This is a genomic window from Desulfamplus magnetovallimortis (genome assembly GCF_900170035.1).
GTDB lineage: Bacteria > Desulfobacterota > Desulfobacteria > Desulfobacterales > Desulfobacteraceae > Desulfamplus > Desulfamplus magnetovallimortis.
Genome location: NZ_LT828550.1, coordinates 55,782 through 107,338, shown reverse-complemented (window position 1 = coordinate 107,338; position 51,557 = coordinate 55,782). Strand labels below are relative to the sequence as shown.

Here is a 51,557-nt window from a genome sequence, read left to right as displayed (position 1 = left end):
GTCCGGATGGGTGATTTGATTGTTGTGCGTGTTGTTGCTGTAGAGACGTTGCATGCAACGTCTCTACGGTATCGACATCATTGACGGTATCGACATCATTGACGGTATCGACATCATTGACGGTATCGACATCATTGACGGTATCGGCATTATTAACGGTATCGACATTATTTGCGGTATTGGAATGATTGACTGTACCCATATTATTTGCAGCATTGGCATTATTTACGGCACCCATATTATTTACGAAACCGCCATTATTTACTGCACCGGCATTACATAATGTATCATCATACACACCTGATAATATCAATATCCCATGAATGTGATTGGGCATTACCGTAAACGCACCTAATGTCACATTGATGGTATGATTGGGAATTTCATGCCACAATATATCTGCAATGGTTCCGATATTAGACAATGACATTTTACCGTTTTTTATGTCCCCAAAATAATGTATTTTATTTTGTGTACAAATGGTTATAAAATATGAACCTGCCCAACGGTAATCCCATTTTTTCAGCCGTGCCGAATCAATCCGGTATTTATTTTTATACCTTTCCATTATCAACAATTTCCCCGCAATCCTGAAAAATACTCATATTATTGAAATCCTTGACCCTTTACGGCTATATGATACCATAATCTACATAAAACCAAAACATGGAAAAACAATGATAACTGTCGATGATAAAAAAATGGAATGGAAAAATGACATGAGTGTCAGGGATCTTCTAAATCAACTGCCTCATACAAATTTCTGCGCTGCTGTAAGATTGAACGGAAAACTTGTCTCTTCTCCCTTTTTTGAGACCACAAAAATACCTGATAATGCTGTCATATATCTTCTGCCCCTAATTGCAGGCGGATAGAAAAACAACTAAAAACCTCCCCCCAAAAGGTTATTATTAGCCTCTTTTACACCGCTTTTTCATTATCCTTTTTTTCATCTCTTCTTCACAGACCATTCTTGACAAAAAATATCTTATCCTATATTCTCCCATTCGTTATGCCACATTTGGCATAGCGTTCCTTAATCAAATAGACTGCAACACGGGCAAGATTGAAGAAACTCGAATTTGGGAGGTGCTATAAAAAAATGATGCAACAAAGTAACAGCATAATTATCAACGGTCATACCTGCCTTTTTGAGCCTGGCGAGACCATTCTTGAAGTGGCACAACGATACAGAATTGATATCCCTACACTATGCCACCTTAAGGGAACAACGCCCACAGGCGCATGCCGTATCTGCATAGTGGAGATGGAAGGCAGAAAGGATCTCATAGCATCCTGCACAACCCCTGCTGCTGAAGGCATGGTAATCAGAACAGAATCCCCAAAGGTTATCTCCCACAGAAAAACAATTCTGGAACTTATGCTCAATTCCGGCAATCACAATTGCGCCATTGGCTCATCCAAAGAAGAGTCATGGACTGATTTCCAGATGAAAACCCTTGTAAATGACCAGAATGAAGATCTCTGTCCTGCCTGGGGAGATTGCGAACTTCAAAATCTTGCATACCGTTACCAGGTAAAGGGAAGAACAACAGGAGAACCCCAGCCGGCCATGATGGTTCCTGCCGAACGTGATAACCCTTTTATAATAAGGGACAGCACCCGTTGTATTCTGTGCGGACGATGCGTTGCTGCATGCAATCAGGTACAGGTGAACAGGGCAATCGACTTTGGATACAGAGGCAGCGACAGCAAAATAATTGCAGGTACCGATGACACTCTTATGGGTTCTGACTGCGTATTCTGCGGAGAATGCGTTCAGGCATGTCCTGTGGGTGCCCTTGTTGAGAAAAAAGCCATGGGACATGGACGCCCCTGGGAAACTCAAAAAATAAGAACAACATGCCCCTACTGTGGTGTTGGATGCCAGCAGCTTCTCCATGTAAAAGATAAAAAGATTGTAAAGGTGACAGGTGTTGAAGATGGCGCTCCCAACATGGGAAGATTGTGCATTAAAGGGCGCTTTGGCTATGATTTTATCTACTCCAAAGAGCGCCTTTTAACTCCTCTTATCAGGGGAAACGCTGGAAACGGCAATGCAGATGAAGATAATGACGGAACAGGTAAAAAAGGCAAACTTCGCCCTGCAACCTGGGACGAGGCTCTGGATCTTGTTGCCCAAAAATTTACTGAAATCATTGAAAATCACGGGCCTGATGCCCTGGCAGGTGTAAGTTGTGCCCGAAGTATAAATGAAGACTCATACCAGATGCAGAAGCTTTTCAGGGCAGTTTTCAAGACCAACAATATCGACCATTGTGCCCGAACTTGACATGCTCCAACTGTCGCCGGTCTGGCGACCTCTTTTGGTTCCGGTGCAATGACAAACTCCTTTAACGAGTTTGCAAAGGCAAAGATGTTCATGGTGATAGGCTCCAACATGACAGAAGCCCACCCTGTGGCATCAACTTTTCTTAAAAATGCAGTACAAAACGGTGCAGGGCTCATAGTTGTTGATCCCCGAAAACACAAGCTGGTTGATTTTGCAAATCTTCATCTTCCCCTGAAAGTGGGAAGCGATATTGCCCTTCTCAACGGCCTTATGAATGTACTTATAACAGAAGATCTATATGACCACGAATTTGTGGAAAGATGCTGCGATGATTTTGAAGCACTAAAGGCATGTGCAATGACATATCCGCCTGAAAGGGCTGCTGAAATTTCCGGTATTGATGCTGAAACAATAAAGAAAACAGCACGCCTTCTGGCATCTGTAAAACCTGTGATGGTCTGCTACACACTTGGAATTACAGAACATACCTGCGGAAAAAACAACGTAATGTCCATTGCCAATCTCCAGATGCTCCTTGGCAATATGGGTGTTGAGTGCGGCGGAGTTAATCCTTTGAGGGGACAAAATAATGTACAGGGTGCATGTGACATGGGGGCGCTTCCCAATGTTTTCCCTGGGTATCAGGCAGTGATTGATGCAAAATCCCGTGAAAAATTTGCAAAAGCATGGGGTGTTGAAAAGCTTCCAGACAAAAACGGCCTTATGATTCCCCAGATGATGGACGGCCTTGTTGATAAAAAAGTTAGAGGTTTTTACATTTTTGGCGAAAATCTTGCCAATACAGAACCTGATATCCGCAAGGTGGAACATGAACTTGCATCTGCCGAATTTATGGTATGTCAGGATATTTTTGAAAACGAAACCACCCGTTTTGCAGATGTTGTTTTTCCCGCAGCAGCATGGAGCGAAAATGACGGCACATTTACCAACAGTGAACGCAGGGTAAGCCGTGTCAGAACAGCAAGCCCGGCCCCCGGATATGCCCAGCCCAACTGGTGGATATTCAAGCAGATTGCAAAAAGAATGGGACACAACTGGAAATCTGACTCAGCACAGGAGATATGGGACAATGAGATATCTGTTCTGGCTCCAAACCTTGGCGGCATCAAATATCTCCGCATAGAAAAAGACGGCCTACAGTGGCCATGCCCCACCGAAGCACACCCGGGAACCCCGATTCTTCATATGGAAGGAAGATTTACCAAAGGTAAGGGCAGCTTCATGGCTGTTGAATGGACTCCTCCTGCTGAAGTGCCTGATGAGGAGTATCCCTTTGTACTCAGCACCGGCAGACGGCTCTACCATTACCACACAAGAACCCAGACAGGCAGATGCGAAGGTCTTAACGAAGTTCTGGGGGAAGAGACAGCGGACATCTCAATTGCAGATGCCAAAGCCCTTGATATTGCCCACAACGAGATGATCAAGGTATATTCAAGGCGTGGTGAGGTAAAGGTAAGGGCAAGGGTGACGCCGGAGGTTCCAGAGGGAATGGTCTGGATGGCGTTTCATTTCAGAGAGGGCAATGCCAACTGGCTTACCAATCCGGCCTTTGACCCCAATACTTTAACCGCTGAATACAAGGCGTGTGCTGTGGCACTGGCAAAGATATGAAATATTCCCAATATTGATGAACCTGTAAAAAGTCCGATTTTGGGATTTTTTTAGCCGTAACCCACTGAAATTATTAATATCGACTTTGGCTTTTTGGACTTTTTACGATACCATCAATATTAATCTGATCGTTATAATTAATCACTCAAAATCGACACATATAACCTCTTGAAATTTGTCAATGCTGTCTGAATCAAGATTAACAAAGATAAGGCAGGATTATCTATCCTGAACATCTTTTTTATCCTGGTTATCCTGATTTAGACAAATTCAGCAAACAGGAAAAAGCAATAAGATGTCGATTTTGAGTAATTATGTAATTTTCTTAATCGTATAGATGAAGGTTCAGCCAAATTTTGAACCTTGATTAAACGGGCATGATTGCGTATCAATCACCCCCAAATATAAAAATGATAGTCATTTTCACGGTAAAGGATTAAGGGATGAGCATGATTGTGCTATTTGAAATCAAACTTCACAATGACAGCCCAAGCTTTTCAGCCAGCAAGTCAGCATCTTCAATGACACCATCGAAATCAAACTGATCAATCCGGTTTCGGATTGGCACAAGCAGCGATGGCTCAACAATCTTTTCAAGGGCTATGACAAAAGGTTCTGTGGCGTCCGGTGAATATTCACCGCACGCTTTTTTAAGCCCTTCAAGTTCTGCCTTGAGATGTTCAATCCTTTCCTCATTCCCCGGATTTTCAAGAAATGGGGTCAGAAAAAATCTATTTTCGGCAATTTCCTCCACGACCGGAGCAGGGTCTGTTTTTTTATCTTTATCTCCCTCTCCCCTATTTTCATAATCATGTGCAGTGCGTAAATTTCCGGTCTTTTCAGAATCGTGGGCAATTCGTAGAGTTGCCATATTATCAGACATCTTTTCAGAATCATGGGTATTTCGTAGATTCCTCGTCTTTCCAGAGTCATGGGCATTACGTAGATTGCCAGTCTTTCCAGAATCATGGGCAAAAGCTTGAGCAGCATTGGGCGTTAGCAAATTCTTTGACGCAAGCCTGAATGGAATAGTAAAGAAAAATCTGCTCCCCTCCCCCATGGTACTCTCAACCCAGATGCGACCTCCCATAAACTCCACAAGTTGCTTTGCCACTGCCGTTCCAAGGCCGCTTCCGCCATATCTTCTTGTGGTGGAGACATCACCTTGGGTAAAGGGGTCGAACAGGATATCAAGCCTGTTTGCAGGAATTCCAATGCCGGTATCGGCAATGGAGAAGAGAATCACTTCAATGGGCGGGGATTCCCCTTCCGTTAGATCACCGGGAACTTCATCTATATCACCGGTAATTTCATCCCCGGCAGAAGAATTTAAAGATGACTCCATTTCATGTTGCTGCCTAAGAAGTGCATCAGGGTAGGCAGATTCCACTTTGATGCTTACTTTTCCTTTTTCTGTAAATTTTACGGCATTATTTATGAGATTATTGAGAACCTGGCTGACATGTGAAATGTCCCCAATCACAAGGTCAACGGCTCCGGTGGCAACAGAAACGGTAAGTTCAAGTTTTTTTGCCCTGGCCTGCACGGAAAATGGCCTGATCAAATTGTCAAGCATCTGTCTAAGGCTGAAAGGTTTTTCATCAAAGGTATGGTTTCCACTGTCAATTTTGCTTAAATCCAGTATTTCACTCAGAAGAGATAAAAGGGAATTGGCAGAGTTGTGGGCTATGGTGAGCTGTTTTCGATGAAGCTCCGGCAGGGTTTCATCTTCAAGGCTCAGGCTCAGAAATCCCAACACAGAGTTCATGGGGGTACGAATCTCATGGCTCATGTTGGCCAGAAATCTCGATTTGGCCCGGTTTGCTGCCTCAGCCGACTCCTTGGCCACTTCAAGCTCATTTACACTCTTTTCAAGATCTTTTTTGGCCTGTAGCAAATCATTGGTTCTCAATGCCACACGCTGTTCCAGGTCGGCACTGTAGCTCTTCAGCTCCTGATCCCTTGACTGTATCTCATGGAGCATTTTATTGAAGTGACCTATCAAAGTGCCGAACTCATCTTTACCCCCCTCCCTGATTGTTACATTGTAGTTTTTTTCCGATATAACCTTTTCCATGGAGTCCATCAATTTAAATAGTGGTGCAGTAAAAAGGAGCTGAAGTCTGGATGCCATGAATATCACCAATACAAAAGTTATACATACCACAAAACATAAAAGCAAATAGTAGGACAGCAGACGGTCTCGGATGCTCTGCATATCATCCATAAGATGGATGTAGCCCATGTGCATCTCCTGTGCATGAACATGCCGAATCACATTAAGGTATCCGTTGGTCTGAAATGAGTGGACAGCAGTGTGGGAGTCTATCTTGTCTTCTTCTATCTGATGCAGAATGGAATCAATGTTTTTGGGCATTTCATTAAATGTGTTGCCTTCTCTGTGGTAGGATGCCTTTACAGTGCCGGATTGGTCGTAGAGGATTGCGGCTGCAATGGATTTTTTTGCTGAAAGAAATGAGAGATTCTCAGAGGCTGCCTTGTCGTCATTAAATATCAGGGCAGCGCCATTATTAAGGCCCACCACATCGGCTATGGAGATAAGTTCTGAAGTCAGATTTTTTTTGATACTCCGCTTTTCATATACAACAAGCGCTGTCACAACAAAGATAAGCGTCATGATGGCAGTGGCGCACAGCATGATCACGATTTTGGTCCGGATGGAGAGGTTCTCTGCCTGGTAATTCAATCTTTTTCCTCAACTATTCCATTATCCCCCTCTCCATTCATGTAGAGAGGGTTGGGGTATGTTTTGGGCAAGTTATTTCAGAGTGATTCTTAAATGAAAGATGCCATTTTTTTTGATTGGATGCCCAATAAAAACTAAAATGAGCAGGTGACTTTCCCATATATGGAGCGTCTTACCTCTTCCGGAGGTATCCATACCTCCTGTACTGCCTCCACATGTGCTTCATCCAGCAGATTTTGAACAGATAAAGATATATCAATATGGGAAGTGGCCTTCCAGATTACAGCAAAATCAAGGGTGGTGTATGCATCAATATCGTAAAGAAAGTCAGGGGGTGCACTCCAGAGAACCTGAGAAGAATCATCAACATACTTGAGCCTACAATGGAAGTTTATGCTGTCAAGGGGAGAGAGGGTTCCCTGTAGTGAAAACTGATGGTTCGGAGCCTTGCTGCTCACTTCTGCTTCAGAGTTGAGCTGCCGCCTCAGAAAGGAATACGCCATGTCCAGCTTGAGCCAATCCAATGGATTCCATGCCAGGGACAACTCGCCGCCCCAGGTTTGCCATGACGGGCCGTTAACAAAACGTATTTTCTGCTCAATCCAGTCATCATGAATAATCAACTCATCCACTTCAAAGGATCTGCTGTTATTATATCTGTTGTAGTAGAGGGAAATATCAGCAAAAAAGCTGGAAGAGGCTATAAAGCGATATCCGGCTTCCCATGATAACAATCTTTCCGATTCAAACCATTCTCCACCGGACAGTGAATAGACAACTGGCAGATAATTTGTATATGGATATTCCGACATCTCAAGGCTGAATGGAGGTGATAGATAAGGCATTGCCTCTCCATCCCGTTCCAGCCTTGAGGGATTACGAACCGCCCGGGAAACAGCCCCCCACAGCTTATGACTGTTACTGAGTGACCAGAAGAGTCGGATACCGGGAAGAATTTCACTTCCTGTAACTTCGTTATGCTCCAGTTTCGTGCCCAGAGTGAGCCACAGGGTATCTGGTATGAGAAGAAATTCATCCTGAACAAAAAGACTGAACAGGGTATTTCTGTCACTGTCATGGACGGCGGACATCATCAATGTATCGTCAAAGTGATCCCAGGTATGGTTGCATCTAAGCCCCCACACAACGTCATGGCGGCTCATTGGTGAAAAGCGGTGCTCAAATTCCAGATCCACACTCTCCCTCTCTTCGGTTATGAACAACTCTTTTCTGTACATACGATCATAATATAGCTGAAGATCCCACTCAGAAGAAGATGACAGGATTTTTTGCCATGCCATCTGAATATGGCCTCCTGAAACTTCACTGTGATCCTCAATGGCAAAAGAGTAACCCGTTGATGGTGTCTCTTCCACCATAAAATCAGACACGGGAAGAATAGGGAGCTCCTTCATGCACTGATAGATATCTCCGCTGTAGAGTTCACCCTGAAGCGTCCACAAATCCTGACTGGTAATGTCGGCATCCATGCGGAACCCTCCACGGAAACTCTCCCACCCCCTGGTCGATTCACTTCCGTCCGGATGGGTAAGGGATTCACGGTCAAAGCCCTTGCAAAAAATCCTTGCATTAACATTGTCTGTAATTGCAGTGCCATATCTGACAGAGCCAAAACGATGCTCCAGGTCTCCTGCCCCAGCCTCAACAAGCCCCCCCTGAGTCTCTTTACTGCTTTTGGTGATGATATTGATCACCCCATTAACGGCATTGGCTCCCCACAGTGTTGCACCGGGTCCCCGAATCACTTCGATGCGATCTATATCTGCAAGCAGAGTGTCCTGAACCTCCCAATAGACACCGGAAAAAGAGGGAGTGTAAACACTTCGGCCATCTATGAGAACAAGAAGAGTTTCAGCAAATCGACTGCCAAGATCCCGACTGTTGATTGCCCATTTATCGGAATTAAGTCTTGCCACATGAAGCCCCGGTACCAGTTTGAGGGCATCTGCAATGGAGGTTACCCCTGAATGTTTGATATCCTCCGCAGTTATGACGTGAATGGCAGCAGCACTGCTTGAGAGCACCTGCTGTTTTTTACCGACAGAAGTAACCTGCATATCCATCAGGTTTTCAATATTTATACTCAAAAGATCAATATCATCGGCATTATTGAGCATAACATCGGCATTATTGAGCATAACATCGGCATTATTGAGCACAGCATCAGCATTAGTGAGCATTGCATCAGCATTAGTGAGCATAGCATAAGCATCATTGGATATATCTCCGGTATTACAGTGTGTATCTCCGGTATGATTGAGTATAGCACCGTTGGTATTAACAACGGGAAAGGATTGATCTCCATTGGTCTGTGCAACAACTGAATCAACGAGAGTAAAATGAGTCATGATGAGGGTCAACGTAAAGATCAGGCAGGTATTCATTAATAAAGATATCATGAAAGGCTCCATAATATGTTGATTTAACTATCCCATGGTACAAGTGACAACAGGAAACACAAAATTAATCAGTGACAATTATTGCCAGCTTCAACAGCCTGGAACTTAAGCGGATATGACTTGTCATGACACGATTGTTATGAACTTCAAATAAAAGGCGCATGTTTTTTTCAAAGAAATTCACCATCCCACCTTTCTGGATAAAATCTCTTGTCTCACCAAGTGTCAGAACAGGATAGTCTCCAATAACCATAATCATCTCTGTCAAAAATTTAGCATCAACATCCTCACTGAAAAAAACCATATGAAAACGTCTGAGTGCCTTTTCATCCACCGTATTCTCATGGGGATTGAACAGAGTGTCCTCACGGGGATTGTACAGAATGTCTTCACGGGGATTGAAAAATGTGACATCAAGGGTTCTTTTTCCTGCTTTTTTTCCATTAATTTTGAGAAAAGAGTCCCTGAGATCATCATTTCCCACAACAAGAAGATAAATTGGAGTATCCGGAGCGGGGCAAGTATCGGCTGGCCATTCGGTAAAGAGGCAGAAATTATAGACAAATGCGGCTTTTATATCATATTCGCTTAAATTGGCGGCATGAAGGTTCCCTTTTAAATGGTTTCCTGGAAATATCCCCAAAAGCATTCCAAAAAGTATTATCAGCACGGTGAGACAAACAACAAAAAGCCTTCCCACCCCAGGAGAACAAATGTCTTGTTCATGAGAGACTGTCAACCGTATTTTCCGTCCACGGCATTCCGGCACTTGTGAGCCTTGTCCCTGGCTTATATTTGAGAAAAATTCATACACAATCAATCATGCCTGTTTCGTTACGTCATCTGTTTAAGCTGCAAAACCCGGGGTTTCTCCTACTGTCAACACATCACAGGAGTTATTATGAAAAAAAATCTGTAATATTCTCAAAATCGACATCTTATTGCTTTTTTTGCAGTTGCGGAATTTGTCTGAATCAGGATAACCAGGATAAAAAAGATGTTCAGGATAGATAATCCTGCCTTATCCTATTAACTCAAAATCGACATCTTATTGCTTTTTTCCAGTTGCGGAATTTGTCTAAATCAGGATAACCAGGATAAAAAAGATGTTCAAGAAATATCATCCTGGCTTATCTCGTTAATCTTGGGAATCCTGATTCAGACAGTGTTGACAAGGCTCAAGAGGCCATAGGTATCAATTTTAGGCATACTTCATAATCACTTTACACTTTCTGAAACAAAACTACGTTTTCAGGGTGTTCCCCCCAAAAAAGTGTAAAGTACTTTTGTAAGGATATGAAGTATGCCCATTTTTATCCTGAAAGTCAAACCTCTCAAATCATACAACATCACCACATCTTCTGCTCTTTTTTTACAAAATAGAATCATCTGTTGGCATCTTTCATATAGACTCAAAAGTAGTTTACATTTTTCTGAAAATTTTGAACCATGATTAAAAGGATTACAGGATTAACATGATTATAATCAAGGTAATCCTGTAATCGAGAAAATCATGGTTCAAAAAAAAGTGTAAACCGATAAATGAAAAATGCCCATCTGTTGAACATTTTTTAAAACAGAGCTATATTAATTAAGTTAAATCAAAAAAACTGCGTTCACACCAAAAATCATTCACACTGAATACTAACTGGTCACTCACAAATGACCACAGGATTGATAAGGCGATTTTTCAAAATGATCATACCCATAAGAAAAGCAACAGATTGCAGCAGTTCTCAAATTTCAGGCAATACAGAGATCATGGAAATAGTGGATTCAAGCCCCCTTGACAAAATGTTTAACGCCCAGAAAGCAGCATTTATGGCAAATCCCATGCCATCTGCAAAGGAACGGATTTCTCACCTGAAAACCCTTGAAAATGGATTGATGAAGTACAGAAAAAAATTGACCAATGCACTTGATGATGACTTTGGGTGCCGTTCCGAGGATGAGTCCCTGCTTGCGGAAATAATTCCGGCAGTGGAAAACATAAGGTACATAAGAAAACATGTAAAAAAATGGATGAAACCATCTCCAAGAAAAGTGGGGATGCTTTTCCAGCCTGCAAAAGCCATGGTGATCTATCAGCCCCTTGGAGTTGTTGGCATTATTACCCCCTGGAACTATCCTCTCTATCTTTCTGTTGGACCCCTTGCAGGTATTCTTGGTGCTGGAAACAGATCAATGATAAGAATGAGCAAAAATACTCCGGCCACGGCAGATGTTTTAAAAAACATGTTCCAGGAGTTCTTTGATGAAGATCACGTAACTGTAATGACAGGAGATGAAGGTTCAGGTTCCGCATTTTCAGGCAAACCATGGGATCATCTTGTATTTACCGGTTCAACAGAGGTTGGACGCCTGATAATGCGGGCAGCATCCAGCAATCTGACACCTGTGACCCTTGAACTTGGCGGCAAAACCCCTGCCATCATAAATGACAAATTTCCCATGAAAGAGGCTGTGCTGCCCATTGCATTTGGTAAAATTTTCAATATGGGACAGACATGTGTGGCACCTGATCATGTACTGTGCCCCAGATTACGCATAAATGAGTTTGTGGAACATTTCAAAAAAAGCGTCAAAAAGATGTTCCCAACAATGCTCAACAATCCACAGTACACCTCCATTATAAACAGTCAGGAGTATGAAAGACTTCAGGAGATGGTTGCAGATGCACGATCTAAAGGTGCCGAGATTATCTCTGTCAATCCGGCAGGTGAAAACTTTGAAAATACACGTAAAATGCCGGTAACACTCATCCTGAATACAACAGATGAAATGAAGGTGATGCAGGAAGAGATATTCGGGCCTCTTCTACCCATTCTTCCCTGTGATTCCCTCCATGAGGCAGTGAACTTTGTAAATAATCGCCCAAGACCCCTTGCCCTGTACTATTTTGACTACAACCAGGAAAATATTGACTATGTACTGACACACACCCATTCAGGGGGTGTGCTTATCAATGATACCCTGGCACATGTTCCACAAGACGATCTTCCCTTTGGTGGTATTGGTGAGTCAGGTATGGGTCAATATCACGGCCATGAAGGCTTCTTAGCCTTTTCCAAGGCAAAAGGGGTGATGATGAAATCCCGGATAAACAGCGGAAAGCTTGTTTATCCGCCCTATGGCAATATTGTGCATCGCCTTGCATACAAACTCTTTTTAAAATAGCTTGAAGAGGAAAATGGCTACCCGACAGTTAAACTTTGAACGAACAGTGAGTGCTTCTTCAAGTTTAAACTGTCGGATGATTTTTCAGGCAATTCAAAGATTTAAAATCATTTCCACCTGACAACCACACCTTTATTAACACGGAGTCTTTCCAAAGCATTTCCAAGATTATCAAGGGCACGGACAAGCACAGCTCTTGGACATGCAACATTCATCCTCATGAATCCTTTGCCCTCCAACCCGAACATGGTGCCATCGTTAAGACCAATTCCTGCACCTTTGATAAAAAAGCTGCAAAGCTCATCCTGTTCCATGCCAAGTTCACGGCAATCAAGCCACAACAGATATGATGCTTCCGGACGCATCATCTTGATTCCTGAGACCTTCTCCCTGAAAAAATGTTCGGCATAATCAATATTTGCTCCAATATAATCAAGAGCCTCTTCAAGCCATAAATCACCTTTTTCATAGGCAGCTATCATTGCAGCATTACCAAAGATATTGCCACCCCCCACATGAATGGCATTGAGCGTCTTTTTATATTTTGCCATAAGTTCCGGATTGGAAATCAATACCACCGATGCCGCAAGTCCTGCAATGTTGAATGTTTTGCTTGGAGCCATGCAGGTTATTGTTATATCGGCAATTTCTTCGGATATACTTGCCATGGGAGTGTGGTGATGCCCCTTTGAGACCAGATCACAGTGTATCTCATCGGAAATTATTATGATCTTTCTCTCCACACAAAAATTTCCAAGCTCACGGAGTTCATCCTCTGTCCAGACCATACCACCTGGATTGTGGGGACTGGAAAGAAGAAGCATTTTCGTCTTTTCAGAAACAACAGATTTCAGATGGTCAATGTCCATGCCATAGCGATCCTCTTTCAGAACAAGAGGATTTTTCACAAGTTTTCTGTTGTTATCTTCTACCACAAAATAGAATGGATGATAAACCGGAGGCTGGATAACAATCTCATCTCCTGGCTCTGTCATTCCAAGGATGGACATTGAAAGTGCTGAGACTACGCCCGGGCTAAAACTCAACCACTCCTTTTTGATCTCCCATCCATGCTCTCTTTTTATCCATCCGGCAACAGAGGAAAAAAAGTTTTTACCCTTCATGGAGTATCCATATACGGCTTGTTCTATTTTTTCTATAAGAGCATCTGTAATAAAGTCAGGCGCCCTGAAATCCATATCAGCAACCCACATGGGAATAATGTCGCTGGAGCCAAAAAGCTTCTCCCGATTGTCATACTTTTCAGAGCCACTGCCTGCACGATCAATTATTTCATCAAAATTGTATTTCATTCTTTTATCCTTGACTTTTATCATAGTATTTTAGTGTACTATTTGTGAAATATTTGAATTTTTCAAGGTGCTCTTATATCACGGAGATTTCTGCTTTAAAACATGTTTCACAATTATAATTTTCCATACAATTAAAGGCATCCTTAATTCATCCAAAAGTACTTTACACTTTTCAGATGTAAAGCCTTTGAAAAAGGGAATACGAATCACAAAAGTGTAAAGCGAAAAATGAAACATGCCCAATTAAATTGATAAAACCGTAAAAGGGAAAGGTATTATGACTGTTCAGACAGACAGCAAAAACAGGGTGGTTTTTCTTGATAACCTGCGATATCTTATGGTGCTCATGGTAGTTGTTCTGCATGCGGCTGTAAGTTACAGCCAGGCAGCTCCCTGGTGGTGCGTCAAGGATGCAACTTCTGTTTTCTTTGACATACTTATGATCATCCTTGATGTTTTTCTCATGCCGATCCTTTTTTTTATTGCCGGTTACTTTGCCACGCCCTCCATACTTAAAAATGGATTCAAGCAGTTTATCAAGGCAAAATTCAAAAGACTGGGGCTTCCGGTTTTGATATGCTTCCCCATTGTAACCCCTCTTTTTCAGTTCATTTATCACTACAGAAGCAGCAATGTATTAATATACAAAAGCTTTTATTCATACTGGGTGGAATATATGCAAATTGCCGGAGAATTTTACACAGGTGTCATACTTTCATTCAACCGGCCCCATCAATCTCATTTGTGGTTTATATCCCTGCTGCTTCTCTTTTTTATAATGTTCGGATTTATAAACAAATACCCGTTTTTTAACCTTCTTAAGGACTTTCATGTTTCATTGTGGCAAATGGTTTTTCAATGGCCGTTTATAAGAAAGTCCCCGTCTTTTAAGGCTCCAAAGGACTTTCATGCTTCGTTGTGGCAAATGGTTCTTCCATGGCCGTTATATGCAAACCAGAAAAAAGAAAAGATAACAAAAATGCCGCAACAACCATCTACAGAATCCTCTTCAAAATCATTACTGACCTTCCTTGTTGCCATTGGAATTTTTTCAACAATAGCGACTTTTATAGGAGTTATACTCCTTGCAACCCCATATAATCCAGATCCCTGGGTCACCATTGGAAATATATTCCAATTCCAGCCTCAAAAAATTGTCACATATATTCTCTGCTTCTGCATGGGCGTTTATGCCTTTAAAAAAGGGTGGCCAAATGCCATCAGAATACCAGGACATCCTGCCCTCTGGACAGCAGCCTCATTTCTCCTCTCATTGATCATGCTTGGACTTTTTAAGGAAGTGATGACAAATTTCTCGCCTGGCAAACTCTTTTTTTGTGTTCTTGCCCGGTCATTTCTCTGCATCTCATTTATTGCGGCATTTACATCCATCGCCCTTCGTTACTGGAACCGCCCTTCACGTTTTGGCAAGATGATGGCATCAAATTCATACTATATATATCTTGTTCATTTTGTAATTGTGATACTGTTTCAGTTGCTTCTAAGTTACTGGAAAAGCGGTCAGATTTTTCTCAAGTTTATAATTGTATGCGCTGCTTCCATTTTAATAAGCCTTGGCATCAGCCATTATGCCATAAAACCATATCCACGCTTGTCAGTTGCCGGAATTTATGCAATATTCCTTTGCCTTTTAATCTTTATCAAATTCTGATTCACAATGCCCAAAAAATATTATGCCTGAGAAGGACGCAAAATATAGTGAATAATACAACAATAAATACCACAAACATAAATAAACAGGATACACTGACAAAGATACTTGACTGCATTCCCATTATGGAAAAAATTGCAGAAAATTCAGAGATTCTGGCCATGCTCACTGAAAAGGAGAGGATAGCCCTTGTTACAGCAGCAGGAAAAATATCCCGCCCTGACCGCAAGGAGATAAAAAAACGAAACAAAGAGAAAAAAAGGCTGGAAAGAGTTGCAGTTGCAGAAAAGGAGAAAAAATTGAGGGCTGCAACAGGAATCCGTAAAGCAAGGGAAGCTGAGGTTTTTGTTGCTCCTGTACAGATTTCATATGGAGATCATAAGCATTTAGCCTTTTCAGGTGCATCCGATGAACAAGCTAATTCCAACTCGGAAGATGCACCTATCTTCTGCTCAAAAAATCATTCTGAAAATGAACCTCCTGAACTCAAAAGCCCCCGCAACTGCTATGTATGCAAAGCAGAATTTACAAAACTTCACCATTTTTATGATACCATGTGCCCTGAGTGTGCAGAGTTTAATTATCAAAAACGTTTTCAGACTGCTTCTCTTAAAGGCCAGACAGCCCTGATAACAGGATCGCGACTTAAGATTGGGTATCAGGCAACCCTTATGATGCTTCGGGCAGGAGCAAGGGTAATTGCAACAACAAGGTTTCCCAAGGACTCTGCCCTGCGTTTTTCCAGGGAGCCAGATTTTTCTCAATGGAAGCACAGACTTCATATATACGGTCTTGATCTTCGCCATATCCCAAGTGTTGAGATATTTGCTGATTTTATTGAAAAAACATATCAGCGACTTGATATACTCATCAACAATGCTGCCCAGACTGTCCGGCGTCCACCAGGATTCTATGCACACCTGATGGAAAATGAAAACATAGAGATATCTGATTTTCCACCGGATGTTCAAGCCCTTCTTTATGATTATCAGGAGTGCCTGTTTCAACTTGGTGGTAACAATGGAGGATACAAAGAAACGGAAGAGATAGCTGAAACAACAGAAAAGACATCTGAAAAAACAGATATAATAGACGAAGACCCAGCCATGAAAGCAGATACACTCCTTAAAGGTGTTTTGCCTGCAAACTACAATCAACAAACCAGCACCTCTTCAGGAATTGGATTGAGCATGTCTGCCAAGCTATCACAGTTTCCATATTCCTGTGATCATTCCCTTGATGTTCAGAGTGCATTTCCGACAGAGAAACTTGATGCCGACCTTCAGCAGGTAGATTTAAGAAAGACAAACTCATGGCGGCTAAAGCTTGGGGAGATAGAGACCTCTGAGATGCTGGAGATCCAGCTTGTGAACTCTGTTGCTCCATTTGTGCTGTGCAACCGCCTTACCGATCTTATGAAAAAGGATTACACAGGTAAAAAACACATTGTTAATGTCTCTGCCATGGAAGGAAAATTCCTAAGATTTAAAAAAGGAAGCCGTCACCCACACACCAACATGGCAAAAGCCGCCCTTAACATGCTCACCCATACAGCCGCCGACGGGCTTGCAAAATACGGGATTTTCATGAATGCAGTTGATACAGGATGGGTCACTGATGAAGATCCTGCCATTCTGGCAAAACTCAAACAGGAACGCCACGATTTCCAGCCCCCCCTTGATATTGTTGACGGAGCTGCAAGGGTGTGTGATCCCTTTTTTCATGGTATTATTACAGGAAAGCATTGGTGCGGAAAATTTCTGAAGGACTACTTTCCCATTGACTGGTAACAGGTAATTATGGATGAAAAATCGAAGCTCTGACTCAAAGCGGTTCCTTGTGCTATCTCTCTATATTGGTACATGGTTTATATTGAATTTGCCAGTTTTAGCACTGTTATCTTTCATAGAAATTTATATACATGGCAATGAACTACAACCAGCAATAGTAACAGCATCAAAAAATCCATTTTTACTGTTGAGCAATTTTTTAATTTTCGGAATTTTGACAAAACAACTTTTTCCAAAACTTGAAATAACTCTTTCAAAGTCAGACAGAATTTTTTTAATCACACTTTTTTTGTTAATGATTGGATTGACAGCTTTAATAACATTTTCACTTGGCAAAATATCTATTTAAGGCAGCATTGGTTTAATTGATAAAAGCCATATTTGATCCGACATTATATCGATTTTCCATAACCTATTGATTTTATTACAACCCATATTTTTAAGAGTTCAATAAAATCAGACACTTAGCTAAAATCGATATAATGACTATTGCATTACTGCATTATACCTTAAAACTGGACATCATACCTGCCAGCTCTTCTGCCATTTTTTTCAACTGCACGGACTTTTCACTCACGGTTTCACCATCAATCCGAATCTGGCTTGCTGCACTGCTGATAACCGTAATGTCAGCGGCTACTTCCTTTGCTGTGGCAGCTCCCTGGTTGACTGTCTGGTTGACATCGGAAACCCCTGTGGAAATTTGTGTTATGTTGCCTGAAATCTCCTGAGTAGTTATGGCCTGTTCCTCAACTGCCGAGGCAATTGTCGTTATGGCATCGCGGGAATCTTCAACTGTTTTTGAAATATCCTGAATGCTTGTGACTGTCTCATGTGCCTTTTGCTTCATCCATCTTAAGGTTTCATCAACCTTTATTGTGGAGTTTGAAGTCTCCACAGCAAGATCGGAAATCTCTGCTGCAACAACGGCAAATCCTTTGCCTGCCTCACCTGCCCTGGCAGCCTCGATTTTGGCATTAAGCGCAAGCAGCCCCACCTGTTCTGATATTTCGCGAATTCCGTTCGTGACTTCATCAATGGCAGAGGCAGCCTTACCAAGCTCATCAACAACATTTGCAGTATGCATAAAAGCTTCTGCTGCCTTTTCAATTGTGAATTTTGCCTGTCCTGTACTTTTTGAAATTTCACCGGCTGTTGTATGCATCTCCTCAGCCGCAGATGCCATCATGCTTACATTGACTGTTGTCTCCTCCATTGCAGAGGCAATGGTCTGAAGAGAGCTGCTCATCTCTTCGGCCGAAGATGCAACCCTCTGAGACTTGCCAGATGTTTCAGTAACATGAGTCGATAAAGTTGAGGAGACATCTTCAAGGGTCAAGGAAAAAAGATTGAGATCATTACAGTTCTCAATCACCCTGCGTATCATGCTGCTGAGTTCAGCATTCAATTTTTTTGTGCCCATAAGAATGGTGCTGATTTCGTTATTTCCGGTTACCACAATGTCTGTTGTAAAATCGCCCTTGCTCATCTGCTGGGATATAGCTGTCACAAGTGATAATCTGGTATTTACAAGATAGTGAAAAAGAACCCAGATCATCACAATAATTGCAATAAGCCCTACAACTCCAATTAAAAGGCTTATATTGCGGGAGTACTGCATATTTGCAAGTGATTCAGCTTCTGAAGAGCAGACAGTAATTCCACCAAGTATCTCTCTTGAGCTTCCATGACAGTGAAAGCATCGCTTTTCATTGGGAATAACTTTATGTGATATGGTAAAAGGCTCTCCGTCAAATCTTCCGTTATACATTGAATCGGAACTATCGCCATTTTCAAGCAGAGCCTTAAGAGCAGAACCAGCCTCAATGCCTACAATATCCATAATCTGCTTATGTTCATATCCGGAATCTGTTGTAAATGATATCTTGCCGTTAAAATCATACACAAATACTTTTAGCCCGGAAAGATTATCATGAAGCCGTTTAAACTGTGTTTTAACCACATCATTATCGCCAATGGCCAAGGCATCAAACATGCCACCTTCCACAGCATCTGCAAGCATCATATTCTGTTGCCCTGCCTGGATTGTATGTAATGAATTTTGCGATTTAACAATATTCCAGACAAAAATCGCAAACACAAGAATAACAATAACAGATATACATGACATAAAGTGAAGCCATAATTTTTTTGTTATAAAAGACACTGTTTGACCCCTTATTATATTTTTGACCCACTAAAAAAAGCGGATACAGAAAATTTTATCATTCTTCAAGAAAGAGCTTTCTTGCAGAACCTTCCCGAATCAATAGCTACATAATACTCATATAGCTTTCCAGAAAAATATTATATTTTTTGGTAAAAAAATTAATACAGATAACAGATGGTTAGACTTTTCCATTATCAATTGAATTATCTGGAATACTATAGTTGATGATATTGTCTGTTATATTCTTCCTTGAAAAGATCAGTGAGCACCGCCAAAAAGCAATGGCTTAAAATCAAATGCATCAACTCGATCTTCGCTGTGGCAGTGATTACAATCTTCAATGGAAAGCTCTGTTATTATATCCTCCGGGTCCTGGGACTCCACATGAACACTTCCAGGGCCATGACACACTTCACAACCGGCATTTTTAAGTTCCGGAGTCTCTGTTTCAGATATGAATCCTCCAGGTTTGCCATAACCTGTGGTATGACATTCAAAACACGATTCAAACTCTGATTCAGTCAATTTACTGCGCATTACAGCAATGCTTTCATAGGATGTGGCTTTCTTTGCATAGTTTTCAAAATGAGTATGTTGCTCCTCGTGGCACTCACTGCAAATCTTTGATCCCACAAACGTCTTGTCATCTCCGGATGCAGGGTAAATAAGCCCCAAAAATGTTAAAACTAAAAAAAGAATAGATAAATAATTTTCATAATCTCTCCTGATTTTTCCTTCAAGGTCTATCTGTCGGGTAGAGCAGCACTTAAAAATGCACAATTTCAAGTAATCATCCTCAAAAATTACCCGACAGTTTGAACTTGAAGAAGCATTAAGTTAATTGGGTGGAAAGAGCTTATAAAGATTATAGGAGTTTCTGTCTGTATTTTCCAGCCAGCTCAAAACTAAATCCTGAATCTTCTGAAAGCTTTTTAAAGTCTCGTTTCTCAGTGTATATATATTGAATGTTTCACCATCATAGCGTGCTTTTCTTGAATCATCTTCAAGTTGTCTGTATCTGCCATAAATACTTCGCAACTGAGGCACCTCCCTCATTCTGTTCTGAAGTGACATGTGATTTGAATAGTGCTCCTCGCATGTAGCATCAAAATAGGCCTGAATATAGTGCAATGCCATGTAATAGATAATAATCACTGACCACTCTATGTGCTCTGACGGGTCAGGGGAGGACAAATGCATCAATGCCTTGTAATTTTTGTCTATAATTTCAAAATGAGCCTCTTTATCAGGCATCAATACTCCTTTTATGAAAAAGAACTCTCTTGTCCTTTATTATTGAATTCAAATCAACATTATCATGGAGCCAGTCCACCCTGAAGTAGAATTGCTCCCCTGTATATTTTTCAGAAACGCGGATTTCAATGTCGTAGATTCTTTCTGTCACATCAAGATCCCTTGTTGTCAAAACAGTTGAGATACATTTTAATTCCGGCATTGTCTGGTAAAAAACAGCTTCAACACAAGGAAGGTCGCGAACACACTTAAGATAGTAGATTTCAGGTCTTGAGATATCCTCACTCTCTTCAAGAATCTGCTGGATTTCAGAAAACTCTGATGAGCTGTCAGATGTTACAGTATCAAGCTCCAGATCATAAATTGACTCTTTTATTTTTCTGTTTCTCTGGGAATAAATAAATTTATTTAGATCAAAATATGGGGTTGTGGTTCTCTTGCCCAGGGTGATTGTATTTTCATCCATAAAGGAGAGGGGGTCTTCTTTCAGGATGGCGGAGCCATCTTTTAATGACAGAACTCTTTTCCCGTTTGCCAGAATACGGCCACCATCTTTTAATCTAATACCTGCATTGCCTTTTGAATCAACAGAATCGGTACCTGATCTCCTATCAATAAAACAGGAGTATTCACTCAATCCCGATGGCCAGGAGTGTTCAACAATAAATGGCCTGCTTGTAGTATCCTGATCTTCATAAAAAATAAATGCCGAAGAGTCAGAGCTTCTTTTATTTGATCCTGCTGTAAACATCTTTTTATCTTCTCTTTTGAAGTGTGTTAGAAAAAAAGAGCGGAAATGCTCTCCAGGTGATCTGGAATGGCAGAAAAAAAAGTCATAATGTCATCTGCTTTGAAATCTGCTCCTTCCTGACCTTCCATGTATGTGTTTATGTCATTTTCAACAAGTATTATGGGAGTTCTGGCCTTGTTTGCAAGTTTTGCACTTTTAAATTTTACCCATGAGTTTATGTGAAAACGGTCAAAAGGATATTTTTTAAGGGAATGAAGCTCAAAGGCTTCTGTATTATCAAAAACCTTTTGAGCAAAATGTTCGTTACAGAATTTTTTCACAATCATACCCGATGGCTTTTCCCTGTCCAGCGGCATAAATTTTTCCGTAACAAAACCAAGCTTTGCTGCCTTTGCATTGATACTTTTCTGGTAGAGACTGAAAAACGAACCTGCAAATTTTCCGAAAGAGACAACTGTAGGAACATTGACAGCAAGGTTGGCAGGCTGAAAAAAAGTAAGATTACTCCTCAAAAGAGAAACCTCAAATTTCCATGTGCCATCTTTGGAGGTAAGAATGATGCGGGGAATTTCAGGTGCTGCATCCTGTGCAACAGGGACACTTATAAACTCGCCATTAAATCTGCCACCGGAAATGGTCTGCACGGCATTTGCAATGGCAAGTCTGTCAGTGATACTGAATTCAGGGGTGAAAATAACTGCCATTAACTTGGCTGTTCTAAAATCAGGTTTCAATACAACTCCTCATTGATTATCTTTTCAAAATCAACATTTTATTTACTTTTACGATACATATTATATTGTCAAAATCAGAATTTACATGATAGTGTTTTGTTAAAGTTCACGGGCTGTCTGCTCATAATATGTAGTGCATTGTCAAAGCTAAAAATTAGGATTCGTTTAATTGTAGAGACACGGTCATGCCTTGTCTCTACAAAACGTTTTTCTGGCAGTGTTCTTTCGCTATCTGATTGTCAGGAACAAAACGCCTTGAACATTTCAATAGCATAAAAAATCACCCGATAGTTTAAACTTCCAAAAGCAGTAGTCTATATTTAACAAAAAAAGCCAAAAGTCAACCACACATTGAACATGAAAAACCCATACATCAGATTTTACATTTATTGATCTTCATCAGTAATCTCTCCGATGCAATCGGCCATAATAGACGGAATGCACTTCCTTCAGAAGGCAGGTACACTTTTTCGGAAAATTTTGAAACATTATTAAAGGATTTAAGGTTTAACCTTATGAAAAATCAGGATAATCCGTTAATCATGAAAATCATGCTTCAAAAAAAAGTAACTCGACAAATGGAAAATGCGTTCATATTCTGCTACAAATTGATTCAAGAGATTCTTTCCTATCGTGTTTGACACCCACCATTGCTTTCTGATACACAAAGGCGTACACTTGGAAAAACCAAAGGGGGGTAATGATTTGAAAAACAAATTAAATAAAATACTTGAGCAGACAAACGCTACGCTGATAAACGGTCTGATCTGCTGCATTGGTGTTATTTGCCTGTTTGCTGCACTGTTCACTCAAAATCAGGACGGTAGAAATATTTTATTGAGCATCGGATGCTCATTGATTGCCAGCTCTGTTGTTTCATATCTTACCTCGAAGTATCTGGTGCGGATGAACCGAATCAAAAATATTGTAGAGCATTGGGGGCTTGAAGCAATATATGAGACAAGACAAAAGATGAATCAAAGCACTGACGTGGCCTTTGAGTCTCTTGAAAACCATCTTGATATTATAGCTTGGGGATTGAAGTCGTTTCGAGACGCCAAGGATAGGGTTATCAGGGAAAAAGTGAAACGTGGTCTCAAAATTCGATTTGTCACACACCATCCAGATTCGGAGAACGTCAAACAGCGTGAAATCGACGAGAGAGAAGCACCCGGACAGATCAAACAGACAATTCTCCACCTGCAAAAATGGATTGAAGACCTTCAAAAGATAGCTCCAAAGCCTGAGAATATTCAGGTCAAATATTATGACAGTCTGCCTGAAGATTTTTATTTCAGAGTGGATGATCACGTCTTTATCGGCCCTTACCTTTACGGAATATCGAGTCAACAAACCATTTCTTATGAGTTCAAGGCTCCTGCTCATGGAGCAATGTATTACATGAATTATTTTGAAAGACTTTGGAATGATCCAGATTTCTGCATAAAACCTTAGCAATGGGTACAACAACCACGTAAACGCAGACCGCCTTGGTCATAGCCGCTCGGTTTTTTTTGGCTTCGTTGTATGGTACTCCAGATAATGAAATTTCAAATTATAACATGCTATTTTGATTTGCTTTTTGAGTACAAAAAACAAATCCGTTTTATGGAACGCTATAGTTCATGGCATGCCACCGGTATCGTTCCATACCGGCAGCTAGTCACAGGTAGGTTTTTTATAAGAAAGTCCCCGTGATTCAAGCCTTCTCAGGATTTTCATGCTTCGTTGTGGCAGATGTGTCTGCCATGTATGTTTATATGAAAGTCTCGGTAACAGCCTGTTTTTAAAACGACTTTCATCCCTTCGATTGTGGCAGAAATCTGCCATGTATGTTATATGAAAGTCCCCGCAAATGGCTGTTTTCATAAAGACTTTCATCCCTTCGATTGTGGCGGTCATCAGCCATGTACGTTATATCAATTTAACAAAAAACAAACAATACCTAAAATGTATATCCAACACTTAAATGAATCCGCCCTGAATCCTCCCCTTCATCCGGATCCAGCTTATGTCCATAAAGAATCCCCACAGGCCCTATGGGGGTTATATACCTTAATCCAAGGCCCACAGATGATCGAAAACCTCTGGACTCAACATCTGATTCAAGATCGTCAATGCGGCCTGTATCCACAAAGCAGTTAAGCTCAAACTGGGCAGGCAGCTCTATTCTGGCTTCAAGGGATGCACTGGCAGTTGTACGGCCGCCTGCCGGATCGTCACTTGAATCATATTCAAGCATGTTTTCCTTAAATCCCCTTACATCAGAGGTACCACCAAGAAAAAAGAGCTGATCTTCTGCCACACTATCTTCTGTACCAAAGGGCTGAATATATCCAAGGCGGGTTCTCAATGCAAACACAAGATGCTTAAAAGGTGTAATGTACTTTCTGAAATCAACCTTGTATTTAAGGAAACGGTCAAGATCACTGTCAAAACCTGTGAAAACATCCATAGATGCTGCTGAAAGCATTCCTGTTGTGGGACGAACTGATGAGTCCCTTGAGTCATATCCAAGGGAAAGAGAAGTTATCATTATATTCCTTGCATCCTGCTCTTCAGGTTCAACATCACCGTAGGTATTGCGGTTTTCATATTTCATGGTGAGGCCTGCTGTAAGTTTTCGGGTAAAAAGCGGTCTTGTAAAACCAGCCTCTGCACCCCAGGATTTTGTGCCAAAGTCCTGATTCAGCTCCTCCTGATCTTCAACATAAAGATTACCTGTTGCATTGATATTGCTGCCCCAGAAATAGGGCTTTGCAAGACCAGTTTCCGCTCTGTACCCAATGCCGCTTATTTTGGCTGCAACCCATGCATCAATTTCTCTGCCCAGAAAATTATTGTCCCCGACCTTGGTATCCAGAAAAAAGGTCTGCTCTGTATCATATCCTATTGCTGCCTCAAGAAAATATGGCATTTTCTCCTGAATCTCAACTTCAAGATCAGGTGCATTTTCCATCATAGCAAGCCCTGGCGCCTTTACCTGAACATATTTAACAGCGCTGCTCTCCCTTATCTGCTTTTCTGTCAAAAGCACTTTTTTAAGGGAAAAAGGTTCACCCGGGACAACTGCAACTCTTTTTTCAAGAACATCCTCTTTTAATCGTGTATTTCCGGAATACTTAATATTGCCAAAGCGGATAAATTGCCCTGGCTCAACTTTCCAGACAATATCTGCAAGACTTTTGTCAGAATTAAGTTCTGAACTGCCATGAACCTTGACATGGGGGTAACCCTTTTCAGAGACCATCATGCCCAACAGATTTTCATCGCTTGTAATCATGTACTCCCTGAATGGCTGGTCAGGTTTAAGAGAAATTTTTGACAAAAGTTCATCAACAGAAAGAACAGAGTTGTCAAATGACTCAAGTCCGGTTATCCGCACAGAGGAAACAAGTGTCTGGATTCCTTCATTAATGGATATCTCTATATCCACATACTGAAGATCATTTATGTTTTTTTCTGCTATATCAACATTTTTTTCCGTTATTGCAACGTCACTTTTCGCTGTTGCACTCTCACTTTTCTCTGTTGTAACTTCACTTTCAGCTATTTCAATATCACTCTCTTCAGAAGTTTCTTTTTTAAAGGATATTTTTTTCTCAACCCTTGCATTAAGAAAACCTCGACTCAAGTATAGTAGCTCAATGGCGTTAATATCCTTTTGTAACACTTTTTCATTAAATCCGCCAACCTCAAGCATACCTTTCTGACGGATCAACATGGCTGCCATGATATCCTTGATATCAATTTTCTGATTGCCCTTAACAATAAGTGCATTGACAACACTTTGGACACCCTCATTCACATTGTAAAGAACCTGCCAGACCTCCTGGCCGGAATCGTCCAGAATGACCCTGTTTTTCTCAAATGAGACTGCGACATCCTGAAATCCTGCATCAAGGTATTTCTGCCGGATGGAGACCTTGCCTTTTTTCAGGGCAGAGTCCTGAATATTTCCCTTTTCAACCAGATCAATCTGCTTCTCAAGATCCTTTTCAGAAAAAAAGATGTTGCCCTGGAATTGAAGCTCATATTTCAAACCTTCATTAATCTTGATATTAATATCAAGATCTGAAGCCACATAACTGTCTGAAACCTGGATTCCGTTACTATCTTGGGATGCATTTTCATCCTCACTTTCCATGTTAGATGAGGAGTCATCTCTGCTCCGGTTCAGGGAGTAGATAATATCAACATCTGGATATCCCTTTTGCCTGTACAACTCCACAAGTCCCTTTATATCTTTCTGGAGCCACTTTTCATTGAAACAGTTTAAACTGCCGGGCATCAGGGATGAGTGCCATGTTTTCATTCTCAGTTTTAAACGAGCAGTTGAAAATGCACTATTGCCATGCAGGTTAAACTCTTCAATATGGATACACTTTCGGGCAGTGGCAGCTTTATCAGTGGCTAACTCCTCTTTCTCCTCTGCATGGCAAACTCCATTGATCAATAAAAAACCCATCATCACCAAACATATAATTTTATTGTACCCCATTGTTTTTTCCAATGATTCTAAAAATAATTAATAATTCTAATTTGTTAACTTCAATAAATTGTCTTAATCAGGATACCCTGGATTAACAAAGATAAGGCAGGATTAATTATCCTGAACATCCTTTTCATCCTGGTTATCTTGATTCAGACAGCAAAAAAGATAAGTCAACAAAGCAACAATAATCACCCCGGGCATAAAAAACTCCAAGCCCGGAAACATAGTGTAGAGACAAGGCAGATAGTTATTCATCTGAATTCCAGCCTGTAGCGCACTTCACCTCCAAACTGACCTGCTGAATCCTGAAAACCGCTTACCGAAACATTATCCATAAGCTTGTATTCAGCAGAAGTTTTATGGACCATCTCTCCATCCTTGGTTTCTGCTCCATATTTAATTGTGATGTTGTCGGTAATCTCCTTACCCATGGTTACATTCATATCAGAGAGACCATTATCATCTGTGGAGTTTCCAAAACCCACCTCAAAAATATCAAGGCCTGTGGCAGCTTTCAGATTATCACTTACTGCCGATGCTGCAACCTGGGAGAGCATCCCTGCTGTGGACATTGTTGTACCGCCTTCGGCATTTATAAGTTCGCTTACGGTTTTACCCCTGAGAAGAAGCGATATAATATCGCCATCTTCAAGTTGCGGGTCTGAGGAGAGCTTGAAGTCAAGATTATCAGGAGTTCCAGAAACTGCAAGCATCACATCCCACTGGCGTACACTTCTGTGGGATTCAATGTCAAGCTCAGGTTCAATAACATAAGGGTTTACAAAGTCTATAATACCCTTTGTCAGGGTAAATTCACTGGACTGATAATTTATTGTTCCAGGGTTTATCTCGGATCTTCCGGAGACAGCGGGCGAAGCAGCATTGCCCATTACCTTGATGTCCGGATAAATCTCCATATATGCAAGATTGTTGTCCACAATAAAAGGGGTTTTGCCCTTTACTGCCACATCTAAAGCGATCTTCTCAAGAAGGGGGTCAGGTTCCTTTTTCTCCTTTGCCACTTTTCTCTCACGCTTTCTGCTTGTCAATGTTGAAAAGACCTCTTTTTCCACGCTTAAATCACGATTCCAGAGGCCATTTGCAACCATCACCTCACCGCTAACAAGGGCAGCTGACAGAACTGTTTTATCAAAAGTTGCATTGAATTTCAGATCAGAAAAAATATCCGCGGCCAAACCTTCAACCATATTAACGGGAATGGCCTCTGTTTTAAACGAGATGTTGATATTTTGCGGCATATAGTTATCAAGCTCTGCCCCACCCTTTAAAAGAAATGTTCCAGTACCGAATCGCCCTTTGATCTTTGTTATATCAATCCGGTTCAAGTCACCTGTGATTGTGCCATTGATCTTCTCAACACGACCAAAATCTTCAGGCAGGGTTACTGCTATCTCCTTAAATTGCAAGTTTGCATTGATACTGGCTCCTGAAAGATCAAGGGAAGCCTCATTAATGTTTTTGGATTCTGAGTTTTCACTCCCGACAGTTTGAGTTCCTTTTTTAAGACTTCCCAGATCCATTTTTCCATTAACGTCCATTATCAGAGTTCCTTCCATGGGGGGAAGATCAGGAACAAAAAGAGGGGCTGTACTCACAGGAATAACGGCTTTTGCATCTGCAACAACCTCACCTGAAATCCTGCCTAAAGCCGAGATTTCAACCTCTCCATTCTCCGGCAGAAGGATTTTAAATTTTTCCACCTCAAATGAATCTCCATCACTCCATGCTTTCAGGAACTTAAGATTGATAGTAGCGTTTTCATATTTTTGATGCCTTACCAAAATCTCATCAAAATTGCAGCGTGCCGTTACTTTGTCAGGAGAGTCAGCATTACCGCTTACCTTGATCTGCCCTGTGGTATGGCCTTCAATATCCTTTACACCTGCAAAGTTGAACCATGGCAGAAGGTCTGTGTCAGCAAAAACAGCTTCAGCAGAAAAATCCCTGGAATCCATATCAAAAAAAGCATCAATATCAAAATTTAACTTTCCTGCAATCCTTGCTTTCCGGTTTTTCAATGATATATATGCTGTAAAATCCTCAAAGGGTTTATCCATAACCTCAAGAGATTTAAGTGAAATATTACCATTTATTTCAGGATTATCAAAAGTACCTGAAGCTGATACTGAACAGATTGCAACACCTTTTAACATATCAGTTTTCCTTACAGCATCAATGCATAGAAGATCTATCCCCTTTGATGCCAGAACAACATTGAAGCGTTTGTTTTCATCAAGCCATCCATTCGCGTTTAAATTGTTGTTTTCAGCAAGTGTTACATCAAGTGACGGGATGGTAAGTTTCTTGTCCCTGTATTCTGCTTTAAGGTCAACCTTATCAATCTTTTCAGCTTCGTATTTAATATTTTCAGCAGTAAGGTCAACCTTTGCAATGAGATTATCAAGCGTCCCTTTCAAAGATGTTTTAAATTCAACCTTTCCTTCAATGTTCTGTTCATCTAAAAGCCCCAACCTGCCAAGTTCCTTTAAAATTATTGAGATATCAAAAGCCTCCCCTGGAACTGCTGTAAGATTGAGAAGAGGTGAAGCCATTGGCACATATTTACCAAAAGAGCCGTTCTGCTCCTTTTCAAGAACTGCAACGCTTCCCTTAATCTGAACATTGGCACCACAGGAGGAGATATCCATATTGCCTATATTAACCACACCATCTACAAGGGAAACTTTCAATTTTGTATCAACTGCCGGATATCCCTCATAAGTTGCCCCATCTGCCTGAAAATCAAGGTGAGCTTCAGGATTGTTCATATTGCCTGCAAGTTTTGCAGTAAAACCGCATTTGCCACCAATCCCTTTTATGCCTTCTGAGTCAAGTATTATGCCAGGCTCAATATCAGAACCAGCAATTGAAAAATCCCAGGAAATATCAGCCGGATCAATGGATGGATGTTTTACAGATGGATGTTTTACAGATGATGAAGATGGTTCTTTTACAGATGATGAAGATGGTTCTTTATCCATATCTGCTGATATTGGGGTTGTGGAAGCTTTATTTCCTGTTTCTGTACCCAGAAATCCTTGGGGAAATGCCTTTACAAGAGAAACCTTCCCGTCTGCTTTCAGTTTTGCATGGGGATGGTCAATTTCAAGTGAAGAGATTACAATCTCCCTTTTTTCCATAACTCCCTTAAATGAGAATTTTTCAATTTTTCTGCCCATTAGTGTTCCATCAGGATATTCAATTGTACAAAGGAGATAAGGATCATTTATACTGCCTCGAATTTCTGTATGAATTGAAATTCCACCACCAATATCATGCTCAAGTGACAACATCCTGACAATCTCTTCTGACACAATATTTGCATCAAGCGTAAAATCAAGATCAGGTGAAAAGGGAGGGTTTTCTGATGACAAAATAGTATCTGAAGGCAAAAGATTGGTAGCCTCACCTTTTATAACGATATCAGCAGCTTCAGAGTCAACAACAAGTGAGAATCCAGAGATGGAATCCACCAGAAAATGACCTTCCATTGCAACTTTTTCAAGTTTGCTCTTTACTCCTCCTGACTGTTCAAAACTGATATCTCCGGTTGAGATGGAAATATCAGCGGTTTTTTCAAAAAGATTTGCCTTTCCTGTAACTGCAAGATTATCCAGAGTGGCTTTAACTGCGTCTGCCTCTGAATGGTACGTAAATCTTCCATTTTTTATATTTAAAGAGTTTACTATTACATTAAAGTGAATATTTTTCATCACATCAGATTCAGGCTGAGGTTCCTTGTCACTCTCAACAGATTCAGGAAAAGCACCAAGAATATTTATCTTCTGATCCTGTGAAATAAAAATTTCTGCACGGGGGGATTCAATATTGAAGTGTTCCACCACTATTTCACCCCTGGCAAATCCTGAAGGAACAAGCAAAATATCTAACTTATCAACTCCTGCAATCTCTTTTCCATCAAGCAGAAGCTGAAAACCATCAATAGTTAACTTGCCTTTAAAAAAGGAGATATTCAACTTCTTCCAAACCATTGTGCCGGGAATGCGGGAATTAACCTGTTCCTGAATCATCTGACTGCAATGTTCTGAATTAATATAAAAAAAAGATGATGTTATGGCTAAAGCAATGACTACAAAAATAAAAATTACGCAATAGCCCGAAATAATAGCAAATCTTTTGAAGAATCGGCTCATTTGACTCCTAAGTTATTCTTTACCGTGAAAATGACTATCAGTTTTATATTTGGGGGTGATTGATACGTAATCAATCATGCCCGTTTACCGTGGAAATGGACACAAATTTCAGCATGCTTCATTTCCCAGTTTACACTTTCCGGAGAGAAAAACTCTGTGTGACGGGAATCTCTCACAAAAAAGTGTAAAGTATTTTTGGGTTCAAATGAAGGATGCCGAAAACAGATATTAATTTTGCGAAAAAAAAACGTGCTTCTTGATAACTGTTTTCTATAATGATAATCTTGCAGCCTGTTTACAATTTCAATGGTTTACATTATAATGGTATTTTAAAATAATTCCTGTTCTAAATTACTCTTTTCATAAACCAATTATTCAACTATGTAAAACAGTAAACTTAAAATTTTACACCAGCCAGAATAAATTTTCTGAAATACCCTGAAACGGACAAATCAGAACAAAAACAGCCCATCTGATTCTCTTGCCAAAATAACACAAGAATCAGAGGTAAAAATCTAAATTTAATATTACAAAATCTATTAACAACAAGGAGATACAAAACCAATGAGTGAAGTAATCAAAGAAGGTGAAAACACCATTATAAAACCTGGAACAAGCGTAGTAGCCTCAATGGCTGAAAATTTCAAACAGGAACTTCTGTCGGCAATCAACACATGTGAGGGTAAACTTATTATTGACCTTATAGGCGTTGAAATGGTTGATTCCGTAGGACTTGGAGTTATAATTGCCGCTCATAATACACTTGTCCAAAAAGGAAGTACTCTTGAAATCATCAATGTTTCAAGTGATATTTACGGACTTTTCAGCACCATGAGATTAAACAGACGATTCAAAGTTGAGAAATCGGCTTGATACTCCAATTATTAATATCAGCGTGATACCCAACTGAAAATATCAGTTTGATATTCTAACTCATTTGATAAACAAGGCGAGGAGGTGCGATACGTGAAAATCAATATGAAATCCAAACCTGTCATAAAAGCATCATTGTTTCTTGTTGCTTCTGCAATGTTGTTACTTAATGCCTGTAGCAATGATGAAAGCACAGGAGACTATTCCGGTGTAGGAAAACTAATATCGGACAGAAATAAGGCCAGGATAAGAAAAGCAGCTTCTGATTCCCAGGAGCAAAATTCCACGGATCAATCCTCATCGTTTAATGATGGCTCAGAAGACGCTTCATCTGAAAGAATCACACCAGGCCTTACTTTTGAAGAAAATGTAAAAATAGTAAGTGAGTCTTCTGGAAAAACCATAGCAAGGGCTATTGCATATCTGGATAAGAGTGGAAGGATTATCAATATAAGAATAATGAAAAACTGATAGCTTAGCCCCTTTAGCCTTTATAAAGATAAGGATGAGGGGCGCGCTACATTAATGCTCCTTTATGATATATAGATATATCATGCTAATATAAAAATATAGTTCTACTGTTTCCCGTCAAAAATACTCTTAAGAAGGGGTTCTACAGCATTTCTGTGTTCCGGCGGAATCATCAACAGCCGTGCCTTCCGGTTATATATAATATGAATCTTTTCATCATCATGTATAACAGAATCCCAGGTGCCAGCAGCAAGCATCATATCGGTAAAATTTCCAGTGATACCACCTGAGTCAAGATGCTCAATATACTGCATGAATATGTTGTTGACAGTAAGCGTCAAAGGGGAAATCTCTGCATATCCGCTCTTGAAGCAGTCAACCTCGGAAACAAGGCTTCTGCACCCAAATGGTCTTTTTTCATATATTGGGCAGAGGTGATCTTCACCCAGTAAGGGGCACTTTCCCCAGGAAGGGTCATTATCTTCAATCGGTATATCTCCACCATCCATGCAGATCTGTGCAAATCCATTGGTTGTAACCTCTGGATGATATCTTATGGCAGAACGATTCTGGTATATTAATGATATAAGTTTATACCTCTCATCCAATGACATTTGCGTTAGAATATATTCGCACTCAAGGGATGTCATTGTAACATTACAGGTACAGCATGTGTCACATCCTTTTTTGCAATGCCACTTTGACCTTTCTCTGTTTTGCGGAGCATCCCGACGCCTGTCCAAATCTGCCGTTCCCTGATACTGCTGACCTCTGTTTTTATCCTCAGATGTAGATAAATCTAATAATTGATGATAAAAATATTTTTCGTACAATATATAGAGACGTTCCAGTTCCTTTAACTGATCTATTCCATATGATTTTTTAAACATGATGATTCACCACTCTTCTCATTATCAGGAGTTTTTAAAATGACAAAAAATTTATCAAATGAATCCAAAGTTTACTTCACGGATTTTAAAGCCAATTCAAGGGAGAACCTTCCTGACAAACTTCAACGTATGATTGAAACAGCCGGCATACTTGATGTACTTGATAAAAAGGATCTGACAGCAATAAAATTGCACTTTGGAGAAAAGGGCAATGTTGCTTTTATAAGACCGCCTTATATAAGAAGGATTATACAGACCGTTCGCAAAGCAGAGGCACTTCCGTTTCTAACCGATGCCAACACCCTCTATGCAGGTACCAGAAGCAACACTGTCTCACATATACAGACTGCTGTTGAAAACGGATTTTCATATTCAAGTATGGATGGCGCACCTATTATAATTGCAGATGGCCTAAGAGGCAAAAGCGAAACAGATGTAGAGATCAACCAGAAACATTGCCGTTATGTCCACATTGGAAGCGAAATTGTATCTGCGGATGCCTTGATTTCAGTGGCACATGTCAAGGGACATGAACTTTCGGGTTTTGGAGGTACTTTAAAAAATCTTGGCATGGGCTGTGCGTCCAGAAAAGGAAAACTTGAACAACACTCCAATGTAAGCCCTACAATCAAGAAAAAAAATTGCATAGGGTGTGGCAACTGTGCTGAACACTGCCCCGGCAATGCAATTTCACTTGAAGATAAAAAGGCATCCATCAATACAGAAGATTGTATCGGATGCGGAGAGTGCATATTAAGATGCCCGACAGGTTCTGTCAATATCCGCTGGAACCAGACAATTCCTGTTTTTCTTGAAAAAATGATGGAATACAGCCTGGGGGTTTTGAAAAACAAGGAAGGAAAATGCTTTTTCATCAACTTCGTAACAGACATATCACCTGCATGTGACTGCATGTCTTACAATGACCGCCCGATTGTGGGCGACATAGGCGTTCTGGCATCCAATGACCCGGTTGCCATTGACCAGGCAGCAGTGGATCTCATCAATGCAGAAGCAGCCCTTCCCGGAACCTGTCTTAAAAAAAATATCCAGCCCGGAGAAGATAAGTTCAAAGGACTTTATCCAGATGTCAACTGGGAAATACAGCTTGAATACGCTGAAAAAATTGGACTTGGAAACCGCCAATACACCCTTGAAAAGGTAAAGACTCTTACATGGAAATAGCAATACAGGAAAATTACAAATAAAAGAAGTGTGCTTTTTTTAAACATCCAACATAAATTATTACTATGAAAGCTTATCCACCAGACCCTCTACATGACTGGAAAGGTGAAAAATAGTTTAAAAAGGGTACACTCAAATCAGTTCAAATGAACCATTTCTCCTGGAGTGTCCGGCATTGCAACATCCACCTTGACAGGGGGCATCTTATGTGATGCCCCTAAAAAACGGTTCACTGTTTCCAGTGCTTTTTCAGGTGTATTGTTCTCCTCGCTCAGATGAGCAAGAATAACATGGGAGAGACACTTATCACCATTTACAACCCCTTCCTGTATCTCGCACAAAAGCTCGCCTGCCTCCTGATTTGAAAGATGCCCCCGCCTGCTTTTTATACGCTGTTTTAAATGCCACGGGTATGGACCATACTGCAACATTTCAGGATCATGATTGGCCTCAAGATATACAAGTGAACTACCTTTAAGATGAGATTTAACAAGGTTTGTCACAATACCAAGATCAGTGGTAATGGAAAGCTTTGCTTTAAGTCTTTCAAATGTAAACCCTGATGGATCCGCAGCATCATGGGATATGGAAAATGGATTTATGGTAAGCTCACCAATGTTAAATGGCCTGCCGCACTTGAAATAGTTAAGAAAATTAACACTGCCAAGCCTTGGAGATGCAGTATTAAATGTTTTTTCATTGATATAAAGGGGGATCTTATAACGACGGCTAAAAATACCGGCACCCTTTACATGATCTGTATGCTCATGTGAGACCACAACAGCATCTATGGATTGAGGAGATATCCCCCTTAATGCCATCCTGCGTTCAATCTCAACCCCTGAAAGACCTGCATCAACAAGAACAGCACTTTTACCGCCTGAAACATAGATGGCATTCCCTCTGCTGCCACTTGCAAGGGGGCATATGGAAAGAGACGGTAAAGAAGATGTCTGCATCGCTAATTTTATTCCCCTTTTTGATTTACTCAAAATCGACATCTTATTGCTTTTTCAGAAGTTATTGCAGTTGTCTGAACCAGGATAACCAGGATAACCAGGATGGATAGGATGCTCAGGATAGATAATCCTGCCTTATCTTGTTAATCTTGGGAATCCTGATTCAGACAGTGTTGACAACTCTTACAAGATCATAGGTGCCGACTTTGAGGATTTAACAATAACGTGAACAGATTTAAAATCTGTCCCCAAATTAATGAGCCTGTTGATTTAGTCGATTTTTGAAAAAAATACCACAATATAATGTGTTATAAATCAATTTCATATCCTTTATATTGTAGTGAACTCAAATATGTAAACACTTAATCAACAGAGTCATTGATACCCTTCATATTATTCCAAAAGTACTTTATACTTTCTGGATTGAAATTCCCGCTACCCAGAAGTTTTTCTCCGGAAAGTGTAAACTGGGAAATGAAGCATACCAATTATTTAAGGGTCATTTGTACTATGACTCCAGGACTGCTTTATGGCTGAGCCTGATTTTGCCATCCCTTGTAATATCAAGCACCTTTACCTTGAGCATCTCCCCCTCTTTAATAACATCAGTAACTTTTTTCACCCTATGGGCTGCAAGCTCTGAAATGTGAACAAGGCCATCTGTACCTGTTTTGATCCTTACAAATGCCCCAAAGTCAGTTGTCTTGACAACCTCCCCTTCATAAATGCCTCCGATCTCGGGATCAAGACAGATATCATTTATTATCTTTTCAGCAGCCTGACCGTTACTTTCGTTGTCAGCCGAAATTTTCACAAGACCTGTGTCATCAACTTCTATTGTGGTTGAGGTGTCAGCCTGAATTGATCTGATCATCTTGCCGCCAGGGCCTATCAAGTCTCGAATTTTGTCAGGATGAATTTTAAGTGTAACAATTTTTGGAGCATGGGGAGACATTTCCGATCTTGAGACATTAAGTGTATCAAGCATTCTGTCCAGAATATGGATACGACCATCCCTTGCCTGGGTCAGGGCTTTGACCATAATATCACGGGAAAGCTCCCTGATTTTTATATCCATCTGAAGAGCTGTTATACCTTCTCTGGTGCCGGCCACCTTGAAATCCATATCCCCAAAATGATCCTCATCTCCAAGGATATCACTTAACACAACAGTATTCTCATCATCCTGCACAAGGCCCATTGCAATACCGGAGACAGGTGCTTTTATGGGAACACCGCCATCCATCATGGCAAGAGTGCCAGCGCAAACGGTTCCCATTGAGGAGCTGCCGTTGGACTCCATCACCTCTGCAACGAGGCGGATTGTGTACTCAAACTCTTCTTTGACAGGAACAATTCTTTCAAGAGCACGGGTGGCAAGGGTTCCGTGCCCAATATCCCTGCGGCTCGGGCCACCTGGACGACGACACTCTCCCACTGAAAACGGAGGGAAGTTGTAATGCAGCATAAAGGGCCGGGACTCCTCACCACTCAAGGTTTCCACTCTTTGTTCATCCCTTCCGGAACCCAGGGTAAGAACACCCATAACCTGGGTCTCTCCCCTTGTAAAAAGAGCACTTCCATGGGGACGGGGAAGATTTCCCACCTCGCAGGTAATATCTCTTATCTCATCAAAAGCTCTGCCGTCAATTCGTCTCTTCTCTTTCAGGACAATCTGTCGGCTGCACTCTTTGACAAGGTCGCCGAAAGCAGCTTTAATCTGCTTCTCATTACCTTCAAACTCCTCTTCCATCTGAAGCATAACATCAGATCTGACCTGGTCAAGTGCCTTGCTGCGCTCCATTTTGCCCCTTGTCTGCACAGCATCATGAATTCTCTCCCATGAAAGCTCACGTACCTTTGTAACAAGTTCGGCATTCACCTGTGGTGGTTCAACAATTCGTTTTTCCCTGCCAAGGGCACTTTTAAGTTCGTGCTGCATCTCAATCAATGGCTGCATGGCATCATGGCCGAAGAATATTGCATCCAGCATCTCCTGCTCCGAAACAATATTGGCTCCACCCTCCACCATTATTACACCTGTTTTGGAACCGGCAACCACAAGTTCAATATCACTTTGAGCCATCTGGGCAATGGTGGGGTTTGCAACAAACTCCCCGTTTATCCTTGCCACACGCACACCTGCAATGGGTCCGGCAAAGGGGATATCAGATATTTCAAGGGCAGCAGAGGCTCCTACCATTGCAAGAACATCTGCTTCGTTTTCCCTGTCCATGGAAAGCACAGTGGCAATTATCTGTGTCTCGTATCCATATCCTTTTTCAAAAAGGGGCCTTATTGGTCGGTCTATGAGACGGCAGGTAAGGGTCTCTTTGTCGCTGGGCCTTCCTATTTCCCTTCTGAAATAGTTACCGGGGATTCTGCCGGCAGCATATATTTTTTCCTGATATTCAACTGAAAGGGGAAGAAAACCCATATCCTCTTTCAACTCTTTTGATGCCACAACTGTCACCAAAACCATGGTTTCGCCATACTGGACAACAACGGAACCAGATGCCTGTTTGGCAATCTTTCCGGAACTGATTGTCAGCTCCCTGCCATTTATGGTTGCTCTTACTACTGTCTCCATACATTCTCCTGTAAAAAAGGCGGTTTCCTCGGCATTCTCAATACCGAATAAACGCGCACATTCAACATCAATGAGATCATTGATGCTGCACATGCGAACTTATTCAGGTATCAGCAATGACCAGAAAATACCGCCCGTAAAAAAAAATCAGTTAAAAAATCCCACCCATAGAGGTCAGGTTATTAAATGCTAAAATGCTAATGTTTTGATGTTTTGATGTTTTGCACTTTCGGGGACAGATTTTAAATCTGTCCCCGTTCTTGCTTAAAATCTTCCTGCTTAAAATCTTCTTGCTTAAAATCTTCCTGCTTAAAATGTTCTTGCTTAAAATCTTCTTGCTTGAAGTCTTCTTGTTTGAAATATTCTCGTTCTTCTATCTTCTAAGACCAAGTTTTTCAATCAGAGAACGATATCTGTTGATATCTTTTCTCTTGAGATAATCAAGAAGACTACGGCGTCTTCCAACAAGAATCAAAAGACCGCGCCTTGAATGATGATCCTTTTTATGCACTTTAACGTGCTCTGTCAAATAACTGATTCTGTGGGTCAAAAGTGCAACCTGCACCTCCGGGGAACCAGTATCTGTAGCGTGTTGTTTGAATTGCTCAATCATCTCTTCTTTGTTTTCAGCTAATAATACCACGTTCGTAACTCCTTAATTGGAATAAATAATATAAATGATACTCTGCTATTCTCCTGTCCTGCTGCACCTCCTTATCCAATATTCCATTCAGACAGGGAAGAAGATAGAAAACACAGGAATGCAAAATATCACGGCACATTGAAAATCATGCTAACAACTAATTTACAAAAACACAACTATAATTATAAGAGTCAATTTCTCTGTCATATTCCACAATAGCAGCAAGATTGCCATCGCTGTCAACTACCTTGAAATAAGTCAGTTCATGCCTGCAAATCTCATCATCTGAGGAAAAGTCATCCGCAGGTCTGAATGGTCTGCCAAACTTCAGTTGAGTCATCATTTCAGGATCAGCATTAATGGTCGGCATATGAGAAATGGCTTCTGTCATTGGAATGATGCATTTAAAAGCATCTTCCTGCTCCATGCATTCAAATTTTTCCAGGGATACAGCCGCATCAACTGAAAAATTAGAGGTTTCAACCCTGCGAAGGGATTGAAGCAATGCACCACATCCAAGTTTTTGTCCGATATCATGGGCAAGGCTTCTTATATATGTTCCGGCTGAGCAGTGAACATATATTGTCATATATGGCTTGTCAAGGCTCTTAAGTTCTATTGAATGGATCTCTATACTTCTGGGGGGTTTTCTGACCGGAGTTCCCTCCCTTGCCAGTTTATAAAGAGGTTTGCCTTTATGTTTTAATGCAGAATATACAGGAGGATGCTGCATCTGAACACCCTTGAAAACCTCAATAACATCATTGATTCGATCAAGGGAAATTCCATCAATTACCGCAGAAGGAAAGGTTTCTGTAACAACCCCTGTTATATCAAGAGTGTCTGTTTGCACTCCAAGTTTCACGCCTGCAACATATTTTTTTGAACTTCCAAGCAAAAAGCGGGAGAGACGGGTTCCCTTGTTTATCCCGCACAACATAAGGCCTGTGGCAAAAGGATCAAGTGTGCCTGTGTGCCCTGCCTTTTTGACACCCAGTTTTTTTTAACACGGGCAACTACAGCAGCAGATGAGATCCCTTCTGGTTTGTCAATGGCAATAATACCGTTATTCAATGGATTTTTCATCAGAAACATTAAGATGATCATCAGAAGCATTAGCATGATCGTCAGAAGCATTAGCATGATCGTCAAAAGCGTTGGCATGGCTATCAGAACCATTGGCATGATCGTTAGAAGCATTGATCTGCGCATCAGAAGGGTCTGACTGCTCCCCAAAGGCACTTTCTTTTTTGTCCCTCCAACCTGGTTCAGAAGAGCATCTATTCTGCTTCCATAATCAAAGGAAGCATCATGCACAAATCGAATATCCGGCATATATTTTAAACCAAGCTTGGGTGTAATGTGTTTTTTTATATATCCGCTTGAGCGTCTGAAGCCTGCCATTGCATCCTTAACCTTTTTTTCACCACCAAAATGAGCAAAATAGACATAGGCAACCCGCAGGTCAGGTGTAACCTTAACGCTGCTGATGGTTGCCATGGCAATCCTGGGATCCTGGATTTTTCGACTCAAAAGTTCAGAAAGAGCGGTCTGAATTGCAACTCCGATACGTTCCGCTCTCGGATAGGGTTTCATAAAAGATTACTCCTTCAGACTGTCGAGACTTGCCTTGCGCTCTTCTATCTCATAACACTCAATAATATCACCCACCTTGATATCATTATATTTGTCAATTCCGATACCACATTCATAGCCCTGGGTGACCTCTTTTGCATCATCTTTGAAACGCCTCAAGGAAGATAGATAGCTGTCACACTTAATAACACCGTCTCTGAGAAGACGAATTTTTTCACCCCTTGCAACCTTGCCATCCTGGACAAAACAACCTGCTATGGTTCCCTTGCCTGGTATGACAAAGATATCCCGAACTTCTGCCTGCCCTATAATGTTCTCATGGAATGTAGAAGGCATAAGGCCGGTAAGTGCTGCCTTGATATCGTTAATGATATTGTAGATAATATCATAAAAACGCATATCAACATTCTCTTCCCTTGCAATTTCACGTACCTTTGCGGTGGGACGGACATTAAAACCTATTATGATGGCATCAGATACAGCGGCAAGAGATACATCAGACTCATTTATTGCACCAATACCAGAATGAACAATTTTTATATCAACTTCTTCCTGGGCAAGCTTCATCAGTGACTCATTAAGTGCTTCAAGGGAGCCATGAACATCAGCTTTTATAAGGAGTTTAAGCTCTTTTACCTCGCTTGCACCCATATTGGCAAAAAGCTTTTCAAGGTTTGCCCTGCTCTTTTTAGCAAGCTCCTTTGCCCTCTCCTTGTGCATCCTGCTCTCACTGATCTGCTTGGCATCCTTTTCCGATGCAAGTGCCACAAATTCATCACCAGCATCAGGAACTCCGCTCAAGCCCACAATCTCCACAGGTGTGCTTGGACCGGCACTTTCGATACCTTGCCCCAAATCCCCTATCATGACTCTGATCTTGCCTGAATGCAGACCACAAACAACAGGTTGACCAACCTTCAGGGTGCCCTGCTCCACAAGCACAGTTGCCACAGGGCCTCTTCCAGCATCAAGACGCGCCTCAACAACATGACCGATGGCGAGCCTGTCAGGATTGGCCTTTAACTCAAGAACTTCTGCCTGAAGAAGAATCATCTCAAGAAGATGATCTATATTCATCTGTGTCTTTGCCGAGACCTTGGAAAAAATCACATCACCGCCCCAATCTTCGGAAAGTAGGCCATGCTCAGCAAGCTCCCTCATGACCCTGTCAGGATCAGCGTCAGGTTTATCCATCTTGTTTACAGCCACAACCACAGGGACATTTGCCGCTTTGGAGTGATTTATGGCTTCAATGGTCTGGGGCATAACACCATCATCTGCCGCAACAACAAGAACAACGATATCCGTAACCTGGGCACCCCTTGAACGCATGGATGTAAATGCTTCATGACCAGGAGTATCCAGAAAAGTGATAACGCCTCCATTTGGAGTCTCAACACTATAGGCACCAATATGCTGGGTAATTCCGCCTGCTTCTCCGGTTGTAATCCTTGACTTTCTGATAACATCAAGAAGTGATGTTTTACCGTGATCAACATGTCCCATTATTGTAACAACAGGAGAACGTCCCACAAGTTTTTCTGGATCTTCTTCCTCGTGAATATGCATCAATACATCTTCAACAGCAGCAGCCCTTTCAACTTCATAATCAAACTCGGCAGCAACAAGGGCTGCGGTATCAAAATCAATTGTCTGGTTAACCGTAGCCATAACTCCAAGACCCATGAGTTTCACTATCATCTCATTTGCCTTGATGCTCATACGTTTTGCAAGCTCTGACAGTTCAATGGTTTCATCAATCTTGATACGCCGCTTGATAGCCTTAGGGACGGTAATCTGGGTTTTCTGCGCTTTGGAACGTTTTCCCTTGCCATCCTTTTTGCGGCCTTTTTTACCTGAAAACGCCTTATCATAGAGATCCTTGCCCTCAACAACAGATTTACGCTTCCTGGGAGAACCCTTTAACAGATCATCATTGATAACTTCAGCATCTTCACCTCTTTTTTTCTTCTTGCCCTTGCCTTTTTTACGTTTTGACTTGAGGTCATCATTATCAGGGAGTTCCCCACCTGGCAGGAATGGTTCAACACCGGAGGCAGGTATTTTATTGGCATAGACTTTAGTCACAGGGATATTATTATCAGTGTCATTGTCCGGCAAGGAGCGTTTCCCGGCAGCAGCGGAGGCAGCCTCTGGAACGCGATCCTGATGATCACTTTTTTTCGACTGACGCGCCGGAATAGGAACAGCCAGTTTAATAATTTTTGCAGGTTCGTTTTTCTTCAATTTTTTCTTTCGCTTTCTCTTTTTATCACCTGCAGCAGTATCCTTTCCTGTGTCACTATCTCCACTTTGAACTGATTCTGCATTTTCATTCCCACTTGATTGTGAAGTTAAAGAAGCTTGTTGAGTTTTTTTATCCATATCAACAGAATCAGATCGTTCCATACTCCCATCGGAATGGTCAGGCATTTCTAAATCTCCGGGCTTGTCAGTCTCTTTTTTATTTCCACTTTCTACAGGTTTTTCCCCCTGGGATTTTGCTTTTTCCCGGGCTTCACTATCGGATAGATCATCCGCAGTCTTGTTTTCGGAAGCAGTTTTATCTGCCTCACAAGAAGCATCTTCAGCCATTAACTCTTTTTCATTTGAGTCTTCGGGAAATGAGCCTGATTTTACTGAAGAATCTTCTGAATCAAAATTCTCTTTATCATGAGAAAAGTCATCTTCTCCTAACGACTCATGCCTGGAGTTCTCATTTGTATTACTTAAGGCATCAGGCTCAGAAGAGGATTCATTATGGAGTCCGGAAGGCTGCTCAGATTCAACAGAAGAGGCAGGATCAGGCGTTGACGCTGATGTTTCAGATAAAGGGGCAGGCTTAATAATTTTTGCAACATTGTTTTTATTTTTCCCTTTATTCTGGTATTGGAGTTTTTCAAAGGTGGTTCACTGCCTGACAATTCGTTGTTCATACTTCCAGGCAATGCACCTTTTCTATTTTCAGGCATATTTGCAGCATCCTCTAATTTATTTTCATGGGAGGCTATATTGTCTTCTGTGGATTTGGAAGAGAGCGTTTTATCCTGGTCATCCAATGCTTTCCCGGATGCTGAAGGAGGGGTTATATCATTTTTTACAGATAATGATGCTGAAGAGTCAAAGCTCTCTGTGCTTGATACATCATCACCGGCAGGACGATTTTTCCTGTTTTTCTTGCGCCTTCTAATCACAGAGGCCTTTACCCTGGTATCTGATTTTTTTTGTTTATTACCAAAAAGATTCTCCTTGATTTTAGCCACAGTTTCATCTTCAAGGGAACTCATATGGCTTTTAACTTCTATATTCATAGCCTCAAGCTTTGTCAAAAGAGCCCTGTTAGTCATGTTAAGCTTTTTGGCCAGTTCATATACTCTGATTTTTGCCATTTATCCCCCCAAAAAAATCGCACCATATTTTTTCCAGAAAACAGTTTTAAACAACACAAAAAATTTTCTGTAACAGTTTAGCAGTCTGTCAAAATTTAATGAACCTGTAAGAATCCCAAATCTTTTTTTTAGCCATAAACCTTCTGAAATTATCAATATCAATTCTGGCATTGGGGACGTTGTACGAATTCATCAATGTTTGACTGTCATTTAATTTTATGATTCAGAAATCATCTCATTCTCACTATTGCCTCTTCAAGTTTAAACTGTCGGGTGACTTTTAAGGCTTTTCAAAGGTTCAAGGCATTTTCTACCCGACAATCAAACCTTGAAAGAACACTATTGCCTAGCACACCATAAGCATCAGGTGTTGCATCAATCTCTGGAATTGCCCCACGAGCAGGAGTTTCACCAAATTTATGACACCTCATCAACTTTTGAAGGTTCAACAACTCTTGGTGTCCCATCAGCGTTTGAAGGATCATCAAGTTCTGGAGCAGCAGAAACTTCCATAGATTCTTCAAGAGCTTCATCAACCTTCCGAGGCTCATCAAAACTTGGAGTAGTAGCGTCAACTTCAAGAGGGTCATCAGTTTTCGGGAGTTCATCACCAACAGGAGGAACTTCTTCCCCTGAAGATCCAGACGTATCTTCTAAAGAACTTTCATTCTCTTTTATATCAAGCCTACGATGGTTGACCGCACCAGATTTAGAATCAGATGAGTTAAAAAGCTGTTTTGCCGACTTTTTGATCAACACAACCTCATCTTCAGAGAGGCCAGAAACCGACAACAATGCATCGTCAGATGCATCTACAATCTCTTTTAAAGTGGTAAAGCCATTCCGGCAGAGCTTTTCTGCAACATCAATGGTAATTTCAGGAATCCTCATAAAAGAAGAGTACATCTTCTTTAGCTTGCGGCTGTATTCATCCATACTCATTACATCAAGATGCCACCCTGTCAGACGACATGCCAGACGAACATTCTGACCATTTTTACCAATGGCAATTGAGAGGAACTCATCAGGGACAATTATCTCCATGCTCCTGTTTTCCTCATCTATAACAACCTTGGCAATTTCGGCAGGAGAGAGGGCATTACATACAAACTTTGCAACATCGGGACTCCACTGGACAATGTCAATCTTTTCTCCTCTTAACTCCTGAACAATACTCTGAACTCTGTTGCCTTTCATACCTACACAGGCACCAACAGGGTCAACATCAGAATCTGAAGAACTCACAGCAATCTTAGATCGAATTCCAGGCTCCCTTGCAGCACTTCTTATGGTAACAATGGACTCTGCAACTTCAGGAACCTCAGAAGCAAAAAGCTTTGCAAGAAATTCAGGATGAGTGCGTGACAAAAGAACCTGTGCTCCCCGTGATTCCTCCATAACATCCAAAACATATGCACGGATGCGGTCACCACGCTTGTAATTTTCCCTTGGCATCTGTTCCCGAGATGACAAAAGAGCTTCTGCCTGACCAAGGTTAACAATGATATTGCCTCTATCAATTCGCTGGACAATGCCGTTTATAATTTCACCTTTTTTATGGATAAAATTATCATAAACCGCATTCCGTTCAGCCTCTTTCATCTTCTGGATAATCACCTGCTTGGCAGACTGTGCAGCAATTCGGCCAAAAAGCGACGTGTCAACCTTTATACCGAGGCTGTCGCCCTCTTCACATTCAGGGTCATACTCAAGCCCATCTTCAAGGGTCAACTCCACATCCGGATCATGAACCTCATCCACAACTTCCTTAAACTGAAAGACTTCTACCTCTCCTGTTTTTTCGTCATAATGCACTTCAATGTCAGCCCTGGCACCCAACTTTTTTCTTGCTGCAGATTCAATTGCCTCTTTAAGGGTTGCAACCAGCACTTCCCGATTAATACCTTTATCACGGCTCAACTGCTCAATAACCCGTTTAACATCTGTAATAAGCATCTTTATTCCCCATGGGTACCTGACAATCTGGCTTTTTTTATCTGGTCGAAACCAACAGCCACCCTTCTCTGGTCAACAAGAAGCGTAACCATACCTTTCTCATCAACTCCCTCAATAGAACCGGTAAAACGTTTTCTGCCGTCAACAGGCAACATGAGTTCAATCTTGGCACGTTCACCTTTAAAACGTTCAAAATCCTGCAATTTTGTCAATGGACGCCTGGGGCCAGGAGAGGATATTTCAAGACGGTACCTGCCCACATCATCAAGATGAACATCCAGAAGATCTCCCATCTGCCGGTTCATGTAAATACAGTCATCAATGGTAATACCACCTGGCTTATCAAGATATATACGAAGAGTTGCCCCCCCGTTTTCTGAAAGCATCTCTGCATGGACAAATTCCATATTTTCTGAACTGCACACATCTTCTGCAATATCTTTTACGGTAGCAATCACAGATTCTGCCCAGGCTTGATCTTTACCCATACCTCTTGCAACCCTCTAAATATCAATATAACGGCCATGGCAAACCAATTTGCCACAACTTAGCATTTATATGAAAGTCCCCACCAATTAAGGGCTTTCATCACTTCGATTGTGGCGATGAACCGCCATGTATGTTTTATACAAAAACCAAAAACAGACTTGAAAAAAACGGAATCTAAAAGTTTTTCCAACCCCATTAAACAGAAAAACGGGCATATGCCCGCTTCCCTGATGTCCAAAAATATTAAATCATAAACCCATTGTTCGGGCAACGATGATCGTTATTATAAATATCCCATCTGTTTTTGATCTCTCATTAACTATCGCGTAAAACTTAAGTTTGCATAATCACATAAAAACACGACTTGCTGTATATACGCAATCCATAAAGAGACTTGATGAGAATTATTAAAAATAGCCATTAAAATAACAAATCAAGTTCACTGGAGCGGGCAACGAGATTCGAACTCGCGACACCAAGCTTGGGAAGCTTGTACTCTACCAACTGAGCTATGCCCGCCCATGAATTAATTTTGAAGACTACCCCAAAAAATCTATTTTGTCAACAAAAGGGTTCGATATTTTTATGATGGCAGTTCTGCAGCATATTTTTCAATTATTCTTCTGGAGATGTCACCATGAATATTTTTTACCATTTTTTCTTTCAATGTCTTTTCCATTGAACGATAAACAACTCTTAAAGATAGGGATTTTTTACCCTTTGCAAGTGGCGCTCCTTCATAAAGGTCAAAAATAAAGACATCTTCCAGCAATGGCTGCTCCTGCTTAAAAGCCTCAATATCAGCAAGAACAGAGCCAGACTCAACAGATGTATCAAGTATCAAAGTCAGATCCCTTGAAAGTGAAGGAAATTTTGGTAAAGGGTCTGTTGTTCCCATTGTATTGTGGGAGTAGAAAGACAACATCATATCCAGATCAAGCTCAAATACAAAGGCGGCCTGCCTGAGGCTAAAATTTTTAAGCACATCATCATTGACCTCACCAATTGAGCCTAAAAGCTTTCCCTTGTAATGCATTGTTGCAGCATACCCTCTCCTGTAATATGGATAAGCAGCAGAATCCGCCACTTCAAAGGAGACGCCATTAATGCCGACAGCCCTGAATAAAGACTCCACTACGCCTTTTATATCATAAAAATCACATTGTGACCGTTTTGTATGCCAAGAAATTCCAGTGCGCTCCCCTGTCCACAGGGCTGCCAACATCTCATTCTCCAGAGGTTGACTTCCTTTAGAGGTTGCAAGGAATGTTTTACCAACTTCAAAAAGCTTTAATGTATCAATCTGCTGAGAATTGTTTCGACGCATATTATCAAAGAGACAGGGAAGAAGGGTTGTGCGCATAACAGAAAGCTCTTCTGAAATGGGATTGAGAATGGTCTCAACAGAACGCCTTTTATCATCGGCATCAAGAGACATAAAGTCACAGGCAGATGCAGAGTTAAAACTGTAGTTAAGAGCCTCACTAAAGCCCATTCCTGTCATAATATCCCTTATCTCTTCACGCATGACAATTTTTAGAGAAGGCCCCTTTGCCCTTACCGGTACATCTGGAAAACGCGTCTCAATGCGATTGTATCCCCACAATCGAGCAACCTCTTCAGAAAGGTCTTCGGGGCGGCTGACATCAACCCTGAAAGAAGGCACCTTTACTGTGAGATGTTCTTCACAATCACTTTTATCCAAAGCCTTTGCTGAATCTGATGAGTTGACTTGAAAACCAACTGCTTCCAGAAGAGTGACCATATCCCCTGTCCCGATATCAGTGCCAAGGCGCTGATTCAATGCACAGGGAGCAAGATCAATTTTAACCGGTTCATGCTTTACAGGATGCTCATCAACAAGACCATTCAATATTGTAGCTTTGGAAACCTCCGCCATAAGCAACATTGCTCTTTTCAGAACATTCATGGTTGCCTCGGGATCGACTCCTCTCTCAAAACGGTGGGATGCATCTGTGTTTATTCCTGATCGCTTGGCTGTTCTTCTTATGGATACAGGGTTAAAACATGCACTTTCCACAAGAACCCTTGTCGTACCAGGAAGAATTTCGGAATTTTCCCCACCCATTACACCGGCAATGCCAACAGGTCTTTGTCCATCACAAATCATCAACATGTCAGGCTCAAGTGCGTGATCTTTGCCATCAAGGGTTTTAAAGGTTGTGTCTGCCCCAGCCCGCCTTACTTCAATCCTGCCTCCGGCAATATTATCATAGTCAAAGGCATGGAGTGGCTGTCCTGTCTCCATCATTACATAATTTGTCACATCAACAATATTGTTAATAGGGGTCATTCCTACAGCAACAAGCCTATCCTGAAGCCAGAAAGGAGATGGTCCAACCTTGACATCAACCAGCATGCCTGCTGTATATCTGGAGCAGAGATCAGAATCAAGAATATCAACTGCAATATTGTCATGAATGGATGCAACAGAAGGGTTATCTTCAGGCATTACAGACACCGGCAGTTCAAGTTTTGCAGGAGGATTGCTAAATGCTGCAACCTCCCTTGCAATGCCTATAACACTTAAACAGTCTGGTCTGTTAGGAGTCAGATCAACTTCCAGAACATGATCTGAAAAGCCAAGAGCTTCCGCAAGTGGAGTTCCTGGCACAAAAGATGGATCAAGTTCCATAATTCCAGAGTGGCTGACATCAAGATTAAGCTCAGCTCCACTGCAAAGCATTCCCTCGGAAATCTGGCCACGCAGCTTGCTCTTTTTTATGAGAATTTCTCCGGGCAGCGCGGAACCTATCATTGCACACGGCACAACAAGACCTTCTCTTACATTGGGAGCGCCACACACAATTGACAGAAGTTTATCTCCTCCCACATCAACCTTACAGCAACTAAGCTTGTCAGCATCAGGATGCTGTTCAACCTGCACCACACGGGCAACCAATATATTATCAAGGTAAGCATATCTGTCCGACACAGAGTCAACTTCAAGACCTGCCATTGTCAGCCGTTCAGCCATTTCAGCGGGGGTGTAGTCCGCAGAAGTAAAATCTTTCAACCAGCTTATTGTCACTTTCATAATTAAAACTGCCCCAGGAAACGCATATCATTTTCAAAAAATTTCCGAAGATCATCTATTCCATATTTCAGCATGGCAAGACGCTCAATCCCCATGCCAAAAGCAAAACCAGAATAGATTTGCGTATCATAACCAACATTTTCAAAAACAGCAGGATGTACCATCCCCGAGCCCAAAACCTCAAGCCATCCTGTTTTTGAGCAGACACGGCAACCTTTCCCTCTGCACATGACACACTGGATATCAACCTCTGCACTGGGTTCGGTAAAGGGAAAAAAGCTTGGTCTGAAACGCAGGGATATCTCTTCATCAAAAAGCTGATGCACAAATGTGGTCAGAGTTCCCTTAAGATCACCAAAAGAGACCCTGCGATCTACCATAAGGCCTTCAACCTGATGAAACATTGGTGTATGAGTAAGATCGGAATCGCATCTGTAAACCTTTCCAGGAGCTACAATCCTTACCGGTGGCTTTCGTTTTTCCATTACCCTTGGCTGGGTTGGAGAGGTATGGGTGCGCAGCACAATATTCTCAGCAACATAAAATGTATCCTGCATATCCCTTGCAGGATGATACTTTGGGATATTGAGAGCCTCAAAATTATAGTAATCTGTCTCAACTTCCGGCCCTTCTGCAATTTCAAAACCAAGTCTTGAAAAGATATCTGAAATTTCTCTGGATATTTTTGTTACCGGATGGAGGGAACCTCTAAAAAACGTCCTGCCCGGAAGGGTTACATCAACACCACCTCCCTTAAGATCCCTGCTGGATTTAAGTTTTTTGGAAAGCTCCCTGAATGCCTTTTCAAGGCGATTCTTGAGAAGATTGGCATTTTTACCGGCATCTGGTCTCTCTTCAACCGGCAACTGGGCAATATTTCTCAAAAAAGCGGTCAGCAAACCTTTACGCCCAAGATATCGAATTTCAAGAAGCTCCAGTTTTTCAAAGGAATCAACAGCCTCAATATCTTTAAAGGCACTTCTCTCAATTGCTTGAATATTATTTTCCACAACACTCCCCAATTTATTTCACATCAAAGTTTAGCAGAAGCTGCCGCTGCAATCTGTGAAAATCCTGCTGGATCAAAAACAGCAAGATCAGCAAGAACCTTACGATCAAGATCAATATCCGCAAGTTTCAGACCATGAATAAACTTGCTGTAAGAGAGATCGTTCATTCTGACAGCAGCATTAATCCTGGCAATCCACAGTTTCCTGAATTCTCTTTTGCGCACTCTTCTGTCCCGATATGCATACATCAATGCCTTATCCACTGAATCAGCCGCTGTACGATAAAGCTTGCTGCGCCCGCCCCTGAAACCACTGGCCAGCTTCAAAACCTTATTTCTACGTCTTCTCGCCTTAAATCCTCTTTTAACTCTCATGACAGTATAACTCCTTAGCTTTTATCCATTGGGTAACAGGCGCTTGACTTCACGCAGGTCACTTTTGTCAATAATCTGATCCAGTCTCAGGGAACGTTTTCTCTTAGTTGTCTTTTTAGTCAAAATGTGACTTGCATGAGACTTTCTGAATTTGTATTTTCCGGTACCTGTTCTGGTAAAGCGCTTTGCAGCGGCCCTGTTTGTTTTAATTTTGGGCATTTCCCTATCCCTCTGTTTAAAAATTACAAAATATATGGCGCACTAACGCCACAATCCAAAAAAATCTTTGCACCCCTTCATCTTTCAGTTTACAAAATCCCCGATTCTCGGAGATATCTACTCCCAAAAGTATAAAGTGTTTTTTGGGGTTGTTATGTAAGGATGCCGGTTTAGTTGTATTATTTCAAGTTTTTGGTTGACGGGCACAATAACACACGAATTCAATCTGTCGTGTTAACCCATTCTGTCGTGTTAACCCATTAGCAAAAAAAAGATATGGTGATACATCTCCCTGTTGAAGGGACAGCATCACCATACCATCCGTTTTGTTCATTAATGCGTCTCAGTACTATCTGTTTTTTTAATTTATCAAAACTCTATAACTGCCATGGCAGACACATCTGCCACAACGAAGCACGAAAGTCCTTTAAAAACAAGCCTTTAGATGGACTTTCCAATAAGAAATTTAATATATAAGCCATAATCACAAAAAAATGAAACAGTTAAAAGGTATTTTCAAGGCAAAAAGCATGTATTAAAAGAACTATCTTGGGGCAAGAATCATGGTCATTGTCCGGCCTTCAAACTTTGGATACTGTTCAACCTGGGCAAACTCATCCGTCATTTCAGCAACCTTTGCCAGAAGATCCTTTGCCTGCTGAGTCAATGTAATCTCCCTTCCGCGAAACATAAGTGTCACCTTCACCTTATCATTATTTCCGATAAATTTACGTATATGCTTCACCTTGGTTTCAAGATCATGAGTGTCGGTTTTGGGTCTGACCTTAATCTCCTTAACCTGGGATGATTTCTGCTTTTTTCTGGCCTCCTGGAATTTCTTTGTGGTCTCATACTTATATCGGCCATAATCCATTATTTTACAGACAGGTGGAGTGGCGTTGGGGGAGACCTCAACAAGATCCTGCTCATGTTCAGCAGCCCTGCGAAGGGCATCCTTAATGGACATTACTCCAATCTGCTCTCCATCAGGTCCAATTACGCGAACTTCTGTCGCTCTGATATCCCTGTTTACGCTTGTCCTGTCCCGATTGCTCTGTTTAACTATCCTACACCTCCCATAGGTTACTGTTCACTGTGATATATACTAAAAAATTTTCTGCCTGTACAATTACATTATCAACAGGCAATTATATTATTTTTATCTGAAAATGCAAGAACTATTTAAAGGTTTACAGCTTTTGGCCGGATTGCAAACAGTGCACCTTGTCCAGAGTGTATTGTTCAAGGTAACTGTTTTTCCAATAACTG

37 protein-coding genes and 1 tRNA gene are annotated in these 51,557 nt (G+C 41.3%); 9 read left to right on the top strand and 29 right to left on the bottom strand.

Annotated elements, in window-relative coordinates; all coding sequences use genetic code 11:
- Positions 1-568, bottom strand: a 568-nt coding sequence (locus MTBBW1_RS28490) for a transposase (RefSeq protein WP_080805375.1), incomplete at its 3' end; no start/stop codon positions are given.
- A 109-nt stretch (positions 569-677) separates the two neighbouring features.
- On the opposite strand from MTBBW1_RS28490, the gene thiS reads away from it, so the two are divergent.
- Both thiS and fdhF read left to right on the top strand, forming a co-directional pair.
- Positions 678-875: a sulfur carrier protein ThiS gene (thiS, locus tag MTBBW1_RS17495; RefSeq protein WP_080805373.1), complete on the top strand. Its 198-nt coding sequence runs from the start codon at positions 678-680 to the stop codon at positions 873-875.
- A 230-nt stretch (positions 876-1,105) separates the two neighbouring features.
- Positions 1,106-3,928 (top strand): formate dehydrogenase subunit alpha, encoded by a 2,823-nt coding sequence (gene fdhF, locus MTBBW1_RS17490; RefSeq protein ID WP_080805566.1) that lies wholly within the window; start codon positions 1,106-1,108, stop codon positions 3,926-3,928.
- 475 nt (positions 3,929-4,403) lie between these two features.
- On the opposite strand, the gene MTBBW1_RS17485 is transcribed toward fdhF, so the two are convergent.
- The 3 genes from MTBBW1_RS17485 to MTBBW1_RS17475 form a co-directional block, all read right to left on the bottom strand.
- Entirely contained in the window at positions 4,404-6,635 is a 2,232-nt protein-coding gene (locus tag MTBBW1_RS17485; RefSeq protein WP_080805371.1) for an ATP-binding protein, read from the bottom strand.
- 134 nt (positions 6,636-6,769) lie between these two features.
- The gene (locus MTBBW1_RS17480; RefSeq protein ID WP_186441438.1) at positions 6,770-9,055 is read right to left on the bottom strand and encodes a TonB-dependent receptor plug domain-containing protein; all 2,286 of its coding nucleotides are present in this window, start codon (positions 9,053-9,055) and stop codon (positions 6,770-6,772) included.
- A gap of 64 nt (positions 9,056-9,119) precedes the next feature.
- Complete coding sequence (locus tag MTBBW1_RS17475; RefSeq protein ID WP_080805367.1) at positions 9,120-9,794, bottom strand: YfiR family protein; 675 nt, start codon at positions 9,792-9,794, stop codon at positions 9,120-9,122.
- A gap of 956 nt (positions 9,795-10,750) precedes the next feature.
- On the opposite strand from MTBBW1_RS17475, the gene MTBBW1_RS17470 reads away from it, so the two are divergent.
- Complete coding sequence (locus MTBBW1_RS17470; RefSeq protein WP_080805364.1) at positions 10,751-12,232, top strand: coniferyl aldehyde dehydrogenase; 1,482 nt, start codon at positions 10,751-10,753, stop codon at positions 12,230-12,232.
- A 107-nt stretch (positions 12,233-12,339) separates the two neighbouring features.
- Here MTBBW1_RS17470 and MTBBW1_RS17465 read toward each other — a convergent pair whose 3' ends face one another.
- Positions 12,340-13,545: a MalY/PatB family protein gene (locus tag MTBBW1_RS17465; protein ID WP_186441436.1), complete on the bottom strand. Its 1,206-nt coding sequence runs from the start codon at positions 13,543-13,545 to the stop codon at positions 12,340-12,342.
- 277 nt (positions 13,546-13,822) lie between these two features.
- Here MTBBW1_RS17465 and MTBBW1_RS17460 point away from each other — a divergent pair, with 277 nt between their 5' ends.
- Entirely contained in the window at positions 13,823-15,217 is a 1,395-nt protein-coding gene (locus MTBBW1_RS17460; RefSeq protein ID WP_080805358.1) for an acyltransferase family protein, read from the top strand.
- A gap of 125 nt (positions 15,218-15,342) precedes the next feature.
- On the top strand, positions 15,343-17,007 hold the full coding sequence (locus tag MTBBW1_RS17455) for an SDR family NAD(P)-dependent oxidoreductase (protein WP_087881796.1): 1,665 nt from the start codon (positions 15,343-15,345) through the stop codon (positions 17,005-17,007).
- A 502-nt stretch (positions 17,008-17,509) separates the two neighbouring features.
- Here MTBBW1_RS17455 and MTBBW1_RS17445 read toward each other — a convergent pair.
- From MTBBW1_RS17445 to MTBBW1_RS17425, 5 genes are all read right to left on the bottom strand, one after another.
- Positions 17,510-19,174 carry a methyl-accepting chemotaxis protein gene (locus tag MTBBW1_RS17445; RefSeq protein WP_080805354.1) on the bottom strand — a complete coding sequence of 555 codons (1,665 nt, stop codon included), beginning with the start codon at positions 19,172-19,174 and terminating at the stop codon, positions 17,510-17,512.
- 261 nt (positions 19,175-19,435) lie between these two features.
- Positions 19,436-19,963 carry a cytochrome c family protein gene (locus MTBBW1_RS17440; RefSeq protein ID WP_186441434.1) on the bottom strand — a complete coding sequence of 176 codons (528 nt, stop codon included), beginning with the start codon at positions 19,961-19,963 and terminating at the stop codon, positions 19,436-19,438.
- Between the two features lie 51 nt (positions 19,964-20,014).
- The gene (locus MTBBW1_RS17435; RefSeq protein WP_080805352.1) at positions 20,015-20,431 is read right to left on the bottom strand and encodes a hypothetical protein; all 417 of its coding nucleotides are present in this window, start codon (positions 20,429-20,431) and stop codon (positions 20,015-20,017) included.
- Complete coding sequence (locus MTBBW1_RS17430; RefSeq protein ID WP_080805350.1) at positions 20,424-21,182, bottom strand: hypothetical protein; 759 nt, start codon at positions 21,180-21,182, stop codon at positions 20,424-20,426. The genes MTBBW1_RS17435 and MTBBW1_RS17430 overlap by 8 nt, the downstream gene beginning before the upstream one ends.
- Positions 21,183-21,208: 26 nt before the next feature.
- Positions 21,209-21,916 (bottom strand): hypothetical protein, encoded by a 708-nt coding sequence (locus tag MTBBW1_RS17425; protein WP_080805348.1) that lies wholly within the window; start codon positions 21,914-21,916, stop codon positions 21,209-21,211.
- A gap of 705 nt (positions 21,917-22,621) precedes the next feature.
- Between MTBBW1_RS17425 and MTBBW1_RS17420 the strand changes: the two genes are divergently transcribed.
- Positions 22,622-23,371: a hypothetical protein gene (locus tag MTBBW1_RS17420; RefSeq protein ID WP_139786803.1), complete on the top strand. Its 750-nt coding sequence runs from the start codon at positions 22,622-22,624 to the stop codon at positions 23,369-23,371.
- A 204-nt stretch (positions 23,372-23,575) separates the two neighbouring features.
- Here the strand turns inward: MTBBW1_RS17420 and MTBBW1_RS17415 are convergent, their stop codons facing one another.
- The 3 genes from MTBBW1_RS17415 to MTBBW1_RS17405 form a co-directional block, all read right to left on the bottom strand.
- Positions 23,576-23,785, bottom strand: coding sequence for a hypothetical protein (locus MTBBW1_RS17415; RefSeq protein WP_080805343.1), 210 nt, complete (start codon positions 23,783-23,785; stop codon positions 23,576-23,578).
- A gap of 76 nt (positions 23,786-23,861) precedes the next feature.
- Positions 23,862-26,417 carry a BamA/TamA family outer membrane protein gene (locus MTBBW1_RS17410; RefSeq protein ID WP_080805341.1) on the bottom strand — a complete coding sequence of 852 codons (2,556 nt, stop codon included), beginning with the start codon at positions 26,415-26,417 and terminating at the stop codon, positions 23,862-23,864.
- Positions 26,418-26,662: 245 nt separating this feature from the next.
- Positions 26,663-30,586, bottom strand: a complete 3,924-nt coding sequence (locus tag MTBBW1_RS17405) for a translocation/assembly module TamB domain-containing protein (protein WP_080805338.1) — start codon at positions 30,584-30,586, stop codon at positions 26,663-26,665.
- Positions 30,587-31,150: 564 nt separating this feature from the next.
- Between MTBBW1_RS17405 and MTBBW1_RS17400 the strand changes: the two genes are divergently transcribed.
- Positions 31,151-31,459, top strand: a complete 309-nt coding sequence (locus tag MTBBW1_RS17400; protein WP_080805336.1) for an STAS domain-containing protein — start codon at positions 31,151-31,153, stop codon at positions 31,457-31,459.
- A 93-nt stretch (positions 31,460-31,552) separates the two neighbouring features.
- The gene (locus MTBBW1_RS17395) at positions 31,553-31,930 is read left to right on the top strand and encodes a hypothetical protein (RefSeq protein ID WP_080805334.1); all 378 of its coding nucleotides are present in this window, start codon (positions 31,553-31,555) and stop codon (positions 31,928-31,930) included.
- A gap of 104 nt (positions 31,931-32,034) precedes the next feature.
- Here MTBBW1_RS17395 and MTBBW1_RS17390 read toward each other — a convergent pair whose 3' ends face one another.
- Positions 32,035-32,820: a hypothetical protein gene (locus MTBBW1_RS17390; RefSeq protein ID WP_080805332.1), complete on the bottom strand. Its 786-nt coding sequence runs from the start codon at positions 32,818-32,820 to the stop codon at positions 32,035-32,037.
- A 39-nt stretch (positions 32,821-32,859) separates the two neighbouring features.
- Between MTBBW1_RS17390 and MTBBW1_RS17385 the strand changes: the two genes are divergently transcribed.
- Positions 32,860-34,005: a DUF362 domain-containing protein gene (locus MTBBW1_RS17385; protein WP_080805330.1), complete on the top strand. Its 1,146-nt coding sequence runs from the start codon at positions 32,860-32,862 to the stop codon at positions 34,003-34,005.
- Positions 34,006-34,142: 137 nt separating this feature from the next.
- Here MTBBW1_RS17385 and MTBBW1_RS17380 read toward each other — a convergent pair whose 3' ends face one another.
- The 15 genes from MTBBW1_RS17380 to infC all read right to left on the bottom strand — a co-directional run bounded on the left by MTBBW1_RS17380 (position 34,143) and on the right by infC (position 51,354).
- A complete protein-coding gene (locus MTBBW1_RS17380) occupies positions 34,143-34,997 on the bottom strand; it encodes an MBL fold metallo-hydrolase (RefSeq protein ID WP_245809450.1) in 855 nt (284 codons plus the stop codon).
- Positions 34,998-35,472: 475 nt separating this feature from the next.
- A complete protein-coding gene (gene pnp / locus MTBBW1_RS17375) occupies positions 35,473-37,554 on the bottom strand; it encodes a polyribonucleotide nucleotidyltransferase (RefSeq protein WP_080805560.1) in 2,082 nt (693 codons plus the stop codon).
- 373 nt (positions 37,555-37,927) lie between these two features.
- Positions 37,928-38,197: a 30S ribosomal protein S15 gene (rpsO, locus tag MTBBW1_RS17370; RefSeq protein WP_080805327.1), complete on the bottom strand. Its 270-nt coding sequence runs from the start codon at positions 38,195-38,197 to the stop codon at positions 37,928-37,930.
- Positions 38,198-38,354: 157 nt separating this feature from the next.
- Entirely contained in the window at positions 38,355-39,137 is a 783-nt protein-coding gene (gene truB / locus MTBBW1_RS17365; RefSeq protein ID WP_245809449.1) for a tRNA pseudouridine(55) synthase TruB, read from the bottom strand.
- The gene (gene rbfA / locus MTBBW1_RS29140) at positions 39,122-39,793 is read right to left on the bottom strand and encodes a 30S ribosome-binding factor RbfA (protein WP_222424099.1); all 672 of its coding nucleotides are present in this window, start codon (positions 39,791-39,793) and stop codon (positions 39,122-39,124) included. Before rbfA ends, truB begins: the two co-directional genes overlap by 16 nt.
- A gap of 6 nt (positions 39,794-39,799) precedes the next feature.
- Positions 39,800-42,388, bottom strand: a complete 2,589-nt coding sequence (gene infB / locus MTBBW1_RS17355) for a translation initiation factor IF-2 (RefSeq protein ID WP_186441432.1) — start codon at positions 42,386-42,388, stop codon at positions 39,800-39,802.
- Between the two features lie 134 nt (positions 42,389-42,522).
- Positions 42,523-43,182, bottom strand: a complete 660-nt coding sequence (locus MTBBW1_RS17350; protein ID WP_080805320.1) for a translation initiation factor IF-2 N-terminal domain-containing protein — start codon at positions 43,180-43,182, stop codon at positions 42,523-42,525.
- Positions 43,183-43,599: 417 nt separating this feature from the next.
- Entirely contained in the window at positions 43,600-45,138 is a 1,539-nt protein-coding gene (nusA, locus tag MTBBW1_RS17345) for a transcription termination factor NusA (RefSeq protein ID WP_080805318.1), read from the bottom strand.
- A 2-nt stretch (positions 45,139-45,140) separates the two neighbouring features.
- Positions 45,141-45,626, bottom strand: coding sequence for a ribosome maturation factor RimP (locus tag MTBBW1_RS17340; RefSeq protein ID WP_080805317.1), 486 nt, complete (start codon positions 45,624-45,626; stop codon positions 45,141-45,143).
- A gap of 444 nt (positions 45,627-46,070) precedes the next feature.
- Positions 46,071-46,146: transfer RNA gene (locus MTBBW1_RS17335), tRNA-Gly, on the bottom strand.
- A 64-nt stretch (positions 46,147-46,210) separates the two neighbouring features.
- A complete protein-coding gene (pheT, locus tag MTBBW1_RS17330; protein WP_080805315.1) occupies positions 46,211-48,685 on the bottom strand; it encodes a phenylalanine--tRNA ligase subunit beta in 2,475 nt (824 codons plus the stop codon).
- Between the two features lie 2 nt (positions 48,686-48,687).
- Positions 48,688-49,695 carry a phenylalanine--tRNA ligase subunit alpha gene (gene pheS / locus MTBBW1_RS17325; protein ID WP_080805313.1) on the bottom strand — a complete coding sequence of 336 codons (1,008 nt, stop codon included), beginning with the start codon at positions 49,693-49,695 and terminating at the stop codon, positions 48,688-48,690.
- A gap of 23 nt (positions 49,696-49,718) precedes the next feature.
- Positions 49,719-50,069: a 50S ribosomal protein L20 gene (gene rplT, locus MTBBW1_RS17320; protein ID WP_080805311.1), complete on the bottom strand. Its 351-nt coding sequence runs from the start codon at positions 50,067-50,069 to the stop codon at positions 49,719-49,721.
- Positions 50,070-50,090: 21 nt separating this feature from the next.
- Positions 50,091-50,288: a 50S ribosomal protein L35 gene (rpmI, locus tag MTBBW1_RS17315; RefSeq protein WP_080805309.1), complete on the bottom strand. Its 198-nt coding sequence runs from the start codon at positions 50,286-50,288 to the stop codon at positions 50,091-50,093.
- 544 nt (positions 50,289-50,832) lie between these two features.
- Complete coding sequence (gene infC / locus MTBBW1_RS17310; protein ID WP_080805307.1) at positions 50,833-51,354, bottom strand: translation initiation factor IF-3; 522 nt, start codon at positions 51,352-51,354, stop codon at positions 50,833-50,835.
- Positions 51,355-51,557 lie beyond the last annotated feature (203 nt).

What these genes read in the sequence shown, in the direction of transcription:
- thiS (WP_080805373.1), top strand. Translation starts at nt 678, where the DNA reads ATGATAACTGTCGATGATAAAAAAATGGAATGGAAAAATGACATGAGT.
- MTBBW1_RS17480 (WP_186441438.1), bottom strand. Translation starts at nt 9,055, where the DNA reads ATGATATCTTTATTAATGAATACCTGCCTGATCTTTACGTTGACCCTC.
- MTBBW1_RS17470 (WP_080805364.1), top strand. Translation starts at nt 10,751, where the DNA reads ATGATCATACCCATAAGAAAAGCAACAGATTGCAGCAGTTCTCAAATT.
- MTBBW1_RS17465 (WP_186441436.1), bottom strand. Translation starts at nt 13,545, where the DNA reads ATGAAATACAATTTTGATGAAATAATTGATCGTGCAGGCAGTGGCTCT.
- MTBBW1_RS17460 (WP_080805358.1), top strand. Translation starts at nt 13,823, where the DNA reads ATGACTGTTCAGACAGACAGCAAAAACAGGGTGGTTTTTCTTGATAAC.
- MTBBW1_RS17455 (WP_087881796.1), top strand. Translation starts at nt 15,343, where the DNA reads ATGGAAAAAATTGCAGAAAATTCAGAGATTCTGGCCATGCTCACTGAA.
- MTBBW1_RS17435 (WP_080805352.1), bottom strand. Translation starts at nt 20,431, where the DNA reads ATGCCTGATAAAGAGGCTCATTTTGAAATTATAGACAAAAATTACAAG.
- MTBBW1_RS17430 (WP_080805350.1), bottom strand. Translation starts at nt 21,182, where the DNA reads ATGTTTACAGCAGGATCAAATAAAAGAAGCTCTGACTCTTCGGCATTT.
- MTBBW1_RS17415 (WP_080805343.1), bottom strand. Translation starts at nt 23,785, where the DNA reads ATGAAAACAGCCATTTGCGGGGACTTTCATATAACATACATGGCAGAT.
- MTBBW1_RS17410 (WP_080805341.1), bottom strand. Translation starts at nt 26,417, where the DNA reads ATGGGGTACAATAAAATTATATGTTTGGTGATGATGGGTTTTTTATTG.
- MTBBW1_RS17405 (WP_080805338.1), bottom strand. Translation starts at nt 30,586, where the DNA reads ATGAGCCGATTCTTCAAAAGATTTGCTATTATTTCGGGCTATTGCGTA.
- MTBBW1_RS17400 (WP_080805336.1), top strand. Translation starts at nt 31,151, where the DNA reads ATGAGTGAAGTAATCAAAGAAGGTGAAAACACCATTATAAAACCTGGA.
- MTBBW1_RS17390 (WP_080805332.1), bottom strand. Translation starts at nt 32,820, where the DNA reads ATGTTTAAAAAATCATATGGAATAGATCAGTTAAAGGAACTGGAACGT.
- MTBBW1_RS17385 (WP_080805330.1), top strand. Translation starts at nt 32,860, where the DNA reads ATGACAAAAAATTTATCAAATGAATCCAAAGTTTACTTCACGGATTTT.
- pnp (WP_080805560.1), bottom strand. Translation starts at nt 37,554, where the DNA reads ATGGAGACAGTAGTAAGAGCAACCATAAATGGCAGGGAGCTGACAATC.
- truB (WP_245809449.1), bottom strand. Translation starts at nt 39,137, where the DNA reads ATGTTGTGCGGGATAAACAAGGGAACCCGTCTCTCCCGCTTTTTGCTT.
- rbfA (WP_222424099.1), bottom strand. Translation starts at nt 39,793, where the DNA reads ATGAAACCCTATCCGAGAGCGGAACGTATCGGAGTTGCAATTCAGACC.
- infB (WP_186441432.1), bottom strand. Translation starts at nt 42,388, where the DNA reads ATGGCTGAAGATGCTTCTTGTGAGGCAGATAAAACTGCTTCCGAAAAC.
- MTBBW1_RS17350 (WP_080805320.1), bottom strand. Translation starts at nt 43,182, where the DNA reads ATGGCAAAAATCAGAGTATATGAACTGGCCAAAAAGCTTAACATGACT.
- nusA (WP_080805318.1), bottom strand. Translation starts at nt 45,138, where the DNA reads ATGCTTATTACAGATGTTAAACGGGTTATTGAGCAGTTGAGCCGTGAT.
- MTBBW1_RS17340 (WP_080805317.1), bottom strand. Translation starts at nt 45,626, where the DNA reads ATGGGTAAAGATCAAGCCTGGGCAGAATCTGTGATTGCTACCGTAAAA.
- pheT (WP_080805315.1), bottom strand. Translation starts at nt 48,685, where the DNA reads ATGAAAGTGACAATAAGCTGGTTGAAAGATTTTACTTCTGCGGACTAC.
- rplT (WP_080805311.1), bottom strand. Translation starts at nt 50,069, where the DNA reads ATGAGAGTTAAAAGAGGATTTAAGGCGAGAAGACGTAGAAATAAGGTT.
- rpmI (WP_080805309.1), bottom strand. Translation starts at nt 50,288, where the DNA reads ATGCCCAAAATTAAAACAAACAGGGCCGCTGCAAAGCGCTTTACCAGA.